The following is a 56,954-nucleotide window of genomic DNA, read 5'->3' on the forward strand; positions in this document are numbered from 1 at the left end:
ATGCTGAAACCCTGTATATGCGGATGAACGTACACAACCGTAACGAGGCCGTCTATCACGCGGTCTCCAAAGGAGCCAGGCTAGGGATGCCCAACACCCACATCGAAAAAGCCTGCTAACCGCAGGCTTTTCTATTACAGCATTCCTAGTTGCAAGCGAGCTGATTCACTCATACGTTCCCGGCTCCACGGTGGATCCCAAACCAGATCCACTACGGCCTTCTCTACGCCCTGGATAGTCTCCAGCTTGTAGCGGGCCTCATCGGCAATCATGGTGCCCATACCGCAACCCGGAGCCGTCAGCGTCATTTCCATGGTGATGGAGAACGCTTCTGGACCAGTCTGCTTCACGTGACAAGCGTACACCAAGCCCAGATTAACGATATCGACCGGAATCTCCGGATCATAAACGCTAGCCAGCACAATCCAGGCGGCGTCTTCAATGGTTTTTTCGCTCAGGGGCAGCTCGGGTACAAAAACCTCGGGCTTGTCCTGGGCCTCAAAACCCAGCGCATCGGCATCGACACCTTCAATTCGGTACAGGTTGCCCTCTACCATCACGGTATAGCTGCCACCCAGCTTCTGGGTAATCGTTGCTGTACAACCCGCCTCGATCGTAACGGGAGCACCGTAAGGGATACTGACAGCCGGACAATCCCGGCTGACCAGCACATCATGTCGTTCAAAGTAGCTCATGGCTTGTTTGCGCCTTTATTCGGTTTGCGCGGTTTCTTTGGCCTGATTGATGGCGTTATGCAGGGTATGCCAGGCCAGAGTGGCACATTTAACCCGTGCGGGGAATTCACGCACACCAGATAACACTTCCAGCTTGCCCAGATCTCGATCGGGATGGGCCTCTGTCAACATGGCGTGCATATCTTGAAATAGAGACTCAAACTCGGCCAGACTCAGGCCTTTCACGGCTTCGGTCATTAAGGATGCCGAAGCCTTGGAAATAGCGCAGCCATGCCCCACAAAGCTGACTTTCTGCACAATGCCGTCTTCAACCACGGCGTACACAGCCAGTTGATCCCCACACAGCGGATTGTGGCCATTGGCAAAATGACTGGCGTTTTCTATTACTTCAAAGTTACGCGGGCTACGGTTATGGTCAAAAATGACCTCTTGGTAGAGCTCGCGCAGCCCGTTGAAATCCTGGCTCATTTAGCCAACTCCAAATAGTTTTTGAGCTTTGCGCAGGCTGCCCAGCAAAGCATCAATATCAGCGTAATCGTTGTACAAGGCAAAGGAGGCACGAGCCGTACCGGGAATGCCAAAGCGCGTCATCAAGGGCATGGCACAGTGGTGACCGGCACGCACAGCAACGCCGTCCATGTCCAGAATCGTGCCCAGATCATGCGGGTGAATACCGTCGACCAGGAAGGACACAATGCCTGCCTTGTGTGCGGCCGTACCAATAATGCGAATGCCAGGCATGGCCAGCAAGGCTTCGGTGGCGTAGTCCAGCAACAGCGCTTCATGGTCGGCAATACGCTGCATGCCTATACCCATCAAATAATCGATAGCGGCAGCCATGGTAATGGCACCAGCGATATTGGGCGTACCTGCCTCAAAGCGCTGTGGCACAGGGGCGTAATTACTTTGCTCGAAACTGACGGTGGTGATCATGTCACCGCCGCCCATCCAGGGCGACATGCTGTCCAGAATCTCGTAGCGCACGTACAAGGCGCCCATGCCGGTAGGACCGTACAGTTTATGGGCCGAAAACGTGTAAAAATCCGCATCCAGGGCTTGTACGTCCACCACACCGTGGGGAACGGATTGGGCACCATCCACCAGCACCTTGGCGCCGACGGCATGCGCCTGACGGGTCATTTCAGCGATGGGGTTGATCGTGCCCAAGGCATTGGACACATGGCCCACAGCCAGCAGGCGGGTTCTCTCGTTGAGCAGTTGCTTGAAGGCTTCCTGATCCAGCTCACCGTTATCCAGCACAGGCACCACGCGAATAACGGCACCGGTACGCTGGGCAACCAACTGCCAAGGCACGATATTGGAGTGATGCTCCAGACCGGTCAGCAGAATCTCGTCGCCTGCTTTCAGGTTGTCCATGCCCCAGCTATAGGCCACCAGGTTGATGGATTCTGTGGTGCCACGCGTAAACACAATTTCTTCGTCGCGCGCGGCATTCAGAAATGCCCGCACTGTACTTCTGGCCTGATCGTACAGCTCAGTAGCATGCTGAGACAGCCAATGCACACCACGGTGGATGTTGGCATTGGACTGCTCATAGAATCGCGCCTCGGCTTCAATGACCGAGCGCGGCTTTTGCGTCGTCGCGCCATTGTCCAGATAGGACAGGCGTTGGCCCCGGATGGGGCGAGCCAGGATAGGAAAATCCTCGCGGTGATTCAGCAAACCAGCAGCAGTTACGGGCATAGGCGCATTCATGCAAGATCTCCAAGGGCAAGACCGCCAGGCAACAAAGCATTAATACCGACTGTGGCACGGCTACGCAGGCTCTCGGACGCAATGCGCTCCAGAGACTGAGCGGCAAATGCGTAAATCAGCATATTGCGTGCATCTTCCATGGTCATGCCACGCGAGCGCAGGTAGAACAGGCTGTCGGCATCCAGCTGACCTACAGTGGCACCGTGTGCACACTTGACGTCGTCGGCGTAGATTTCCAACTCAGGGCGGGAGTCTGCACGTGCCATCTTGGACAAGAGCAAGCTGTCCGAACGCTGTACCGAATCCGTACCATCCGCGCCCTTTCCTACCAATACGCGACCACTGAACACGCCGCGGGCGGTGTCGGCCAAAATGCCACGGTAGAACTCACGGCTTTGGCAGTTAGGCTGAGCGTGATCAATGATGGTGTTGTGGTCCACGTGACGGCGGCCGTCCACAAAATACAAACCATTGAACAAGGTTTCGCAGCGCTCGCCGTTGAAAACAGTAGCAATATCGTTACGGGCTATACGGGCACCGAAAGACAGGGAGTGCGAATTGAATACCGAACCACGACCTTGCTGCACATCGATTGCGGCCAGGTGGAAGTCTTGCAAGGCTTCTTGCTGCAGCTTCATGTGTGTCAGGTTGGCATCAGGAGCCACGTTCAGGCGAGTCACGGCGCTGCTCAAGGAAGCATCCGTTCCTTCCTGACCCACGTAGTGCTCAACCACCGTTGCACTGGCACCGGATTCCAAAGAAATCAGGTTGCGCGTGAAGCTGGCACTGCCACCTTGAGTGCGTACAAAAACCAGATGAACAGGCTGTTCCAGATGCTTGCCAGCGGCAATATGCAAGGCAGCACCATCCTGGGCCAAAGCCAGGTTCAAGGCAGCCGTCGAAGCACCCAGGGACTCATCCCCGTAAGCCTGCTGCAGCCAGTCTGCATCTTGCTCCAGACAGGTACTGAGCGAGGCCAAACGCACGCCTGCTGGCAACTCATTCAGGTGCGACAAAGCCGCATCGTAGTGACCGTCCACAAAGACCAGGAAGTACCCGTCTTCTTGCTGACGCACCGACGCCACCAGTTCTGCGGCCGAAGCCGACTTCTGAGGCGCAAAACTTTGTTGTTCCAGCAAAGCCAAAGAGGTGTGATGCCAGGCTTCAATACGCGTGGTTGGCCAGCCTTCTTGTGCGAAACGATCCAGCGCGCGCTGACGCACGGCGCTTAGCCATGGCAGGCCGGCTCCAGGTGCTTGTGCAGCCTGAGCGGCAAAGCTGTTGACCCAATCCGGCAGACTCATACCGCAGCTCCCTTGGCTTTTTGTTCGGCAGCTGCTTGTTCCAGCACCCAACCGTAGCCACGCTCTTCCAGTTCCAGAGCCAATTCACGGCCACCGGAACGAATGATCTTGCCGCCGGCCAATACGTGCACAAAGTCAGGCACGATGTAGTCCAGCAGACGTTGGTAGTGAGTAATCACCAGCAAGGAGCGCTCGGGGGAACGCAGGCGGTTCACGCCGTCTGCAACCACACGCAAAGCGTCAATATCCAGACCGGAGTCGGTTTCGTCCAGGATGGCCAGCTTGGGTTCCAGCAGGCTCATTTGCAGAACTTCGTTGCGTTTCTTTTCGCCGCCGGAAAAACCTTCGTTCACGGAGCGGTACAGAAACTCTTCGCGCATGCCAACCGTCTTCATTTCCTCTTTGACACGCTTGAGGAAGTCCATGGCGTCCAGCTCAGGCAAGCCCTGATGACGGCGCACGGCGTTCACGGAAGCGCGCAGGAAGTAGGCGTTGGACACACCGGGAATTTCGATGGGGTACTGGAAGGCCAGGAACAGACCGGAACGGGCACGGTCTTCAATCTTCATTTCCAGCAGGTCTTGACCCAGCCAATCAACCGAACCGCCTTCCACGGTGTAGTCTTCACGACCGGCCAGAACTTGGGACAAGGTGCTCTTGCCCGAGCCGTTCGGGCCCATGATGGCGTGGACTTCACCGGGCTTGATTTCCAGGTTCAGACCTTTAAGGATAGGTTTATCTTCAACCGAAGCGCGCAAATCTTTAATCGTCAGCATTTCATTATTCTCCTTAACCTACACTGCCTTCCAAGCTGACGCCGAGCAAATTCTGTGCTTCGACCGCAAACTCCATGGGCAATTCTTTAATCACTTCTTTACAAAAGCCGTTCACGATCATGGAGACGGCATCTTCGGCAGTCAGGCCGCGCTGCATGGCATAAAAGAGCTGGTCCTCGCCAATGCGCGAAGCGGTTGCTTCGTGTTCCACACTGGCGCTGGGGTTCTGCACTTCCATAGTTGGGAAGGTGTGTGCAGCGCAGCGCTTGCCGATCAGCAGCGAATCACACTGGGTGTAATTGCGGGCGTTTTCTGCCTTGGGGGTAATACGAACCAGACCGCGATAGGTATTGATACCTTGGCCAGCCGAAATCCCCTTGGAGATAATCGTGCTGCGGGTATTGCGACCCATATGAATCATTTTGGTGCCGGTATCGGCTTGCTGGCGGTGGTTGCTCAGGGCGACCGAGTAGAACTCGCCTTGGGAATCATCGCCGCGCAGCACCACGCTGGGGTATTTCCAGGTGATGGCCGAGCCAGTTTCAACCTGCGTCCAGGAGATGTGCGAACGTGCGCCACGGCATTCGCCACGCTTGGTGACGAAGTTGTAAATACCGCCTACGCCGTCTTTATCGCCGGGGTACCAGTTTTGCACGGTGGAGTACTTGATCTTGGCGTCGTCCAAGGCGACCAGTTCCACGACCGCTGCGTGCAACTGGTTTTCATCGCGCATCGGCGCCGTACAGCCTTCCAGATAGCTGACCGAAGCGCCCTCTTCCGCAATGATCAAGGTGCGCTCGAACTGACCAGTGTCGCGGGCATTGATGCGGAAGTAGGTGGACAGCTCCATCGGGCAGCGTACGCCTTTGGGGATGAACACAAAGGAGCCATCGGAGAATACGGCCGAGTTCAAGGCGGCGTAGAAGTTGTCGCTAGGAGGGACAACCGTACCCAGATACTTTTTCACCAGTTCCGGATATTCACGCACAGCCTCGGAAAAGGAACAGAAGATCACGCCCACTTCTTCCAGCTCTTTGCGGAAGGTGGTGGCCACCGAGACTGAGTCAAACACGGCGTCAACTGCCACACCGGCCAGACGCGCGCGCTCGTGCAAGGGCACACCCAGTTTTTCATAGGTGCGCAGCAATTCAGGATCCACCTCGTCCAGGCTCTTGGGGCCGTCGGCCTTGCTCTTGGGCGCGGAGTAGTAGCTGATGTCCTGGAAGTCGATAGGTGGATACTCCACAATCGACCACTTGGGATACTTCATGGTCAGCCACTGGCGGTAAGCAGCCAGGCGCCATTCCAGCATGAACTCCGGTTCGCGTTTTTTCGCGGACAGGAAACGGATGACGTCTTCGTTCAGACCTTTCGGTATGGTTTCAGACTCGATGTCGGTGACAAAGCCTGCCTCGTAATCACGATCGAGGAAGGTGTCCAGATGTTCGTTGACGGTACTCATTCGGTTAACTCCACGTTGGAGGTGTTCGCCTTGTTTCTGTTTTTCAATTCGGGACCCGGCTTGTGTGTCAGGGGAAATTCGTTAACGGGCACGCGTATCATGTCTGCAACACTGACCTCTTCCAAGGTGCGTCGGACAATATCGTTGATACGCTGCCAATTACTGCGTATATGGCAATCTGACTCCACGGAACAGGCTCCAGGAGTAGCTACACATTCAGTCAAGCCAAAGGGCTGATCTTCCAGTGCATCAATAATCTGCGCTACACTTATCTGTTTGGCGGGGCGGCCCAACACATACCCTCCGCGTGCGCCTCGGCTGCTGATGACCAGCTCGTGCTGGCCCAGCAGTTTAAGCACCTTGCTGACAGTCGGTTGGCCCAAACCCAGGATGGCGGCCAAGTCAGACGCACTGAACACACGGTCTGGATCGCCAGCCATGTGTGTCAGCACCAAAGTGCCGTAATCAATGATTTTACTGATTCGCAGCATTCCTTCTCTCTGAACAGGTCGTAGAGCCATATAGTACCGCTTTGGTACTATATGGTCAAATTATCCCTCCAGACTTTGCTGGATATTCCACATCCGGGCATAGGCGCCATCCAGGGCTAAAAGCTCGCTGTGCGTGCCCTGCTCCACGATCTGTCCGCGCTCCAGAACCAGAATCAAATCCGCGTCCGTAATCGTGGATAGACGGTGAGCAATGATCAAGGTAGTGCGGTCGCGGGCAATCTCGTTCAACTCCGCCTGAATCGCCCGTTCCGTGCGCGTGTCCAGCGCACTGGTGGCTTCGTCCAGAATCAGCACCGGTGGGTTCTTCAGCAAGGTGCGGGCAATGGCCACGCGCTGCTTTTCGCCCCCGGACAACTTCAAACCACGTTCACCCACGATGGTCTCGTAACCATCGGGCAGGCTTTCGATGAAGTCGTGGATACTGGCGGCCCGTGCTGCTGCCACGATCTGCTCTTTGCTGGCATCAGGACGGCCATACGCAATATTGTGCAAAATCGTATCGTTGAACAGGACCGTATCCTGGGGAACGATACCGATATGACGACGCAAGCTCTCTTGCGTCCATTCGCGCAACTCGCGATTGTTGAACAGGATGCGACCTTCCGTCACATCATAGAAACGAAACAAAAGACGCGACAAGGTGGATTTACCTGCGCCCGAAGAACCCACCACCGCTACCGTCTTGCCGGCGGGAATCTCGAAACTCAGGTTTTGAATGACTTTGCGACGGCTGTCATAGGCAAAGCCGACGTTCTCGAAACGCACACCCGCCTGCTCACAGGACAAGACCTGGGCATCCGGCGCATCTTTCACCTCTTGCTTGCGACGCAGCAAGGAGAACAGGCGCTCCATATCAGCCAGTGAATTCTTGATTTCGCGGTAAACAAAACCCAGAAAGTTCAAAGGCGCATAAAGCTGAGTCAGGAAGGCAGACACCAGCACAACGTCACCCACCGTCATGGTTCCGGCCAGCACACCTTGCGCCGACATGAACAGCAAGGCCGTCACCCCAACACTGATAATCGAAGCCTGACCAATATTGAGCAGGTTCAGCGATACCTGATTACGCACGGCAGCCTGGACCCACTGGCCCATATTCTGATCGTAGCGATTGATCTCGTAATCCTCGTTACCGAAGTATTTGACTGTCTCGTAATTGAGCAAGGCATCAATCGCGCGAGAGTTGGCACGACTGTCCAAGTCGTTCATGGCTCGCCGATAACGCATGCGCCGCTCAGTCACCAGCAAGGTGAACACAATATAGGCCGCAATCGTCCCCAAGGTAACCGCCGCGAAGGCCCAGTCGTATCGCCAGAGCAAGATGCCACAGACCAGAGCTATTTCCAGCAAGGTTGGCAAAATATTGAAGACCAGGAAATTCAGCAGAAAGCTAACGCCTTTGGTGCCCCGTTCAATATCCCGGCTCAAGCCACCTGTCTGGCGTTCAGTATGAAAGCGCAAGGACAGATCCAGCAGGTGCCGAAAGACGTGGTTCGCAATCAGCCGCACCGACCCTTGCGTGACTCGCGCAAACAGGGCATCCCGTATTTCACCAAAAGCGCTGGAGGCCAGACGTACGGCGCCATATCCCAACAAGGCGGCCACCGGCAGCATCAAAGCCGTAGCGGGCAGGCTCAACGCATCGATTACCTGCTTCAGGTAGATCGGCATCATCACGGTGGCGACTTTTGCCAGCAGCAAACAGGACAAAGCCAAGACCACGCGAGTCTTGAATCGCCAAACGTAAGGAAATAAGGATTTCAGGGTGCTCAGACCACCGGAGACACCATCAAGCACTTCAGGACGAGGAGGCACACGCAATAGGTCCGTGTTCAACAGCACAAAGCCGAAAAACCGCGGACAGCTTAAAAATAAGTTGCAGCACAACGCTGAAATCAAGGCAGGACAAGCAGACTACGCTTTCCACTGGCAGGCAGGCCCTGCCATGTCCTTGATGCGAATACAGAAATGAGGTTCTACGCCTGGGTAATTATCAAAACTGCCAGGTAGCACATAACGAATAAGTATAGCCTTTTGAACTGCTTATCCTTGCCAAGACCCTGCCGACGGCATGCTTGTTTGGCTGATTATTGACCTGCAAACCACAGTCACACGAATAAGGGACCTGACCAGCAAGCATCCAGTGCTGAAAATCGGGAAATTCAAGGCTTGTCACTGCAAAGAAAATGCTGGCAATCCAGCACTTTGTTACCTTCAAGCCTTCAACGAAAGGCATACAATACCTGCTTGTCTGAAACTGGCGCAGACACAGTAAAAATAGCGCCCGATACCAGACATCTGGCTCATGAATCCCTTTACCGTGCAAAATCCATCCATGCCGTCTTCTTCTTTTTCGTATTCTTCTTCCCTGGACCAGTTAGCCGCACAGGACAGCCAGGCGCTGGATGTGCTGTACGACCAGGAAGCCCCCTTGATGCTGGCTTTGGGCCAGGCCGTGTTGGGCCGCCGCATTGATGCCGAAGAGGTTCTGCGCGATAGCTTTGTTTTGTTATGGAAAAACGCTGCCGGCTATGACCCCGATTTAGGCGAAGGGCGCGCCTGGATTTACAGCATTCTGCGGTTCAGGCTACTGGCTCGCCTGCGTCAACGCGCGCAAAGCGGCGATAACAATTACGCCCTGCCTGCCATCAAGCCGCAAGCCGGACAGCGTTTCATCCCTGCCATGGGCAAGCTGGATGGCACCAGCCAACGCGCCATGATCCATGCCTATCTGCACGGCAATAGTTACGAACAGTTGGGCCCTCAGCTGAACCGCTCCCCCGCACAATTGCGTGCTGTGGTCCAGCATGGCTTGCAACAGCTCACTCCCCTGATTAATGAGGGCAACGCCAACGATCCACGCCATGCAGTGATGATTGGCGAATATACCTTGGGGCTGCTCAGCCAGCATGAATTGGCCCAAGCCCACACCCTGATGCAGCAAAATGATCAGGCAGCGCGTCTGGCATTGGCTTGGGAGCAAGCGTGGCTGGAGCTAGTGGACTGCCTGACCCCAACAGTGCCTGCCCCCACTAGTCTGGCTCACATTCACCATACCCTGGGCTTGCCTCCACCTGCCGCACGTCGTCAGGCTGGGAGCACAAGCAGTCCGGCTGCTGAAGCTCCCAAATCGGAAAGCACTGGCAACGCCAGCACAAGCGCTCCAGCTATCAAAGCAGTGCGCCAGGAACCTAGTATCAAGATCAGTATTTCGGCAGACCAAAGCACTAAAGCGGAAGCTGCCACTCGCACTGAACCTCGCTGGTCCGCCAACAGCTCGAACGACAAGGCTGACGATCACACACCGCCCTTCCCCACCTTGCTGCGTGCAGAGTCCGACCCAGCCACCAAAGCAGCTGCTGTCACAGCCGAAGCAGCGCCCACAGCACCAGCCAAGGTCGCCGACAAGAAAAAGCCCATCAAAAGCGAGCCTGAGTCAGTCACCTTAGAGAAAAAACGCAAACCCGAACCTGTTGATGGCGAACGCAAGTCCCGTGGCTTTGCCATGCCCATGCCTGTTTTGTGGGGCGGCTTGGCTGCGGTCGTGATTCTGGGCCTGGTGATTGCCCTGCTCATGAACATGAACTCGGAACCGCCTGTCAATGTTATTGAGATGAAGCCACGTCAGGCGGCTATCCTGCAGGCCCCTGGCCAATCCTCTACTCCGGCCTGGATTGCAACAGTAGACCCACAAGGCAATGTCCTGCTGGTGCCCAAGGTCAGCACTGAAGTCAAAGCAACACAGTCGGTGCAGCTATGGACACACACCCCACGCGGCACACAAATTCGTTCATTGGGTTTGATTGATCCCAATCGCCCCATCACCGTTCCTGCGGCCTTGATTGGCACCGTAGAAGATGAGCAGATTTTTGAGATGACACTGGAAACCGAAGGCGGTTCCAATAGTGGTGCACCGGAAGGCCCCGTTCTGTATATTGGCCGCATCGTAAGCTTTGGGCAGCTGGATAACCTGCCCAAGCCCAACACGGAAGCTAGCTCGTCGGCAACCCGCTCTTAAAAGCGGCATCCAGCCGTTCCAGCTCGTCGATTTCCTCGACAGTGAAGCCCGCCTCCAGGCGGGCTTCACGATTAAAGGGGCCGCGCAAACGCGGTGCGCGATAGCGCTGCGCCAACTCGCCATACGTAGCAAAATCAGGCAAGCCTTGTTCCCGGCAGACTTTGCGATACCAGTAATTTCCCAACGCTACATGCCCGACCTCATCGCGCAAAATGATGGCAATAATCGCGGCGGCTTTTTCATCGCCAGCATCCAGCAACTTCTTATGCACCAGGGGGCAGGCATCCAGCCCCCGTGCTTCCAGAGTACGCGGCACCAAAGCCATACGCGCCAGCAGATCAAAGCGTGTTCGCTCTGCCATCTCCCACAAGCCGTCATGGACAGGCAAATCCCCATAGCGGACACCCATCGTTTGAAGATGATCGCTCAGCAGCTCAAAATGCAAAGCCTCCTCCACCGCCACCTGTAACCAGCCCGCATAGAATGCGTCGGGCAAACCGGGATAACGCCACAAGACATCCAAGGCCAGATTGATGGCATTGAACTCAATATGCGCCAAGGAATGCAATAAGGCTGCTCGCCCCTGGATCGTACGCACGGACCGCTTGGGCACATGCTGAGGGCTCACAAAACGCAAACCCTCGGGCCGTCCCGGTACGCCGGGCGGCTCTTCCAAATGCTCATCTGCCCCTACGGGCAAGCCATGGGCAATTGCTCGTACTGCTGCCAGCTTGGCAGCCGGCTCTTGTACTAACAAAGCCTTTAGAGCCTGACTACGTAAGTTCACTGCTAATCCCTTCCATGAAAAAAGGCCGGCACCAAGGCCGACCTTCGTTCCTGCTTAGCAACCCCGGATTACTGAGCCGAGCCAGGATCCGTGATTGCCAAGGCTTGATCCAGCATTGCCTGGATCTGACCCAAGTTGGTGCGCAAGGCCTGCATTTCCTGACCGGTCAGACGCACAGCGGCTTCCTGGTCAAAAGGCATATCCGGACCATCGCCCAGACGATTGCGCGCACCACTGATCGTAAAGCCTTCGTCGTACAGCAAACCGCGAATCCGGCGTATCAGCAGCACCTCATGGTGCTGGTAATAACGTCGGTTACCGCGTCGCTTGACGGGCTTTAACTGCGTAAACTCCTGCTCCCAATAACGCAGGACGTGGGGCTTGACCAAGCAAAGCTCGCTGACTTCACCGATGGTGAAATACCGCTTGGCAGGGATAGGTGGCAAGGTCGCCGTCTTTTCGTTTGTGCTCATAGCCACTGATGCTCATCGACAATAGGAGTGATTTTACACGTTCAGTCAGGCAAAACTGTACGCAAACGTACCAGGCTTCAGTCCTGGTCATCCTCGGGCGCCACTGGCGCCCCTTCGACTACACTTTTGAGCTTCTGACTGGCGTGGAATGTCACCACGCGTCGCGCCGAAATCGGGATGACTTCACCCGTTTTGGGGTTGCGACCAGGACGCGGGGGTTTGTCCCGAACCTGGAAATTACCGAAACCGGACAACTTGACCTCGACACCATCGGCCAGGGAGTCGCGGATTTCGGCAAAGAAAGTATCCACAATATCTTTGGCTTCGCGTTTATTCAAGCCAACACGTTCAAACAAGAGTTCGGCCAGATCCGCCTTGGTCAGAGTACGCTCTACGTTCATTGTGTCTCCTTATGCTCGTGCCCGTGCGCCATGCGCAGACACCAGTGCCGCCAACAATGCATCCAGGCATTGCTCGACGCGTTCATCGTCCAGCGTGCTTGCGCTGTCTTGCAGCCAGAATCGAATCGCCAGACTCTTTTCCGATGCATCGTTCTTGTCGCGCCAGACGTCAAACAACTGAATATCTTTGACGATAGCCGCTTGCGGTGCCGTGCTGCGCACCTGGTTCAGTGTATCCAGCACAGCTTGATAGGATACGTCCTTATCCAGCCAAACCGCTAGATCTCGTTGCACAACGGGTTGCTTGGATACTTCCTGAGCGTGTACCACTTCGTCGTGAGAGATGGCATCAACGTCCACCTCAAAGACGACCGGCGCTTGATTCAAACCAAATTCGCTCAACCACTGAGGATGGATTTCACCGATCCAGCCTATGGTTTTACCATCCAGTTTCACACTGGCGCTACGGCCTGGGTGCAAGGCCGGGTGAGCTTCAGGCTCGAAACGGACTTGAGCAGCACGTTGACCCAGCAAAGTTTCCAGATCGCGCTTGACGTCAAAGAAGTCGACAAGACGATCGGGCTGTCCCCACTGCTCGGTCACAACAGGGCCCCAGGCTGCGGCCGCAATGCGGTTGGGCTGATGGATACCGGCCACGGTCAACGGACCATTTTCTTGAGAGGCATCGCGCATGAAGACGCGGCCAAACTCGAACACACGCACGCGCGACTGACGGCGGTTGGCGTTGCGTTCAATATTGGCCAGCAGACCAGGAATCAGGCTGGTACGCATCACCGCCAACTGGCTGGCAATGGGGTTCAACAAACGGATAGGGTCAGCCTGTCCGTTAATATCTTTTTCCCAAGACTCTTGCACAAAGGAGAAGTTGATCACTTCCTGGTAGTCCTGGGCGGCCAATATAGCGCGCAAGGCGTGCGGACCACGCAAGGACTCGACTGGCACACGCATTTGTGCAGCAGCGACCGGAGGCAGATCAGGAATATTTTCAAAACCGTAGATACGGGCAACTTCCTCGATCAGGTCTTCTTCAATCGTCAAATCGAAACGGAAGCTGGGAGGATTGACCGTAAAGACTTCGTCAGCCACCGAGAAGTCCAGGCCCAACAAGGTGAAGATGCTCTCCACCTGCTTTTGATCCAGAGGAATACCCAGAACACGGCGGCAACGCTCCAGGCGCATGGCAACGGGCTTGCGCTCGGGCAAGGCCACAACCTGGTCATCCATAGGTCCCGCTTGGCCGCCGCAGATTTCCAGGATCAGCGCTGTGGTGCGTTCCAAATGCTGGGTAATGGAGTCGAAGTCCACGCCACGCTCGAAACGGTGGCTGGCGTCGGAAGAAAACTTGTAGCGACGGGCACGGCCCATGATGGCTTCTGGCCACCAGAAAGCGCCTTCCAGATACACATCCGTCGTATCCAGTGTGACAGCGCTTTGTTCGCCGCCCATGATACCGGCCATGCTTTGCGGCACATCGTTAACCGCAATCACACCCACATCGGTATCCAGCTCGACATTCAAACCGCTCAGCAGCTCCAGCATCTCGCCTTTACGTGCCCAACGCACTTCCAGACCAGCCTGTACGTGCTGCAAATCGAACACGTGCGTAGGACGGCCCAGTTCCAGCATGACGTAATTGGAGATGTCCACCAATGCGGAGATTGAACGCTGGCCACTGCGCTCCAGACGAGTTTTCATCCAGTCCGGGGTTTTGGCACGCGCATTGACGCCACGAATCACACGCCCGGCAAAACGGCCGCACAAATCAGCGTCTTTCACGGTAACGGAAACACGATCCTCAATCGTGACAGGAACAGGAGTGAAGTCTGGCAGTGTCAGTGGCTCGCCAGTCAGGGCGGCTACTTCGCGTGCCACGCCCAGCACGGACAGGCAGTCCGCACGGTTAGGCGTCAATTTCAATTCGATAATCTGGTCGTCCAGATCCAGCAGTTCGCGCAGGCTCTGGCCCACGGGCGCGTCTGCATCCAGTACCAGCAAACCATCGTGATCTTGCGACAGACCCAGTTCGCGACCCGAGCACAACATGCCGGCGGACTCCACGCCACGCATTTTGACCGGGCCGATTTTCATGCCACCGGGCAGCTCTGCACCAACACGGGCGACCGGGATCTTGATGCCTTGAGCCGCATTGGGCGCACCGCACACAATCTGCAGCAGCTTGCCCGAGCCGTCATCAACCTGGCAAACGCGCAGGCGGTCAGCGTCGGGATGGGGGGCAATTTCAGCGATGAAGCCAACGACAACATGCTCAAAAGCAGGCGCAGCAGCTTGAATTTCTTCAACCTCCAAGCCAGCCATCGTCAGTTGATGACCCAGTTCTTCAGTTCCCAGTTTGGGATTCACAAAGCGGCGCAGCCACGATTCGGAAAATAACATGATGCAAAGATGGAGACGTAAAACGGCATATACCGGAACCGACCGGGCCTAAAAGGCCCAGCGGCGCGAAGTAGGAATCAACGATTGAACTGCTTCAGAAAGCGCAGATCGCCTTCAAAGAACTGGCGCAAATCGTTCACACCATAGCGCAACATAGTCAGGCGCTCCAGTCCGGAACCAAAGGCGAAACCGATGTAACGCTCTGGGTCCAAACCGAAATTGCGCACCACTTGCGGGTGAACCTGCCCGGAGCCGGAGATCTCCAGCCAACGGCCCTTGTTGGGGCCGGAGGAGAACATCATGTCAATCTCGGCGGATGGCTCGGTAAAGGGGAAGAAAGAAGGTCGAAAGCGCACGACCAGATCGTCGCTTTCAAAAAAGGCGCGCAGAAAGTTCGTGTAAACGCCTTTCAGATCGGCAAAGGAAATATCCTCGGCAATCCACAGCCCTTCCACCTGGTGGAACATGGGCGAGTGGGTGGCATCACTATCGACACGATAGGTGCGGCCGGGAGCAATAACCTTGATAGGAGCCTTGTTCATGCGTGCATAACGCACCTGCATGGGACTGGTGTGCGTGCGCAGCAAATAGGGCAAACCCTGCTCGTCGTTCATATCGATATAGAACGTGTCTTGCATGGAACGAGCGGGGTGATTCTCTGGATTATTCAGAGCGGTAAAATTTGTCCAGTCATTTTCGATTTCAGGGCCGTCAGCCACATCGAAACCGATAGAGCGGAAAATGGCTTCAACACGCTGCCAGGTCTGGATCACCGGGTGGATACCACCGGTGCCACGACCACGGCCGGGCAACGTCACATCAATTTGTTCTTGAGCCAGTCGCTGGTTCAATTGTTCTGCCGCCAGGGCAGCACGACGATCGTTCAGCAGATCTTCAATTTCGCGCTTGAGCACGTTGATGCTGGCACCGGCTGCTTTTTTCTGCTCCGGCTCCATCTGGGCAAGGCCTTTCATCAAGGCAGTGATGGCACCTTGTTTGCCCAAAAATCGAGCTTTAGCGTTTTCCAGCGAAGCGGCGTCCTGAGACTGCTCAAATAAGGCCCGAGCCTGGGCAATCAGATCGTCGTGGGAGGAAGTCATGGCGTGTTACTTTCCAAAAACAAACGGAGCCCCAAAGGCCCCGTTTGTGAACTATACAGTCAGATACCGCTTAAGCAGCCAGAGCGTTCTTAGCCTGTGCAACAACAGCAGCAAAACCTGCCTTGTCTTTAACAGCCAAGTCAGCCAGAACCTTACGGTCCAAAGCGATGGAGGCTTTGTTCAGGCCGGCGATAAACTGGCTGTAGCTCATATCCAGTTCGCGGCAAGCTGCGTTGATACGGGTAATCCACAGCGAGCGGAATACGCGTTTCTTGTTACGGCGGTCACGGTAGGCGTACTGACCTGCCTTCATGACAGCCTGTTTGGCTATACGGAATACATTACCGCGACGGCCGCGAAAACCTTTGGCCTGGGCAATTACTTTCTTGTGGCGTGCGCGTGCGTTAACACCGCGTTTTACTCGTGACATGTTCGATTCTCCCTAATCAAGCGAAAGGCATCATTGCTTTTACGGAAGCGACGTCGGCTTTATGAACCTCGACGGCACCGCGCAACTGACGTTTGTTCTTGGTCGTCTTCTTGGTCAGAATGTGACGCTTGAACGCTTGGCCCCGCTTGATGGAACCGCTACCACGAACCACAAAGCGCTTGGAGGCGCTTTTTTTGGTTTTCATTTTAGGCATGAAATTACTCGACTAATTTGTGTCTGCGGGTGGTCGCCTAGGAAGCTGGCTGACACTTGTATGACCCAAAACAGGCACTTATTTTTTTCTTTGTCCGCTGCCAGAACAGATCCAAACAGGGGAAAAGCTCTTGATTATAGGGTGATCCCTGAAGGATTGTCCAGATATCAAAGGGATTTTTTGTAGGAGGGCCGTTGTCGGCAGGCCATAAAGGAAAACCAGAAACAATGACCCAGCCGGATGCGCGTCAGCACACGCGATCCGCTCAATCCTTGCGGAAGACTCCACCCGCCTCTAAGCATTTCACAAGCCCTCATTACTACGGGTGATCCCAAGGCATGGATCAGCCCACGCTTTACAACACCTTGTTGTCAGTGCTTCCCCACCATCACCACCGTTCGACCTTTGATCAAACAGTCGCTGCGCAGCTGTTTATTGCATGCATCGCATGCGTGGTATCTATTTTCCAAAAATCCATTCCATACCTAAAAACGAACTTTAAATATAAATAAATAACGCACAGATCGTTAATAAAATCAAAACACAACCAAACAAAAAAATAATCGTCGATTAAATAAAAAATCAATTATCTTGAAAACCAAAGCAGCCAGCACACCATAGGCAGCCAAAGCAATTCAAGTAAGATCACATATTGCAAGCCAACTCATAACTGGTAACGCTTGCAACCTTTTCATATATTTCGGAAACGTCTTTGACAATAATTTTGCAATCGACTTAACTAATAAATAACCAAAAATAAAACCAAATTAAAAGTTAAGGTCTTTTAAAAATCGATTATCTCAAAAGGAAAATCGAAAAAGACTTTTTGATGCAGTAAAACCCCTTTTTAATTTCGGAGTATTACCATGAGCACGATTACTGACCACAAGCAGGTATTGGCATGGATTAACGCCCTGGACATTCCCGACGCCCCGGCCGGCGGCAACCGTGTAACCGCACGAGCGACCAGCAGTGCCGACGAAGATGGTGCCGTCGTTGCCAAAGCCAGCATCCCTTGCTTTGTCAGCGGACTGACCGAACAATCCCGCGCCGACGTGCAAAACAGCACCTTGTTGATGCAACTGGCCGCTGACAAGAAATACCCCAACGAAAATGATCGCGAAAAATGGTTCAAGTTTTACTCGGATGGGCTGACCAACCTGGGCTGGGGTAGCAGCAGTAGCTTCTTTGAACGCTTCCAACCCAAGAATACGGACGTCACCATGGACCAGGTCGTACTGGAGGTGATACTGACAGTGGTTAACAACGTCAATAATCCGCTATACAAAATCGCCCAGGAAACATTCGGCGCCTTGAACAAGCCTGCCAATCAAAAACCCATGAAGCTGTTTGACCACAGCAGCACCAAAGAAGACCGCGGCAAATTCCAGATTCTGCCTGCTGGCCAGGACCAGCACGGCACCGTCAGCATGGTGCTGACCGCCATCAATGCACGGACCGACATCCAATCCGGCAGCTTCCTGTTCTGGAAATGGAGCAAATCCACCGCTTGGCTCTACCGCGCAGCCAACCTGATTGTGCTCAATGAATCGGTGTACTCGAAAGTACGCCAGGCAGTCATCGACAAGCTCGGCGATAACGCCGTGAACTTTGTGCTGGATCTGGATATTTAAGCACTGAATCAAGCCCGGCCTGTAAAGCCGGGCAGTGCGCTTGCAGACACTGGATTCAACAAAGGAGAATCAAGATGGCTTTTTCTACTGAGCAAACCTATGTGGTGTCAGGCAATCTGATTTCTGCCACCACGGAAGACACCAATACGCTGAGCTATGAAGACTTTATCCATTCCAACCTTTTGGCCCAGATGGGCGCCGATAAAAAACTGGGCTCCCGCTTTGTTGACCCCGCAGGCTGGCTGAGTTTTTTCAAAAATACAGTAGGCAATCTGTTCTGGAACCTGAGCGAGCAGGGAACCAGCACGCTGAAAATCTCAGCCGGTACCGCAAGCATCACCGTGCTGCAAATACTGGAGCAGAGTTTTTTCAAACGGCTCAACCAAGCGCAAATCGATAGCGCCACGGCAAGTGTTGATCTGTTTAGTCAACTCTCTGAAGATGATCCTGCCTTCATCCTCTATAACGCGAAATCACATGCCCAGATCTCTGCGGCTACCAAGGTGATCAAACCGCCCCAAAAAGAGACTTATAGCGTCAACTTGCAAATCAGTATTGCCCATACAGGGTCGGAAATCGCACTGTGCAATATTTTCTTCCAAACCAGCCAGGCAGTCAGCGACGAATTATTCACACAGAAATTCGCAATCAAAAATCTGATTGGAAACATTAATGTGTTTTATTTAAAGGCTCTACTCTCCGAGACCAATTACGGCCACATCAGGCAACAAGTTATCGAAAAGCTGGGTGAGAACATCAACACCAATATTGTGCTGGTAGCCGATAACAGCGATAAGCCCTCCCCCCCTTCCCCCACAGAGGCGCGCAGTTTCATACGCAGCCTGAAAATTTAATCAAGCAATGCACAGGCCAACCATGGAAGTCATGGCGCCTGTCGCCCTCAGCCTACAGTCAGCCCAATCCTGCCACACCTAGCGACACCCGCCTTCTTCTTACCTCGATTCAAGGCAATTCAGGCCGGAACTGCAATGCTTCCGCGATATGAGGTCTGGCAATCTGCTTTACTCCGGCCAGGTCCGCAATTGTCCGCGCTACCCGCAAGACTCTACCCTGCACTCGCTCTGACCAATGCCAGCGCTTGCGTGCACTGGCCAGTAGCTGCAAGGCCTCCGCAGACAAGCCCCCATGCTCTTTCAAACCTGCCACTGACAGACGAGCATTTCGTACCGCCTGACGTGCCAACTGCCTCTCGATCGCCTCCTGTACCCGCAGCCTGACCTGACTGGACGCCTGTGCTGCTTGATCACGCTCCGGCTCGGACTCGCTTAAGGTCACCAAAAGATCAATCCTGTCCAGCATCGGTCCCGACAAGCGCTGCCGATACAGCTCCCGTTGAGCAGGAGAACACCGACACGCCCGATGACGGCTCGCCGCCCAGCCACAGGGACATGGGTTCATGGCAGCCACAAACTGAAACTGCGCCGGAAAAACCGCTTGCTTCTGGGCACGAGAAATATGCACGCAGCCCTGCTCCAGCGGTTCGCGCAACGCCTCCAGTGAACGCCGACTGAACTCAGGCAACTCATCCAGAAACAGTACGCCATGATGAGCCAGCGAAACCTCCCCCGGTCTTGGGCGGCTACCACCTCCAATCAAGGCAGGAGTAGACACACTATGGTGTGGGGCACGAAAAGGGGGTCGCCTGCTGAAAAAATCCTGTTCCTGCACAAAGGAATACAAAGCGGCTACTTCCAGCTGAGCGTATCGCTCCAGGTCTGGCAATAGACCCGGCAGACGTTGAGCCAGCATGGTCTTGCCCACACCCGGCGAGCCATTCAACAAAAGGCTATGGCCACCCGCAGCGGCCACTTCCAAAGCACGGCAAGCCAAAGGCTGCCCCAGCACGTCCGACAAGCAAAGTTGTTGGCCATCATTCCACTCTTCTGGCCACGGCCTGGCCAATGCGGGTTCCAGCTCCTTGTCCCCTCGCAGATACCTCGCCGCCTCTGCCAAACTGGCAACCCCGTAGACCTGCAGGTCAGGAACATGGGCCGCCATTTCTGCACTCTGCGCAGGCAAAAGCAAACAAAGCTCCGGATGCCGACGCGCCATACCCAGGGCAATCGTTAGCGCACTCTGCACAGGAACCACGGCCCCTGTCAAAGACAACTCCCCGGCCATGACATAGCGCTCCAGACCGGTGATCGCTTGCTCACGCTGCTTGTCATCCGGGCGGCTCAGCTGGCCGCTGGCCAATAAAATCGCCAAAGCCACGGGTAAATCAAAGCGCCCCGAATCCTTGGGCAAATCAGCAGGCGCCAGATTGATAGTCAGTCGGGCTGCAGGAAAGTCAAAGCCACTGGCCTGCAAGGCGGCCCGTATGCGCTCCCGGCTTTCGCGAATACCGGCATCGGGCAAACCAACAATGTGGAAGGCGGGTAATCCTGGAGCGACATGCGCCTCGACACGCACGTCAATAAAATCCAGGCCCGACAAGGCACAACTGTTCAACACGGCCAAGGACATATGCCCTTCTCCCTTTCCAAGGCAAACATTCAGTCTGCCCGTCGGGAAAAATAAGCTCCAGATGCCTGCCTTAAAACATCACTGCGTACTTGTACGGCCCCAGGGTCTTACTGAACCTGCACACCCATGGAACTGACCAGCTGGACGGCCTGCTCTACGGACAAACATGCGCCTTGGAAAGAGTTATTCAAGTCGTACAAGGTGATGCTGCCCAGTTCCACACTGCGCAGGTCTGCTCCCTTGAAGTTCACCCCTCTCAAGCTGGCGCCCCTCAAGCTGCCGCCTTCAAATACGGCATCCTGAAAATTGCAGCCGCCCAAGTCCGCATCGGAGAAATCCAGTTGCACCAGATTTTGCTTACGGAAATTAATGGCGCGCAAAGTTGCACCCACCAGCTTGCACTCGCGCAGGCTCAGGTCCAAACCACGGGTTTCGTTGAAAATAGCACCGCTTAGCTTGGAATCCTCGATCTGCAAGGAAGCGATCTGGGTGCGCACCCACTTGCTCAAGTGCAGATCACAAACCCTAAAACACGCCGAACTGAGATCAGCCAAGCTGAAATCCGCTTGACCCAGCTTGCAACGCTGCCAGACCGTGTCTTGCAAATGCGCCCGTGTAAAGCGGGCATTCAAAAAGCTGCAGCCCGAAAACTGCGCACCATCCAGCTCCAGACCCGACAGATCCTCATCATCAAAAGTGCAGTTCTCGAAACTCAAAGACTCATGGGAAACGGCCAAAAGATCAGCCAACTCATCTCTTGTGATCTGGACATTACTGACGAGCATGCTGCTTTCCCTTCCAAAAAAACTGAGCCAGCTTTATTGAGCTGGCTCTTTCATGATCTCTTTCATCTAATCCGGCGCTGATCTGAGCAAGGCCTAACGGCCATTAGGCAGACCCAAATGCGACAAGCGCCAGGCAATGATCAAACCCAATACGGCAAAACCAACCGTCGCGACCCAAGCCCATTGCCATCCACCCAAAGCATGTACAACCGACGCCACAACAGGGGGGCCCACAAACTGCCCCAGTGAAGAACATTGCTGTACCCAGCCCACCGAGGTCGAGGTGGTCTCCGGCGAAGGTGCTGCCGTGACCGACAGGAAGAACAAGGTAGCTGGAATCAAGCCGCCCACAATCGAAAACAGCAGGATGGCGACAAACTGAACCACCAAGCTTTGTGTCAGCCCGAACGCAACGATGGCACATGCGATCATACCCAAGTAGCCTGCTTGCAGCAGTCTATGAGGTGGGATACCGGCATGCAAACAGCGCCCTGCCCCCAGATTACCCACGACATTCCCAGCAGCAATCAAGGCGGTCAGTAAGCCGGCAGTGCCGACTGCTATCTGCGCCTGATTGTAAATAGTGGGCATGAAGCCCACGACTGCCGCCCATTGCGCCGCATACACACCAAAGGCCAAAGCCAGCAACCAAACCCGGCCGGAGCTTAAAGTCGTGCGCAGCAGTCTGGTCCAGCGATGAGCAGAGGTATGCTGCGCCGCACTTCTGGTTTGAGTCTGAGAATCCGGTGGCACCAGAAGGAAGGTCAAAATCATGAAGATGGCTGTCAATACACCGAGAACCACCCACAAGGTACGCCAGGAGCCAACTGCCAACCAGGCAGCGCCAGCCCACAGCATCAAGACCGCCCCCGCGGGCATGTAACAGCCCCACAAGCCCATGACTCGGCTCAACCGCGCCGCATCAGTAATACGTTTGATCAAGGCGGGAATGGGCAGTACCACCATCAGAAAGCCGCAGCCTTCTATCATCCGCCCGAACAAAACCAGAGCGCTATGTTCAAACAAGGAGCCGATTAACGAGGCCAGACTCAAAATACCCAGCCCCGTCAAAATGCAGCGACGCAGACCAATTTTCTCGGAGATCAGGCCTATGCATAGCCCCAGCAACATCCCGGCCATTTGCACGCTGGCCAGCAGAAAACCTGCCTGCACCAGATCCATGCCCAGTTCGCGCTGCATAAAAGGCAAGGCCGGGGGTACTTTCCAAACATGTTGTGCGGCGCACACCCCGGTCAAGACCAGAAAAACAGCAATAAAAAAGGGGCTGGCCGATTGTTTGCCCCCAGGCCTGGTGACTGTATTCAAATGAAGTGATCAGCCTTGGCTGCCCTCTTGAGCAGAGGTGTCACCATCTTGAGGAACAGGAGTTTGCCGCCCTTCCAAGGCTTGCAAACGTGTTTCCAGAGCCGCCACACGAGCCAGTGCGCGTTCCAGCATCAGCTTGTAGGTATCAAACTCTTCACGAGTAACCAGGTCCATACGGTTGAAGGCCTGACCCATAAAGGCTTTTACATTGCGCTCAATATCGGCAGCCGGACTTTTGGCGATCAGCTCCGAGACGTTTTTTTGCAGATCTTCCAGCCATTCGCTACGATTAATCACGGTCCCTCTCCTTAAAATATTGACACTACCAGCAGTATAGAAAAAGCGGGTGCCAAAGGCACCCGCTTTTTGCATTTGGCCAGACAATCAGCCGAATTATTCAAGCCTTAAGGTTTGGCTTGTTCCGAAGGCACGGAAGATGGCGAGGAGTCAACACCATTACCCAGCTTGTCCTGGATGGCTTTGTCAGCCTTGGCAGCGCCGTCTTTAATGGCATCGCCCGTACGGCTGGCAGCATCGGCTACTGCATCCTTGGCTTCACCAGCTTTTTCAGCGACTTTATCGCCAGCAGCCTTGGCATCTTCCTTCAAGGAGTGGGTATTTTCCTTGGCGTTCTCTTTCTGTTCCTCTGCTTCTTTTTTGACGTCGTCAGCAACTTTAGCGGCGTCCTGCTTCAGTTCTTCCGTTTTTTGCTCCAGGGACTTGTCAGCCTCTGGTGCGGGTGGAGTGGCAGGTGCTGTCGATTGTGGAGCAGCGACAGGAGCAGGTGGCGCGCTCGTAGCGGCTTTGTCGTCCTCTTTGGAACACGCAGCCAAAAGAGTCATCGAAGCAGCAGCGGCCATGACAGCAAAATGAGCACGAGTCAGTTTCATAAGATTTCCTTCCTACTATTCCAAGGTCGCTAGATAGAATGGGCCGATGCCTGGTGCGACTTCCGGCTCGGCCTTGGGTATGTTACAACTCCCCTAGAAGCCATTCTATCGGTGCTGAGCACACAGACCAATCTATTAGTGTAAATCCTGATTTCAATTATTCTGACGATATAGCTCAAGCTTCATGACAAACCCTTTAACAACAAGCATCTAGAGAGCGAACAGGTCCAGATACGTTGTTACAAATGGAATCCCTCGTAGGACTACAGCTGGGCTTTGTTACATATTTGCCAACTAAATTGGCCTGTTTTCAATTACTTAGGCGGCTAAGGTAGCCAGATCGATGCGCTCGGCACGGTTCAAGGCACTGGCCACTTTCACGCGCAAGGCATTGGAATGCGATAGGCGCACTTCTTTTTTCACATCCAGCAGTTGCTGCGGATGCATGGAAAATTCTTTCAGGCCCAGCCCCAGCAACATGCGAGTCACCGAAGCATCCCCCGCCATTTCCCCACAGACCGCCACCGGTTTGCCAGCACGATCAGCCGCATTGATCGTGTGTGCAATCAAACGCAAGACGGCGGGGTGCATGGGGTCGTACAGGCTGGCAACCTCGGCATCGCCCCGGTCTACAGCCAGAACATATTGAATCAAGTCATTGGTGCCGATGGACAGAAAATCCAGTTCCTGTACAAAGGGCTCAATGGCAATGGCTATGGCGGGCACTTCCACCATAGCCCCCAATAAATAGTTGCGTGCGAATGGGGTACCGGATTTTTCCAGTTCCCGAGCTGCCGACTCAATAGCCTGACGACTGGCATGCACCTCGTTCATGGAGGAAATCATGGGGATCAAAATACGGATTTGTCCATGCAAGCTGGCACGCAACAAGGCGCGTAGCTGGGTGGCAAACATCTCGGGCCTGTCCAGACAGTAGCGAATTGCACGCAAGCCCAAGGCCGGGTTAGTCGCTACCGTGGCATCTCCATCCAGGGTTTTATCGGCCCCAATATCCAGTGTACGGATAGTGACGACCTTGCCCTTCATGGCTTTTACTACACGGGAGTACGCTTCGTACTGTTCCTGCTCGGAAGGCAAATCCGTGCGTCCCATGAACAAAAACTCGCTGCGGAACAAGCCAATGCCATCGGCGCCCGCTTTCAAAGCCAGCTCCGCCTCCTCGGGAAGCTCGATATTGGCTTCCAGGCGGACGTTAATCCCATCCAGCGTCATCGCTGGCGCATCCAGCAACTCTTCCAGTTCAGCCCGTTCGCGACGATAAGCTTCCTGACGCTCCCGGTATTCGGCCAACACTTGCTCCGACGGATTCACAATTACCGCACCCGAGAAGCCGTCCACAATCAGAAAGTCGCCATCGCGTATCAGACTGCGAAAGCTGCCCAAACCCACTACAGCAGGAACACTCAAGCTGCGAGCTACAATCGCTGTATGCGAGGTGGGCCCACCCAAATCCGTCAGAAAACCGGCGAAATGACCACCGCGCAAGCGCAGCATATCTGCCGGGGAAATATCGCGTGCTACCACAATCAGCGGCTCTTCCTGAGCGGCTGAAAAACCAGGCAGCAAAGCAGGCTTGCCTGCCAGAACGCGCAATACGCGCTCGATAACCTGGCGCACATCAGCACCACGCTCGCGCAGGTATTCGTCTTCCATTTGGGAGAACTGCTCAACCAGCATCTGACCTTGCGAGGTCAGAGCCCATTCTGCGTTGTAGTGACGCTCGGCAATGATGGCGCAGGTTTGCTGCGTCAGCATGGGATCGTCCAGGAGCAGACTGTGCACCGTCAAGATAGGAGCTAGCTCGCGTGGTGCATCCACAGGCAGCTGGTCCACCATGGCACGAAGTTCGTCACGAGTACTGGCCATGGCGCTAAGCAGGCGCTGGCTTTCAGAATCGACGTCTTCGGCGGCAATCCGGTAATGAGGGACTTCCAGTGCTGCTGCGCTCATTACCACGGCCTTGGCAATGGCGTACCCCTTACCGACTGCTTGACCTTGAGCGGTAAACATCGCGGACAAATCAGACGCCGGGGTTCGAGCTGCAGCACTATTCATGACCAGATTTCTTCCTTATTCGTTTTCACCAAACTTGGCGTCAAACAACGCCTGAATATCATTGAGGGCCTGATCGGCATCGTCACCCTGGGCATCGACAACCACAGTGACCCCCATTCCGGCGGCCAGCATCATGACACCCATGATACTTTTTGCATTCACGCGCTGAGAGCCACGCGCGATAAAAATCTCACTGCTATAACGGCCGGCCAACTGGGTAAGCTTGGCTGCTGCCCGTGCATGAAGACCTAATTTATTACTGATCGTGATGGATACGCTAGGCATAGGGGCAACTGGAAAAATGAAAGTGAAAATTCAAATTAGCAATGGCAGTCGGCGTGAACAATGCCACGCAATGCGCCTGCCATGACATCCTGAGCGAACTGCTCGGGATTGTCACGTCGCTCGGTCAAGGCTTTCAACACCATGCACATATTGGTGCCGGTCAATAAATAAGCGCCCTGCCCTTGATCTTGCAAAGCTTGCTGGACTCGACGTGCCACGTTAAAGGGGGTGGCACCGTAAAGATCACACAGTATCAGTGTGGCGGGCGAGTCCGGCGCTTGCGTTTGCAACTGCCCCAGCAAGCGGTCCACCGCCGTATCCGTGCATTCGTCGGCCTGAATGTCAAAGACAAACAGATCTGGCTTTTCGCCCAGGACGTGCTCGGCACAGCTGGCAAACGCGCTGGCCAGGGGCTCGTGCATGATCAAGGCAAGGCGAATCACGCGCGTCCCGTCGCTTTTTCGACGGCCTCGGCAAAACGCTGTGCAACATCAAAGCCGGTCTGTTCAGTAATTTCAACGAAACAGGTTGGGCTGGTCACATTGATTTCCGTGACGTAGTCACCAATCACATCCAAACCAATCAGCAGCAAGCCACGTGCGGCCAGCACAGGGCCCAGGGTACGGGCAATGTGCCAGTCGTGTTCGGACAAGGGCTGAGCAACCCCGCGACCACCTGCGGCCAGATTGCCGCGTGTCTCGCCGGCCAGGGGAATGCGAGCCAGGGCGTAAGGTACAGGTTCGCCGTCAATGATCAGGATGCGCTTGTCACCCTTGACGATTTCAGGGATGTAGCGCTGCGCCATAATGGTTTGCGTACCATTGGCTGTCAGCGTCTCCAGAATCGCACCCAGGTTGGGTTCGGGATCTTGCAGACGGAAAATACCCATGCCGCCCATGCCATCCAGCGGCTTGACGATCACATCCTTGTATTCCTGGTGAAAGGCGCGCAAGCGGGCCATGTCACGGGTGACCAAGGTGGGTGGGGTAAATTCCGGAAATTCGGTAATAGCGAGTTTTTCAGGGTGATTGCGAATAGCCTCGCCTGAATTGAATACCTTGGCCCCCTGCTCCTGCGCAAAACTGAGCAAGTGCGTGGAATAGGAGTATTCCATATCGAAAGGCGGGTCTTTGCGCATGATGACTGCATCAAAGACATTCAATTCCTGCTCGGTGGCAGGCTCGGGATGTGTCCACCACGAAGGCGCACGCAAATCGGCATCGGCAGCAATACTGACAGCCTGACTGCGCGTACGAACCCGACTTTGGGAAATGTACAAATCAGACTGCAAGGTCACGCTGACGCGATGACCACGCGCCAGAAATGCACGCATCATGGCAACGGAGGAATCCTTGTAAGCCGACAGGCTGGGCAAGGGATCAATGATGAATAAAACGTGCATATGACACCTAGAGAAAAACGCCTTTGCAGCCGGGCTGCAAAGGCGATTGTGCCCGACCCCCTACTTGGGAGCGAGTCGAGCGACGCATAATGCTCCTGGGCGGATCCAGGCAGTATCGTGCAAGAGTATCAGGACGCTTTCTTGCGAGGCGCCAAGACCATGACCATTTGACGGCCTTCCAGCTTGGGCATGGCCTCAACCTGACAGATTTCGCTGACTTCGTCGCGAATCCGTTCCAGTACGCGCATACCCAGTTCCTGGTGAGCCATTTCACGACCACGGAAACGCAAGGTCACTTTGACCTTATCGCCATCATCAATAAAACGCTTCACATTACGCAGCTTGACCTGGTAGTCGCCTTCGTCCGTACCGGGACGGAATTTGACTTCCTTGATCTGAATGATTTTTTGCTTGGCCTTGGCTTCTTGTTGGCGTTTCTGTTCCTGATAGCGGAATTTGCCGTAATCCATCAAACGGCACACCGGTGGTACAGCCGCAGGGGCGATTTCCACCAGATCCACATCATGCTGTTCTGCCATTGCCAAGGCATCAGGCACCTTGACGATACCTAGCTGCTCACCCTCGACTCCAATGAGTCGCACCTCTGGAATACGAATTTCACCATTGATGCGATGTTTTTTCTCGGTTGCGATGTCGAAAACTCCTAAAAATGTCGATAAAAACGATAGCGTTCCTGTTTTACTGACGGCTATCGATCTCTTGCTTCAATCGTGCTGAAAAATCGGCTATTGGCATGACGCCCAAGTCCACGCCACCACGCGCACGCACGGCGACTGCGCCGTTTTCACGCTCTTTTTCACCCACGACCAGAATATAGGGCACTTTTTGCATACTGTGCTCACGGATTTTACGAGTGATTTTTTCACCACGCAAATCAGAGGAGGCACGGAATCCCATTTTCTTCAGGTTTTGCGCCACGGATTGAGCATAATCGGCTGAACTTTCGGAAATGCAGCATACCACCACATGCTCGGGAGCCAACCAGGCAGGCAAGGCACCGGCGTGGTTTTCAATCAGCATGCCGATAAAGCGCTCAAAGGAACCCAAAATAGCACGATGCAACATGACAGGCACACGGCGCTGATCCTGGGCATCCACATACTCGGCACCCAAACGGGCCGGCATGGAGAAGTCCACCTGGATGGTGCCACACTGCCAATGACGACCAATGGCGTCTTTCAGCGTGTACTCAATCTTCGGACCGTAGAAAGCACCCTCGCCTTCCGAGATCTCGAACTCGCAGCCGGTACGGCGCAAGCTTTCGATCAGGGCTTGTTCAGCCTTGTCCCAGACCGCATCGTCACCGATACGCTTTTCTGGGCGAGTAGCCACTTTGTACAGAATTTCGGTAAAGCCAAAGTCCGCGTAGACGGCTTGCAACTGAGCAGTAAAGGCAGCGCACTCGTCTTGCAGTTGGTCTTCGGTACAGAAAATATGGCCATCGTCTTGGGTAAAGCCGCGTACGCGCATCATGCCGTGCAAGGCACCCGAGGGTTCGTTACGATGGCACTGACCGAACTCGCCGTAGCGGATAGGCAGTTCACGGTAGGAATGCAGACCGGAATTGAAGATTTGCACGTGACCGGGGCAGTTCATGGGCTTCAAGCCATAAACACGATTCTCCGACTCAGTCGTGAACATGTTTTCAGCGTAGTTGTCCCAGTGGCCAGTTTTCTTCCACAACGACAAATCCAGAATTTGCGGTGCTTTCACTTCCTGGTAGCCATTGTCCTGATAGACACGGCGAATGTATTGTTCGACCTGTTGCCAGATCACCCAACCTTTGGGATGCCAGAAAATCAGACCAGGGGCCTCTTCCTGGAAGTGGAACAGATCCAGCTCACGGCCCAGTTTGCGGTGGTCGCGGCGCTCGGCCTCTTCCAGCATGGTCAGATAAGCTTGTTGATCTTCCTTGGTCGCCCAGGCAGTCCCGTAAATGCGTTGCAGCATTTCGTTATTGCTGTCGCCACGCCAGTAAGCCCCGGCTACTTTCATCAGCTTGAATACTTTCAGCTTGCCAGTAGATGGCACGTGAGGGCCACGACACAAGTCAATGAAATCGCCTTCGCGATACAGGCTGATCGGCTCGTTGGACGGAATGGAGGCAATGATCTCTGCCTTGTAGTCCTCGCCAATGCTCTTGAAGAACTCGACGGCATCGTCGCGCAACCACTCTTCGCGGGTAACCACTTCGTCTTTCTTGGCCAGTTCCGCCATTTTCTTTTCAATGGCTTCCAGATCCTCGGGCGTAAAGGCACGCTTGTAGGAAAAGTCGTAATAAAAGCCGTTGTCAATCACCGGGCCGATGGTAACTTGGGCATCCGGAAACAAGCTCTTGACCGCGTAAGCCAGCAAGTGAGCAGTGGAGTGACGAATCAAATCCAGACCGTCAGCGTCCTTGGCGGTAATGATGGCCAAATTGCTGTCCTGGTCGATCACATACGAGGTGTCCACCAGACGCGACTCGGTGCCGGGCGTGCCGACACGGCCAGCCAGGGCGGCGCGGCCCAAGCCAGTACCAATCGAGTTCGCCACTTCGCTGACGGAAACCGGGCCCTGAAACTCTCGCTGGGAGCCATCGGGCAGTGTGATTCGGACCATAACACTTCCTGAAATAAAAAACGCGGCCTTGAAAAAGCCGCGCTTTTGAATTGAACGTTCTTGGAAAGCAAACGAAACGCTACGCGGCCACGGCTAGATCTGCCGACGGGTAGTTCGCGTTGAGTTCATAAGATTCTGCTTCCCAAATAACACATTTGATTGGATAAGTTTATCACCTTCGCCCGCTATCGCGGCGTTGTATCGCCACAAAAACCACATTTGGCAAAGAATTCAGTCCATCCGGGGATACCAGCTACGGTAAAAGGCCCATTCTTCGGATTCCGAACCATCTTTCATCAAGCAGGTTCCATAGGCACCACGTCCACTTTCATGAACAATGGTTTGCCCGCCCATGCGCTGACAAAAACTGGAAGCCAGATTGGCCTGCCCGACTGGTTTGGTGGCCGTTTGGGGGGAGCTGGCGCATGCCGACAACATCAAAGAACCTGCACAGGCAGAAACTAAGCGGAAAAACATGATTTCCTTCTCCTTGACCTGATGTTTGCTGATGCCTGACAAATCATTCGAGATGAAGACTGTCCAGGCCGCGTCTGCTGTTAGCGCAGGGTTAAAACCCTCAAGCGCTGGTCGCGAAACAGATCGTGGAAGTAGCTTACTACACTTGTTTGATATGAAAAGTGTGCGAAGGCAAGCGTGCAACAAAAGCAACACGGCAGGTAAAAGAAGCTGCTGAAATCAAGCGTAAATATCGGTGCTTTATTGCAAAGCACGACAAGGCTGGGTGTAGATCAAGAGCGATGCAGCCAAAAAGACAACAAAATAAAGCCCAAAATACCGCAGCCAGCCAGCATTAATACCATAGGTACATAATCGATCAGATTCGAGGCATTAATCATGGCATACATCCCAAAGTCCCAACTAAAACAAGCTTGAGAATATGGTAGCGGGCCACCATCAAAACATGAAGTCAACGATTGTCAAGATCCGACACAGAGACAACACAAAGACTAGGATTAGACTACATAAGCTTACTTTTGCGGCAAAAATCTTCGCAAAAGCGCATAACATGCAACAAAATGCCAGGAAGAGACGTTTTGTGCCTGCCCCCTATCCATTGAGCATTGTGAAAATGGCGTAAACCACAGGGACAGCCAAGGGGGTAATCATTAATAAAGCCGTATCACGCTTCCATGTCTTGGGACGGGTATAACAGAGTGTGACTCCCAGCAGGACTGTCACCAGCAGATACAAGCCAATAATAATGATAGTGGCTGCCATATCCTCTCCCCTTTGTGATTTGTTTTGCTGTGCTTTTGGTACTTACAAAGTCAGAGCTTGCGCTGCGTCTTGTCCGAACATGGGCGGAAAGGTATTGGCCGCCCACTGCCCTAATCGTGCCGCCGCTGCCTGGCTAGCCAACTTTAGGGCTTCTGATGGCTCCAGCCCCCTTTTCCAGGCCAGGGCAAAGCTGGATAAAAAGGCGTCTCCTGCCCCCACCGTTGAGCACACCGCCACCTTGCACGCAGGTTCCACATACTGCTGACCATTAACAGCCAACACCGCCCCCTGGACACCCAAAGTGATCAGCAAGGCTTGTTGAGAATGGTGTTGCAGACGCGTAGCCAGCTCGCACGCTTCCTGAATCGATAGCTCCAGCTGAATATCGGCACCCTGAACGCCTGCCAGCATTTGGGCCTCTACTGCATTCAAGCCCAGCACATCTGCGCGTGCGTAGACCTGCTTGAATCCCTGACCTTGATGCTGCAAACACGCCACGCTGGGATTCACTACCAGGCAGGCCGAAGTATCATTTCTGTCTGCCAAGGCCTGCGCTAAACTTTCCATAGGCTGCAAGGCCAAGGGAGCCACATAAATCAGGTCCGCTTGCAGATCTTGAGCCTGAACACGCAGGCAGGCATTTGCCCCACGTCGTGCCAGCACCGAAGCACTCCCGGACGGTTCAACCAGAACGATGGCTTTACCGGTGGGCTGATCAGAACAGACCTGCATGCTGCTGACATCAATCCCCAACTGCTCGATATGTGCACGCAAACGATCACCCAGGCCGTCTCGACCCAGTGCCCCAAGCAGGCGAACCGATTCTCCTTGCTCCATGAAGCTCGCTGTCGCATTAAGCGCCCCACCACCTGGATACAAGTCGATCGAGCCCACTTCCTGTTTGTCACCACGCGCCAGCTCGGCTGGCATGCCTGAGACCACAATATCAACGGTAATACTGCCAATCGCTACAAGCTGCACCCTGAACCTCGGCCATGAAAAAAGAGAGCATGAATCTGCTTGGAGCAGTATACCCACGGGCGCAAGCCGATAGTCTATGGTGGAAAATCAGAGCTGGGCCAGTCGTGCAAAGTCGAACAAGCGCACACATCTTTTCAGCCTGTTTGGAGGCGCAGAAGAAGCCGACTAATAGTTGATGCAACAGACATCAAAAAAATCTGGCTCAAGATAAAAAGACATGCTAAATTACTGTTCATCCATACAGCAAAAAGAAGCATCATGTCCTATACCATCACTTTGCACGACGCTCCTTCCGATATCACCGAACGCGGCCGCCGCGAGGCTGAGGAGCGTTTTCGCCGCAGCTTAGAAAAAGTCATGCAAGGCCCGGAGGCCGTGGTCCAGGCCTATCGAGCGTGGCAACTGGCCGAAGAAACGGCAGAGACGGAATTGTCCGGGGAAGACATTGCCCTGGCCAAAAAATGGATTGCCGCCGCCACGCGCGCCATGAGTGATGGCTTTCGTGATCTGGGCGAGTCCGAAGCGTACTTTGAGGTCCGTATCGAACGCTAATATAAAAGCCAGCAAATAGCTGGCTTTTATGATCTGGCATCAGGACTTTGCCGAAGGGTGGTCACGGCGCATCAGCTCCCACTCCTCGATCACCGTGCCATCCGGCAAGGTGCACATGCCCACTTGCCCTGTTGGTGTGTTGACGATATCCAAACGCCCGCCCTTCTCCACGCAATAAGCCGAGGCCGGATTGGCAATTCCCACGGGTGACTGTGTCGAGGCTTGATTGGCGCAAGCAGCCAAGACGCCGACCAGTCCCAGGATTCCCCATTTATTCATCGTGTTCTCCGGATAAATTCTGTACTGCAGTGTACTGTGCACGGACTAGTTTTCAGGTTGATCTTTTGGTGCTGTCAAAGGATTGGAAATATTTTCCCAGTGCTGGCAGTGAACTGAATGGTGTTCACCGTGTGGAATGAGCTTGCAATCCATGCCGACCTTGGCTTTGCCATCCACAAAAGGAAAGGCGAAATCGTAACGGGCCGGAATCCAGATTTTCAGTGACTGGTCGTGAAAGCCCATCTTCCCCTTGGCGACGAAACGGGCCAGACCTTCTTCAAAGTAATCAGGGCCGTTGTCGTAAATAAAGGGACGCAGAACTGCTTCGCCCCTTTCATTCACATAAACCCAGCCTTGTTCATCCTGTATCAGGCTTTGCCCTTGTGCGATGGGGCTGAATACAGGTAGTAGAACCAATATAAAAGCAGATAGGGCTGAAAGAATCCGTCGTCCGGATCCAAGCCCAGCAGCTTGCAATCCTGCAATTGCGGTTGCGGTTGCGGTTGCGGTTGCGGTACCAGTATCCACGCATGAACCTATGCCATTGCTCATATCGCGTACGGTTTCCACCTTAGCCACCACACTGATACGATTACTGGCTCCAAGCCCAGTCCCAGTCTTACAACTTGCGCGCTTCAAACGAAATAATCCCGTCAGTATCCTGAGGCGTCTTGCCATACTGATACCCGCCAGAAATGACGATCTCGCCAAACCCCAACTGCTCCAGTGCCATTCTCAGTTCCTGAACGCCCCACCACCGCAGCGAGAACTGTTCCAGCTGGGTTTCCAACAAGACACCATGCTCCCACAGCTCGTAGCGATGCATTTCGCGAGTCACCTGGGCGCAGTAGTCTTTTTCCAGGGCGGTGGCATTCAGGGTAATCAGTCCATGCGGAGGAGCTGACCAGGTCCGCATACCAGACTGCACACTCACAATCGCCGCCACCGGGTCCAGATCCAGCAACAACCGCCCACCTGGTTTCAAGCTGGCGTGAAAACGGCTTAACGCAGCAATGCCCTGCTCAAACGAATCCAGAAGCTGAAAAGAGCCAGCTGGCACCACAATCGCCTCCAAAGGACGATCTGCGATGAAATCCGTAAAACCTGCCAACTGAAGCGTGGTCTTCAGGGATCTCAATTCCAGTTCACGCTGGCAATAATCCAGCATTTCCTGAGACAGGTCAAAGCCATTCACATCCAGCCCCGCCTGCAGCAAGGGAATCAGAATGCGCCCTGTACCTACTGCGGGCTCCAGAATGGGCCCACTTGTGCCCTGCAAGCGCTCCAGGTAGTACTCCACATCACCGAAAGAGCGTCCTACCGGCTTGTCCAGGTGATATACCAAAGAAGCCAGCTTGCCATAGCGATTGTTCATCATTGTTCCATACCCTACTATTTCTCTTACTCAACAGCCTGAACACGCATTTCAGCGCCTTCCACCGCCAAGACCACAACCGCAGTGCCCTGCTCCAGATTTTGGGTCGCTGTGGCACTGTAATAACTATCGTTAAGCCGAATACGCCCCCGGCCGTTCACAAAACTTTCGCTGACCTGCGCGCGAGCCCCCACATAGGCGCTCAAGCCGGTATTCAAAATATCAGGCTGATTGGCCCGGCTGCGCCGTTGCCAACGCACACCAACGACCACCCACCCCAACATGGCCACGGCCAGAATCAGCCATTGCAACCAGGAGGGAGCATCCGGCCAGGCGGCGGCAAACAAGCCCACCGTCAAAGCCCCCAAGCCCAGCCACAGCAGATAGACGCCAGAGATGACGACCTCGGCAGCGATCAGCACGACGCCAGACACCAGCCAGTACCAAAAGGAATCAAAAATGAATGACAAGATCAGCACCTCCAGCTAACCGCTTAGCCTTGTCCCAACTTGCTGCCGGTGGTCTTGAGCAGCTCGGTCACACCTGCCACCGCACCGGTAATGCCGCTGGCCTCCAAAGGCATCAGCACCAGCTTGCTATTGGGGCCCGTACCCACATCGCGCAAGGCTTCCACATACTTCAGGCCCACAAAGTATTGCAGGGCTTGTACATCACCGCTCTTGATGGCTTCGGACACTTCGCGGGTTGCACGGGCCTCGGCCTCGGCTTCACGCTCACGCGCTTCAGCACGCAAGATAGCGGATTGCTTTTCACCCTCGGCACGCAACACAGCCGCTTGCTTCTCCCCTTCGGCTTGCAGCACTTCGGCTTCTTTCTGGCCGCTGGCCTTGGTCACGGCAGCACGACGATGACGCTCAGCCGTCATCTGCAGATTCATGGCTTCCTGTAACTCGGGAGCCATATTCAAATCACGGATTTCCACGCGGGTAACTTTCACCCCCCAAGGTGTCGTCGCTGCATCCACCGCTGCCAGCAGGCGATCGTTAATCACTTCGCGATTGGACAGCATGTGATCCAGTTCCATCGAACCCAGGACCGAACGCAGGTTGGTGGTAGTCAGGTTCACAATCGCCATTTCCAGGTGATCAATTTCATAGGCAGCCTGGGCAGCATTGTCGATGCGATAAAACACGACACCGTCAGCCGTCACGGCCACGTTGTCGCGGGAAATCACATTTTGCGAGGGAACATCCAGCACGGATTCCATCATTTTGAGCTTGCGGCCCACGCGGTCCATAAAAGGCACCAGCAAGGACAAGCCGGGTGTCAGGGTGCGGGTGTAGCGACCAAAGCGCTCGACCGTCCATTGCTGGCCCTGAGGCACAACTTTGACCCCAGCCATCACCACGACCACAGCCAAGAACGCCAACATCACCACAAAAGTAAAGGAGCCACTCATGTCGTCACCATCTCCAAGAACACAACTAAAAAAGCGATTCTAGCCCAGCCTTAATGACAGATCTGCTAAAGCGGATGTTTGACCGCCCTATAGCCTATCCATGCCCCATTTGACCGGGCAGGAGCTAAAGAGAAATGCGGACAAGCTAGACGAAAGGGGCGCAGCCGGAGAAAACCGTTGCGCCTTTAAGGACAGATAGAACCCGAAAAAACGAGCGGCTGACTCAATTCAAAATATCGTACAAACGGAAAATCCACAGCCCTTTATAGACTATCGTCAGCACCACCAAGGCCGCCTGATAGCGCTTGCTGGGCACCACCATGGCGATCAGGCCCATGACAATGAACACGGCTTGCTGCAAGGGGTATTCCACACCCAGCGACAAGAAATACTCTTTTCCTTTAATGGCTGTATCGACCAGGTCCATAAGCTGAATCAGCACAAAAAAGCCGTAAAGCGAGCGCCGCCGGGTCTGGAAATAATCCTCGAAACCGCGGTATTCCTCCATATTGGACGGAAACAGCAAGGACGCCATGATGGCAAACACACAGGTATACAAAATCAGGAAAAAATACAGCTGAAAGGACCAGACCTGCACTTTCACCAGACTGAACTCATACCACCAAAAATGGATAATCGTCAGGAACAGATACAGCACCCACCCCAAGTGAATGGGATAGACACGCTTGGCTTTGGGGTGTTGGATGAATTCAGAGACGCCTACGATCAGTCTGGAAATGCTGATACCCAGCACCATGCCAATGATGATGCGTACGTGGACAAAATGCTCTGGATGGATCAACTCTGGCGGCACGCGCTGTCCTTGCAAAGTGGCTAATCCTGGCACACCTTAACAGAGTCATTGCAGGGCTCCAAGCGCGTAATTTCCCGCTAAGAGCCCTGATATTTGCGTGAATATCTTTCGTCCCTTCGTCAAAATCCGACTGCTCTTTTGCCGAAGGAAACGGTCAAGTCTTAATAACGCGGCGCAGGCGCGTATTGCCCATTGCCTTTGTCAGCAGGAAAAGGATTGGGCGACGGCACGGTAGCTTGAGTCGGAGTCACCGGGCGTACTTCGTAAAGCACCGTACCGATCACACCGATATTGCGTTTGTCACCCGCCAGAGTGTTCGCCGCGTAAGCCCGGTCCTTGCCCGAGAAACGAAAAGCGGCCACTTCGTCAGCACTTTTACGAAAGCCCTCGATACGCAAGACGGCCCCGGCCTGCAAGAGATAGCCGTTATAGCTGCGGCTGCCCGGTTTGCCCGACAAGACATCCAGACCATCTACCGTGGTGATGATTTCATAAGGCGTAGCGCTGCGATTGGTATAGACCAGGACGTAACGTTCCCCTGCTTTACCCGCCAGCTGATAGTTTTTCTGCCCGATGCTGCTGAAAATTGTCAAAGGTGCGTCGCGCCCATCATGCACAGACAATTCCACCTTGCCTTGATCCAGCAAAATGCTGCGCTGGGCATCCAGATTTTGGCCCAAAGCCTGGCGAATACTGCGTTCATCGGAATAGGCTAATTGCAGCTCATCACGCAGAGGCTCGACGCGCTGAGCCTGAACCGAATAGGCCCGTGACTCACGCCCTTCTCCCCATTGCGTACCCAAAGTCGAGGCCGTTTGTGGGGCTGCCGCTGAGACCGCCTCACGCTGTGCCGATTGTTGAGGCACACTGCTGCAAGCTGATAGCAACAAGGCAACGGCCAGCACGCCCCACCGTCCACGGTGCCGTGCGAATAATGTTGATTGAGACAGACTCATGCGCTTCCCCTTTTTGTCAGTACAAGTGCCATGACAAGCCCCTGTTGAGCGCGAGTATTCCTGATCTCTCTGCGTTTGTGACGTCAGCAAATTTCTAAATTGAAATTGCCTGTATCAGGAAGAATCAGTAAGGCAACAAACCAAGCCTCGCAAAGAGGCCTACTATAAACGTCATTCCTCCTCACGAGCCGCAAGCATGGATATTCAGAACCTACCCTTTTGCACCGTTAACTGGTCCGACATTACTCCTACAGAACACAAAGGCGAAACAGGTATGGCCCTGTGGCGCACCCAGCAATTTGGCCCCATTCGCGTACGCATAGTGGAATACAGCCCCGGCTATCTGGCCGACCACTGGTGCGTAAAGGGCCATATGTTGCTGTGTCTGGAAGGCCGGCTGGATACCGAACTGGAAGACGGCCGCCGCTTCACCCTGGAACCGGGACAGTCTTACCATGTGGCTGACAATGCCGAGCCGCACCGTTCCTCCACTCAGACGGGCGCCAAACTCTACATCGTGGATTAAAGCCTGTTACGTAAAAACACCCTTTAGATGATCGTAACTGGCTATCTAAAGGGTAAACAATCCCTCTGTGCTGACGTTCATTTTTGTCATCTCCGCCTCATAGTTTGCCCCTCCCGCTTTTTTAAACCAGCGATCGCCTCACTCCCCGCAACGGTGGCCCTCACCATGCCGCGTCCTGCCTCTGCCTCTGCCTCTGCCTCTGCCTCTGCCTCTGCCTCTGCCTCTGCCTCCAACAGGCTAGTTCAGCCTGCAGAAATAATCCTTATTTGATTTGCGCATCGACTTTTCAGCTAAGCATAAATACACTACCAAAACGTTTTGGTTTAGCATAAAATCAAAACCAAATCGTTTTACTCATAAATTTGATAAAAACTCAAAGGACTGCAGCAGGCTCGTTACCACCTGACAATGCAGCACAGGAGACACTGATGAAAGACACCCCCACTGCGCAAGTGGATGAGCTGTATTCCCCTCAGCGCATGATTGCCTTCGGGCTGCAACACGTACTGGTCATGGCCGCCTCCCCTATCGCCGCCGTGTTCTTGATGAGCAAGGCCCTGGGCTTTGATGCGGCCCTGACCACTCAGCTACTGAGCGCCACCTTTCTGGTCTGTGGCATAGGCACCTTGATCCAATCCTTCGGTCCAAGCGGTATAGGCGCCAAACTGCCTTTTGTGATGTTGCCCGGTGGCGCGCCCATTATTTTGTTCATTTTGATCGCTCAACAAACCGATCTGCCCACTGCCTCCGGTGCGGTGATTCTGTCTGCCCTGCTGTACTTTCTGATCGTCCCCATCTTCAAACGTTTTTTGCGTTACTTCCCTTCGCTGGTCATCGGCATCATGCTCTTGCTGGTTGCCATCAACCTGGCGCAGATATCCGGCAAATTGATTGCCGGCACACCCGGCTCGGCCAATTTCGGTAATACCGACAATTTGCTATTGGCCCTGATCACCATTGCATCTACGGTGCTGTTTGCCCGTTTGCTCAAGGGCATGTGCCGCCAGCTGGCTATCTTGCTAGGCTTGATTGTGGGTGCCTTGTCCGCTGCCTTGATGGGCGACATCAGCTTGAGCGGCGTGGGCAGTGGCCCACTGCTGGCCCTGCCATCGCCTTTCCCCTTTGGCCCGCCCAACTTTGATCTGATCGCCGCTTTGCCGCTGCTGCTGTTCACCTTGATTTCCATGGTGGAAGCCACTGGCCAGACCATTGCCTTGAATGAGGTCCTGGGCAAGGAAAACGAGGCCGAACAACAGGCACAAGTGCCCAATACGATCCGTGGCGACGGGCTGGCTTCTTTGCTGGGCGGTATTTTCGGGACCTCGCTGATCATTACCAGTGGTGAAAACATCGGCATCATTCGCGCGACCCAAGTGCGCTCCCGCTATGTCACGGCCGTCGGTGGACTGTTCCTGATTCTGTTTGGCGTGTTCTCGCCGCTCTCCGCGCTGATCAGCGTCATTCCTGCCTCTGTCATTGGCGCAACTGGGCTGGTGGTCTTTGCCATCGTCGGCACCATGGGCATAGACATGTTGCGCAAGGTAGACCTGCGCGGCCATGCCGCCATGTATGTGGTTGCCACGGCTCTGGCGATCGGTTTGCTGCCCATCGTCGTTCCCGGCATTTACGACCAACTTCCCTCCCAAGTGCGATTGCTCTTGTCCAACGGCGTTGCTATGGGTGCGCTGACGGCGGCTGTTTTGAACTACCTGTTCATTCACCTCGGCCAGCGCTCGCCCAAACCCGCTCCCCTTCAACATTCTTGATGAGCTGTGCCATGAATCACGCATCTTTATTTCAATCCCACGACCTGGCTCAGGCCCGCATTCTGGAACCCGAACACCTTTTGCTGCCGCAAGGACCTGTCAGCGGACACGCTGTCCTGATTGAAGAAGGTCGCTTCAGCGATATTGGCAGGGTAGAAGAGATTGCCGCCCGTCACCCTGGGCTGCCACGTCTGAGCTTGCCCGGTCATTTGTTGATGCCCGGTTTTGTGGATGCACACCATCACGTCACCCAGTCATATGGGAAGTCGCTGGTGTATGGCGAGCCCTCGGAGATTTTCCGCCGGGTCTGGGTGCCGCTGGAAAGCACCTTGAACGCTCGCCATCTGTATGCCTCCAGCAAGCTGTCGGCACTGGAAGCCTTGCGGGGCGGGTTCACGACGGTTTGCGACGCTGGCACGCGATCGTCCGAGGATCTGGACGCGATTGTGCAAGCCACCACAGACGTAGGTATACGCTGCGTTCTGGGCCTGATCTGCAACGACAAGCACGGCGCGGTACTATTGGACGCCGAGCCTATTGTGGCTCGCGCCCAGGCCCACCTTCAGCAATGGGAACACCATGTCTTGATCAGCCCTTCACTGGCTATCTCTATTCCCGAAGCCGCCAGTGATGCGATGTTGCATCGTATCTATTCCATGAGCGAAGAAGCGGGCCGTGTGTTCCAGACCCATGCCAACGAGCATTTGGTCGCGGTGGAGCGTTCCTTGAATGCCCATGGTCGTCGCCCGATCGAGCATCTTGCCCATATTGGTGCCCTAGGTTCGGCTTCCTTGCTGGCCCATGCCACCTTGGTTACCCCCAGCGAAATCCGGCTGATGGCTGATTTGAACGCTGCCGTTTCCTACAACCCGGTTGCCAGCGCCTGGAAAGGCAATGCCGTCGCTCCTGCCGAAGCCATGCGCGTTCAAGGCATACGTTTGGGCATGGGGACGGACGGCACTCGCAGCGATGCCTTTCGCATGATGGATTATGGCGAGGCGGCACAACGCTTTGCCTTCGGCATGATGGTGGGCGACTCCTCTTGCGGTGCGGGTTGGACCTGGCTGGATATGGCGACCCGAGGGGGGGCCGAAGTCATAGGCCTGGGAGCTCAAACCGGGCAGATTCGGGTGGGCGCCCAAGCCGACTTCCTCGTGGTCGATCTGCAAGTGCCCGAGATGACGCCCTCCTGGGATCTGCCTTGGGAACTGGTTCGGATTGCTGCTCGCGATCAGATTCGGGCTGTCGTTGTCCAAGGCAAGCTGCGTCTGTGGGAAGGCCAGCCTGTGGATTGGGATCCCCTGCCCTTGCTGGAAGAAGTGCGTGAGCTGGCTCGCCATGCGGTCGCGCAATCGGATATCCGCAAGCTGCATGCCCCATCCACCGAGCACCTGGCTCGTCACGCCGAGCAGGAAAAGGCCTTGGCATGACAGTGGGTTTGCTGATTGCTTTTGCCGCCGTGCTGGCGGGTGCCTTTATTCAGGGTGCCAGCGGGATGGGTTTTGCCCTGATCGTAGTCCCGGTACTGGCTTTGATTCATCCCGAGGCCATACCAGGAGCGCTCCTGTTTCTGATGCTGCCGCTGAACGCCTATGTTGCCTGGCGTGAACGTGGAGCGATCGACCGCAGCGGCGCGGGCTGGATCACCGTCGGACGTTTTGCAGGGACTTTTGCCGGTTTGGGGATTTTGCTGGTGCTGTCGACTTACTGGTTAAACCAGTTTGTCGGTATCAGTACCTTGCTGGCTGTACTGGCGTCGGTGCTGGCTCCCAGCTTCACGCCCGGCAAGAAGGCCTTTATTGCCACAGGTCTGGTCACCGGCATCACTGAAACCGCCACCGGCATTGGTGGCCCGCCTTTGGCTATGGTGTACCAGCACGCCCCTGTCGCCACCTTGCGCTCGACAGTTGCCTTGTGCTTTCTGGTGGGGGAAGTGATTTCGCTGGCCGTGCTGGGTATCTCCGGCGCGCTAAAGTGGTCCCACCTGAGCTACGCCGTGCTGTGCCTGCCCGCATTGCTGCTGGGGATGGGCTTGAGCAGCCTGGTACATCACAAGCTGGATCAACGCCGTTTGCGCATTGGAGTTCTGGTGTTTGCGACCGTCTCCGGTCTGGCCGTCATGCTGACTTAATCGTCCAGCTGTGTAGAGGCACGGGCCCGAAGTTCCGGCTTTGGGCCCAAAGCCGACAGGCGGCTCTTATCACCCGATAGATGCTCGAACAGCAGTTCTACCGCCAGGGTGGCCACTTGTTCCAGATGAAGATCCACAGCTGTCAACGCCGGTTCTGCGGTACGGGCACGCAAGCCATCGTAACGGGTGGCGATCATTACATCCTGCGGGACACGCAAACCGGCCTGCTGCACAGCCGCCAAGGCGCCCACTGCAAAGGCATCCACAGGCACACATAAGGCATCCGTATCAGGATACTGTGTTAAAAGCCGGGCGCAGGCATCAAATCCACCGGCTTCACCCAAGCTTTCCTCTACCTGCATATAGCGCACTGGCATGGCGTGCGCTGCAGCGAAATTCTCGTAGGCTTTTTTATGGCTGGCGTAGGAGTCACGTGCGGCACTGCTTTGCACCAGAGCGATACGTCGCCGTCCTTGCTCCCACAAGTGATTCAATAACAAATGCGCGGTTGCGGTCGATTGCAGATCAATAAAGGGAATGCTGTCTACGCTACCGCCTTGACGCCCAATCGACACCAAGGCCACGCCACGCTCTTGCAACAAGCGCACATTGGGATCATCCGTCATGGGCTCCAACAGAATCGCCCCATCAATATCCAGACCTTCCAGAAAGGCCTGGGCATTTTCCAAGGGCGGCACGAACACCAGAGCCAGGCCGCGCCGCATGGCCGCCTCGGCCGCAATGCCCGCCACTTCCATCATGAAGCCCAGACGCGAAACGCCACCCGACACGGCAAAAGGCATGGACGATACCAGGGCAATGCTGTTGGCCGCCCCCGAGCGCAAGCGCTGCGCTCGTACATTGGGCCTATAGCCCATATCAGCCGCGATCTGTTTGACCTTGGCACGCGTTAACGGGTCCACCACCCCTCTGTCATTCAAGGCGTGTGAAACCGTAGTCAAAGACACCCCTGCCGCCTTGGCGACATCGCGGATGGTGATACGACGAGGGGGGGTAGCAGAGGAACGTGGCAAGGCTGGATCAATCAGAAAAGGGAGAGAGAGGAAAATAGCATAGCGCTGGGAGCTTGTTTACGCAGAGCAAAACAGTGAATCAGCCAAGATCAGCCAAATTTAAAAACAAAGAATCTTAGCTAGAGTGTTTGGCCAAGCTCGTTCAGGAGCCATATTACAAGTTAATACCTACTCAAGGGGACACTAACATTTCGACGCCCCCTCCAGCAGACTGTTAATTGTCAGTGGCGTCTCGCCATAAGCACTGCCATTGCAAACGGCAGTGGCTCCTTCGGGATCGCCAGGATAAGTGACGGCGATACAGGAACAAGCAGCAGGAAGCAGGGAAAAACACAAAGCAAACAAGGCCTTGATGTCATTCATTCTTTTCCTGCTCCGTATTTTTCCAAGCCATTCCATGCATTAAAATGCAATAAAACCCAATTTAAGGTAGCCCAGTGAAACTTTCTAATCCTGAGCAATTCAGAATTTGAATCTTATCAATAAAAGGCCAGCTCAATCTCAGGACATATCGATCTAAAAACCAGAACAATAAGGCGCTAATGAAAAAGCCGCCCATAGGGCGGCCTGGCTAGTTAACGGTCTCCGTTTTTTTTGAGGTTTTATATTGAATCGTGTTTGCTCGGAAAATCACTGGGCCAGTTCATGGGCGTGTCATTCATATCCAAACCTCCTGCTGTTTATTTAATCGAGAAAGCCTAGAACGAATTTTTATCCTAACAAAAAATTTACAAACTTCAAGCACTAAATAGCATATTCAGTGTTTACCCTGTACAAATAGAAACATCAAAAAGGCTCTCGCAAGGAGAGCCTTTTATTTTCCAACTTGTGCCCCCAGATCGGGGCTTACATCAGGAGCGTCGAGCCATGGCCAGGATCACGCCAAAACCTATCATCATGCTGCCGCTAATGCGGTTCACCCAACGCAGACCACGCGCATTTTGCATCACGCCGGACAAACGAGTGCCTACATAGGCATACGCCGCAATCGCGATCACTTCCAGCAGCAGGAAAATCACACCCTGTGTCATGAAGCTAACCCAATAGTTGTTCATATCTACAAACTGCGGGAAGAAAGCGGTGAAGATCAGAATGGCTTTAGGATTGCCGATAGCCACAAAGAACTCCTGGCGCACCAAGCCCCAGATATCTTTTTTGCTCACCTCGGTTTGCTCTGCTGATGTTTTGCTACTGGCACGCAGCACCTTGATACCCAACCAGATCAGATACGCCGCTCCCGCAAGCTTGACCACGGTAAAGGCCGTCTCCGAAACCATCAACAAGGTTCCCATCCCCAAGGCCGCCACCACAATCATGATGGCAAAGGCGACCAGACGCCCCATGGCCGCTACCATGGCAGTCGACACCCCCTGCTTGGCCCCTACCGTCATGGACAGCAGATTATTAGGTCCGAAGGCCATATTCAGGGCAAAACAGGCGGGCAGAAACAGCAAAAGACTACTAGCGGTCATGATTCCGGCAGGCTCCATAGATAATGCCAGCCATTCAATTTGAAAGGCTGGCATTCGTCGATTGAAAACAGTGTGTATGAACTTTACTCCAGCCAGCTTTAAAATTCAGCTCTCTCAACCGGCCACGGCATTCAGCGCCACTTTGGGCGATGAACGCAAAGACACCATAAACATCAGGAAAGCCAGCATTGCCACGACACCCGGCACGGCAAAGGCCATGAAGTTCATCTGCAAGGGCAACTTGGCCGCCATCAGCGTGCCGCCCAGGAAAGGCCCGGCAATCGCACCGATCCGCCCCACTCCCGACGCCCAGCCCAAGCCCGAGGAGCGCATGGACAAGGGATAGAACTGCGCCGTATTGGCGTACAGCAGGATCTGCGTGCCAATGGTGGTGGCACCGGCAATCACGATCAACACATACAGCACCAGAGTCGGGCTCTTGAAACCCAGCAAGGTAATGGACACCGCCGACACCAGAAAGAACCAGGCCACCACTTTAGGCAAGCTGAAACGATCCCCCAGCCAACCACCCAGAATCGCACCAAACATGCCGCCCAGGTTCAAGGCCACCAGGAAAGACAGGCTGGAACCCAGGCTATAGCCTGCGTTGGCCATCAATTTTGGCAACCAGGAACCCAGGGCATAGACCATCAAGAGGCAGCAGAAAAACGCCACCCAGATCATCAAAGTGCCTAGCAAGCGCCCTTCCTTGACCAGATCCAGCATGGGCACTCCCGTCTTTTTCTGCTCATGCAAGGTCAAGACGGTCTCTGGTGACACACCCATTTCAGGGGCCAAGGTCTGCACAATGCGGCGTGCTTTTTCCTCTTGCCCTTGGCGCATCAAAAACGCCAGTGACTCCGGCAGCTTCCAGACAATAAACGGCAGCAGCAACAACGGAATGGCTGCACAGAAAAACATGGACTGCCAGCCAAAACGAGGCAGCATGTAGATGCCAATCGCTGCCGACAACAAGCCACCCAATGAATAGCCGCTGAACATGATGGCGACCAAGGTGCTACGCGAGCGCTTGGGCGAATACTCGTTCATCAAAGCCACAGCGTTGGGCATCAATCCGCCACAGCCCAAGCCGGCCAGAAAGCGGTAGACACCAAACTCGGTCGGTGAGCTCGCAAAGCCATTCAGGAAGGTAGCCAGGCTGAACAAGGCAAAGCAGATCATCACGCCTTTTTTACGGCCAATCTTGTCTGCCAGCGGCCCAAATACAAACGCGCCAAACATCATGCCGAACAAGGCGTAACTACCCAAGGCCCCGGCTTGCACCGGCGTCAAATTCCACTCGTCCATCAGCACCGGCAAAACCACACCGTAAATAAACAAGTCATAGCCATCGAATATCAACAACAAGGCGCACAGGCTCATCACCATCCAGTGAAAGCGCCCGAAGCGCGCCTGCTCAATCACTTCATTAACGTCTAGTGTTTTCATGATTTGTCTCCCCCAAATGGAGTTTTTTGTCTTGATGCCCTTCGCTCTACAAGCCGCCTGCATCGTTTGATCAGCCCTGGTCGCCGCCTCCTACTGGCAAGACAGTGCCGGTGATATACGAAGCCTCGTCGGAGGCCAAAAACAAAATGCTGGCGGCCTGTTCATCCAGGCTGCCGTAACGCTTCATCAAACTACTAGCCACGGTCTGATCCACAATCTGCTGATACCAGATCGCTTCCTGGGGATCTTCCTGGTTCTGGGTATTGCGAGGAATGCGCCGTGGCGGTGCCTCGGTCCCGCCGGGTGAAACAGCATTGACCCGAATGCCGCGCTGGGCATTCTCGAAAGCCAAAGAGGCGGTCAAGGCATTGACGCCGCCTTTGGCCGCGGCATAAGGCACACGATTGATGCTGCGAGTGGCAATCGAGGACACATTCACAATGGCCCCGCTGCCCTGCGCCTGCATGCTGGGCAACACGGCATGACAGGACCACAGGGTTGGAAACAGGGAGCGGCGTATCTCGGCTTCGATCTGCGTCGGCATGTAGTGCTCGTAAGGGCGCGTCCAGATCGTGCCCCCGACGTTATTGATCAAAATATCAATACGCCCCCACTTATCCAGCGCCGCCTGGGCTGCAGCCTGAGCGCCTTCAACGGTTTCCAGATCTACTTCCAGTGTCAGGACCGTATCACTGGCCAGTTCCCGCACCAGTTCAGAGCGGTCTACCGCCAACACCCAGGCCCCTTCAGCCTGCAAGCGCTCGGCAACACGACGGCCAATGCCTTGGGCCGCGCCCGTCACAATGGCCACTTTTTGATGAAAACGCACAGGCGCAGTCATGATCTTTCCTTGTAGGAGTCATCCAACACAGGGCGCCCCGCAAAGGGGCGCTGTCTGAATACATTTATTGGCTGGTGATGAATTTTTCGTAATAGAAATTCGCGGGAGCATGGGCTTGCGCATCAATGAACTGACTGACGGCATCCACCATGGGTGGCGGCCCGCACAGGTACACATCCACCTGCCCTTCATGCCAATGCGCCAGATCCAGATGCTGGGTCACGTAGCCTTTGCGCTCATGGCTGGATTGCGGGTCCACCACGCAGGTGGTGTAGCTAAAGCCGGGCAAACGCTGGGTAAAGTACTCCAACTCTGCCAGCATCACCAGATCCTGATCACGGGTGACGCCATAGACCAGATGCACAGGCTGCGTACAGCCTTGCTTGACCAGGACTTCCAGCATGGACAAGAACGGAGCCAGGCCCGTGCCGCCAGCCAGGAACAACAAGGGGCGCGTTACCTGACGCAGATAAAAACTACCCAAAGGCCCGGTCATTTCTACCTGCTGGCCTAGCGGCTGCGCCGCCAGCCAGGAACTCATCAGGCCTCCCGGCACTTGCTTGATCAGGAAACTCAAACGCGGCTCGCCCGGCGCAGAGCTGAAGGAATAGGAGCGATGCGCCTGCCCGCCAGGCACCGTGATATTCACGTACTGCCCAGGCAGGAAAGGCAAGGCTTCATCAGTCGCATCAATCTTCAGTTCGTAAGCCGCATCCTCATACTGACGGCATTCCGATACCTGCCCCCGCCACTTGGCCACGGCCGTCTTGCACACACCCGATGAAATCGGCACGGCAATCACGCAGTCCGACTTGGGAATCATCTGGCAGGTCAAAACCAAACCCTTGTCCGCCTCCTCTTGCGTCAGGGCGTCCTCGATATAATCGTCGCCCTGCTCATACTGACCACTTTCGGCCTGACATTTACAGGTGCCGCACACCCCGTCCGAGCAATCCATGGGCAGATTGATCTGATGGCGATACGCGGCATCCAGCACTTTCTCGTGTTCACCACAATCCACGAAACGGGTGACACCGTCCTCAAAATTCAGCGCAATACGATAGCTGTTCACGGCTAGCCCCCGACTTTAAATGTGATACACATCAATCACTTGACGGATGTAGTCGTTCTTGAGCACTACCTTTTTTTGCTCGATCAACCAGCCCTGCTCCTGAGGCGACAAGGTCAGGTAAATCGTGCCGAAGAACTGATCCGTCACCCGGTAGCGATGGTTAAGCGTCAAAAAGTTGTAGCGGACGTCCACCTGCCCATCGCGCTCGGCCAGAATCTCGATATTGCTGAGCATGTGAGCGGTACGTGGCTCGGGTGTGGAGGCACCGGAGCGCTCGGTCTTGATGCGGAACACCCGATCCTCCAGACCGTTACGGTTGGGATAGAAGATCAAGGAAATCTCACTATGCGGATCTTCGGTCAACTGATCATCATCATCCCAGCAAGGCATCCAGTACTGGGCGTTGGGGCTATAGCATTCCAGCCATTCATCCCACTGACGGTCATCCAGCAAGCGGGCTTCGCGATACAGGAAAGCGCAAATAGAGTGATACGTTGCGTTCATGGCTTAGGCCTCCCCGTTTTCTGCTTTTAACGCCTGGCTCATGGTCTTGGCCCAGTACTCGTGCTGGCAGACAAACAAGCCTTCATCTTCACTACGCCCGCCACTGATCAAGGGCTTCATGCCCATGGCTTTGGCATTCTCGTCCGGCCCGTGCACCCACAAAGGCGCACCTCGGCTCAAATCATTCCAGGGCGCCGCAATACCCGCATAGCCTTCCTGACAGGCGCGGAACTCCTCCAGATCGTCTGCCGTTCCCATGCCGGACACATTGAAAAAGTCTTCGTATTGACGGATACGGATGGCACGCTGCTCAGCGCTTTCCCCTTTGGGACCAAAGCAGTAGATCGTGACTTCAGTCTTGTCCACACTGATAGGACGCGTTACCCGAATCTGGGTAGAGAACTGATCCATCAGATACACATTCGGGTACAAGCACAGATTGCGGGTCTGATTCACGATGAACTCGGCACGGTCCTCGCCCAAACGCTGCTTCAGCTCCTCGCGATGCTCGTAGACCGGACGCACGCTTGGATTCATGGTTTTGGTCCACAGCAAGATATGCCCGTAATCAAAGCCATACACGCCGCCCAGGCTCTTGCTCCAGCCGTTCGCATCCACCGCTTGCGTACCGCCCTCTTTGCGGCGACCCATGGTGGCAGAGTAATTCCAGTGCACGCTGCTGACGTGGTAGCCGTCCGCCCCGTTTTCCATCTGCAGCTTCCAGTTGCCATCGTAGATATAGGAAGAATTGCCGCGCAGCACTTCCAGGCCTTCAGGGGCTTGATCCACGATCTGATCGATGATGACCTTGGTTTCACCCAGATACTCGTCCAGGGACACCACATCCGGATTCAGGCTGCCAAACAGGAAGCCGCGATAATTCTCAAAGCGCGCGACACGCTTCAAGTCGTGCGAGCCTTCGGTATTGAACTGCTCGGGATACTGGGTGTTTTTCTCGTCCTTGACCTTGAGCAACTTGCCCGCGTTATTGAAGGTCCAGCCATGGAAAGGACAGGTAAAGCTGCCCTTATTGCCATGCTTGCGGCGGCACAACATGGCGCCGCGGTGAGCACAGGCATTGATAAAGGCATTCAAGCCACCGTCTTTACCACGCGTCAAAAACACGGGTTGACGACCAATATAGGTAGTGAAGTAATCATTCACATTGGGCAGCTGGCTTTCATGCGCCAGGTAGACCCAATTACCTTCAAAAATATGCTTCATCTCCAGCTCGAACAGATCCGGATTCGTGAAGATGTCACGACGGCAGCGATACACGCCTGTTTCTTGGTTTTCTTCCAGGGCGGTATCAAGCAAGTGCCTGATATCTTTGGTTTTATCCATAAGGACTGACATAATGTGGCCTTTATGAGAGTTGCAGCCGTCCCTGCCCATGCCCATGAAGGCATAGCAAGTACGCGTGATAGAAAAGAAAAATCGCTCCGGATTGAGACCGGACTGACTCGTGGCAGCGTATTGCTGGCTTAGCCTTGAGCCTGAATCAAACCCGATAGGGACACCGTCGGGCCGATATTGCCCAGCCCACTTTCACAAGGAAATTCGGGGCTGTTCTGCATGACGTTCATTACAGTCTTTGCTCCAGCAGGCTTCCAATACAATATCGGTCCCGCTCTATAGCAAAATGCTATAGTTTGTTTTTTTCCCAATAAAATCAGTAGTTTGTAGGACATGAAAAACAAAACCTATCGTTAACCCTAGAGCTTGTCAGGTATATGCTTGAAGCTTGGATGGTCGAGATAGGTGATATATTGGTCCGGATTTTCTGGACCTGGACCACGGGCAAAGCATATGGACTTGAAACAAATCCGCTACTTTGTTGCGGTCGCCAAAGCGCGCAATTTCACTCGCGCTGCCGAGCAGTTGCACATTGCCCAACCTGCACTCAGCAGACAGATTCAGTTGCTGGAACAAGAGCTCAATGTTTTGCTGCTGTCACGGGAGAGCCGCCCCCTGCAGCTAACCGAAGCGGGCCGCATTTTTTACGAGCAATCCCTGCAATTGCTCAATCGTGTGGAGGTCATGAAAGCGGCGACCACTGAAGTCGGCCTGAACCAGCGCCCGCAATTGTCGATTGGCTTTGTAGCTTCCACCTTGTACGGCGGTCTGCCTATCCTGATTCAGAAGTTCCGCCACGCCTACCCGGATATCCGCTTTCACTTTCTGGAACTCACCAGCAGCCAGCAGATCGCCGCCTTGCGCGCCGGACGCATTGATATTGCCTTTGGACGTGTGCGTATTCATGACAGCGCGGTGTGCCGTACTGTCTTGCGTGAAGAGCGCCTGGTGCTGGCGATTCCGCCGAAAATTGATTTGGCCAAGGATCGGGGGCCGGTGTCCTTGCAGGTCATCGCCGATCACGCCTTTATTGTGTATCCCAAGTCCCCACGCCCCAGCTTTGCCGATCATGTGCTGAATATCCTGCATGACAACGCCATCTTTCCCACCGAAGTGCATGAAGTACTGGAGTTGCAGACGGCCATGGGACTGGTCGCGGGCGGCGTGGGCTTGTGCCTGATTCCTTCAGCCGCACAAATACGCAGTGATCTGGTCTACCGGCTGATTGACGACGAGAAAGTAACGTCGCCGATTATTTTCAGCCACAGGAAAAACGACAACTCCTGGTACATCGCCCAGATGCATGCCTTTATTGAGGAAATGTATGCGGAGAAACCGCCCTGGCTGATTCCGGGACACAGCGCCTTGAGTAACGGGCTGCCACCCGTCTAATACAAAAAGGCCCTGCAAAGCGTCGTTAACACTTCTTGCAAGGCCAGAAAGATGCGGCGTTCACGACCACCAGCCGCAGACCTTTTCACTGAAAAAAGGTCTGCTCGGCAGTCAGTTAAAACCGCTTAGATACGCTTGAACAGCGCTGAACGTACCTTGCCGGTTGCGCCATCCGCGGCTGTCAGGAATTGTTCCATGTGAATATCGCGCTCGAAGAGGCGGCTTTGCATCAGGGTGGAAATCGCCGCTTCAATCATGGGGGGCGGGCCACACAAGTAGGCCTTGTTACCCGAGCAACGCTGCTCAAAGAACTGCCCCACGGCTTCATGCACAAAGCCCACAAAGCCTTCCCAGGCATCATCCGGCAAAGGCGCATTCAAGGCCGGAATGTAGTGGAAATTGTCGTGCTTTTCAGCTAGTTGATAGAAATGATCCGCGTGATACAGCTCGGCTTTATTGCGCGCACCCTGGAACAGATAAATAGGACGGGTATCGCCCTCTTCCAGCAAGTCCATAATCATGGATTCGGGGCTGGACAGGCCCGAGCCACCGGCGATGAAAATGGCGCCTTGCGGGTCGGACTTGCGCACAAAGAATTGGCCGTAAGGGCCGGACACGTCCAAAGACTGCCCCACTTCCAGTTCCTCGTGTAGCCACGTCGTACCTGCGCCCCCCTCTACCTTGCGTACATGCAAATCAATAATGCCGCTCATGGACGGCGGATTCGCGATGGAAAAGGCACGGGTGCTGTCAATGGACGGCACATGAAGGTTGATGTATTGCCCGGCCTGGAACGCCATTGGGCGATCCAGTTCCAGACGGATGTGCTTGATCGTGGGCGACAAGTCTTCAATCAGGACGACCTTGCCCTGATAGTCCTCCACCGGCAGGCCCTGGAAGTCCGGGTCTACGTCGATATCGGCCTCGATGACCATATCGGATTCGGGCAGGCAACAGCAAGCCAGCAGCTTGCCTTCGTCCCGCTCCGAATCCATCAGGGCAAAGCTGGACGCATCACCTGCGTCTGCATAGCCTTCCAGCACCTGCACCTTGCAGGTGCCGCACGTGCCATGTCCACAGGCAAAAGGCAACCAAACCCCTTGTCGCAACGCAGCGTCCAACAAGGTTTGTCCATCTTCCACCTCTACCACATCACCTGTGGGTTCTACGGTTACCTGATACGTCATTGCTGCCTCCGCCTCTTATACGCCCGTACCCTTGTAGCCATTCAGGCCAGGGGTCTTGAAACGCAACAAGGATTTGTGATCGAAGCCCTTGGAACCCAAGGTGTCGTCAGGATTCAGTTCAACCGCCTCGCCGTTCAAATTCCATTGCACCTTGCTCCATTCGATCTGCTCGAAGTCAGGGTGCTGGGCAAAACCGGCAGGCAACAGTTGCTGGATCATCTGGGACACGGTCATCTCGGGCTGAACCAGAAAGGCCTTGGCCGAGCAGAACAAAAGGTGCTCGTCCCAGCCTATATACAGCAACATGCTGTCGCCATAGTGCGACTGCTGGTCGCGCGCATAGCCTTGGTAGTCCGGGGTAATTGCAGTAACTGCCATATTGATCTCCAATTTTTATAGGTAGTGGCAGTGCCCACCGAGGCACTGCCCTTTTTCTCGCGTGACTAGGCCGTCACTCCTTTCCATTCGTTCCAGCGCGCTTCGTCCACCGAACCCTTGAAGTCCATATTGTCGACACCTACGTTTAACTGGTAGTAGTCGCTCAGGATTTTCTCCAGCTCGGGACCACCGCAGCCACCTTGCAGGATCTGGTTCACTGGCAGCCAGGCCTGGATGTACTTTTCAGGCTCGTGCTCGAAAATGTCGCGGCAACCGTCCGAGCAGGTGTGATAGCGCTCGCCCTTGTACTGGCTTTGGCGGTAGGTGATTTCGTCGGGTTTTTCCATGTCGGTAAAGGTCATGGGCACCTGACATACCTGACACAGCTGCGGCAGTCCGCTGGAGTAAAAGCGCTTGCCTTCGGCTTCCATCTTCTTGGCCATTTCCCAGCGTGGGCGGTAGTACTTGTCGAAAGTATCGGGGTACTTGGCGCTCAACCAATCCAATTCCTCGTCGCTAGGGATCCAGGTGTGGAAACCGGCAGCGTGACCGAAGTTGTAGAAGATCCACCAGGCCTGGTGCGAGATGTGCTCTTTCTCTTTTTCGATCACTTCGCTGTACTTGGGCATGCGGATGCCGTAGCGGGCCAGATCCTTGAACAGTGCACCACCAGCCTGTTCGAAATAGACCTCCCAGGCTTCTTTCCAGGACATGACCTTGTTGGGCAGCATGTAGTCCATCATCATGCCGACCACGGACAGCAGGCGGGTGCCGCGCCAGAACCATTTGTCGATCCACTGCTGAACGATAGGCACGTTGTCCTCGTGCTGCTCCAGCAGGAACTTGATCACTTCCAGGCCCAGTGTCATGTGGCGTGCTTCGTCAGACTGCGAGCTGAAACCGAAAGTCACCGTGGCCATGTCGCCGTTGTAGGCTGCACCCGACATGAAGGGCACGAACAGCAGGTTGGTCAGCACGTACTCGAAGGAGAAGCTGATTGCCAGCAGGAACTCGAAGGGGCCGGCAGCGCGGGCATCTTCAAAAAAGGACTTGGGCACCGACAGGTACCAGACCCGGTCGTGCATATGGCTCCAGTCCTGGAAGCCATTGAAAAACTTGTTGTAATGGCTCATGGCGTGAACCTGCGTCTGGACGTGACGCAGCTCGTCAATCGACTGCATCTGACACGCAATACGTGCGCCGATGCCGCTGAATTGACGTCCCACATGGGAGTAGCCCTGGTAAGCCTGGTATTCCAGCGGGGTCACCGCGGTCAGAAACACCTTGATCGCGTTCAAGTAACGCGGGTCGGAAATATTCATCTGGCCATTGTTCTGCGCGAAGGCATCAAAAATGGCGTACAGCTTCTTTTCTTTTTCGGCCTGGTATTTCCAGTACGCGTCCATTGTCAGACGGAACGGATCTTCCCATTTGGACCAATCGGTAATCTTGATGCCCTCAAACTCCTCGTAGGGGAAGGCGTCCTTGCGATCCTGGTAGCTGAATTCCCAGTCCAGATCACGAGTCAGATAGCGATATTTGTCTTTGATATTTAGTTTTTTCGTGGCCATGTTGCCCCCTTTTCTGATTTAGCTGTTCCAGTGCAAAAACAAGCGGTCTTCATCTTCATCCACGTTGCCACCCAAGGTGATCAGATTCAGATGCAGCTCCTGCATGTCCCACTGCTGCCCATACTTTTCTTCCACGGTCTCGCGCTTGACGGTCAGCTGGCCCACGCACTCAATGCGAATCATGGCTGGCTGATAAATCACCGTGGCGTCCGGGTTGTCCTCTTCGATTGCCTCGACGATGTAGCGCGACATGTCGTTGTCTTGCAGACCGATATAAACCTTGGATGTCATCAGGCTTCTCCACCCAGGCTCAAGCCTGCTTTCGTGACGCGTTTGGCAATGGTTTCCTGCGCTTGCTCCCAGACCTGATCCGCCTGGTCGGCAAAGGCAGCCTGGATGTACGGCATGAAGGCGGCTTGCACTTGTGGCAGCCACTGATTCAGCCAGCTTTGCAGTTGCTGCTTGTTTTCCTCACTTTCAGCCGCCGCGATCTTGAAGACGCTATCGCTCCAGTTGGACAGGTCTTTATGGCACTCCAGCATGAACTCCAGCAGCATATCCAGATCGCGGCCGCCTTCCTTGGCCAGATCCGCGACCAGACCCTGATACACCACTTGATGCACCACGGTATTGATCAGCAAGGACTGCACCAACAGCAGTTCAAACCAATCTTTCTGGACCAGCGTTTTTTCGCACAAGGCGCGCAGACCTTGCCAGGCCGCATCCTGCATCCAGGCCTCTTTGGCTTGGCTCAGGGAATCGGCGCTATTGCCATCAATCAGCAGCCCAATACGGGAGACGTATTGCGCCATACCCAGCGAGTCCATCCCGGCATAGAGACAGGCTTGGGTAATGGTGGTGCCATACCCGTAAGCCGAGCCGGACATGAAATTCAGGTTGGCGGTTTGCTCGATGTGACGCAAAGGCAGCAGCAAGCGGGTGACCTTGGCTTTGACGTCCTCGCTCAGATACTGAGCCAGTTCCCGCTTTTCAAAAAAGCCGTAATTGGTTTCAGCCGATTCCTGCATGCGGGCACGGTTTTGCACGTAAGCACCGTAGTAGAACTGACGAGGGTCACGGAACACATACCAGTCCTTCATTTGAATGGCGGTGTGTGTGGGGTCGTTCAGGGTCTTGTCCGGCATCCACAGGGGTCGGTAATGGAAGTTGGCCGTCGCCTGGGCGTCGTATGTGGCTTCCTGGTAGCGCGTGGCCGGTTTTTCGCCAAAGCGGCGGGCCACGTTGGCAAAGGTTTGCCGCACGGGCTGCAAACTGGCCGTTTTAATTTCTAATGTCATCCTCTTGTTCTCCTGAATAAAACCTACTGGGCTTCAGCCTGACGACTGTTGCCGACCAAAGTGTCATAACCAAAACGCCATTTCTCTTCGTTCTCGTCATTGACCCGCATTTGCTCATCGCTCATGGGCTGGACATTGTTTTGCAGACAAAACTGCTCAAACGCCGCCGGGGGCATGACCAGTTCCACAAACAGGTCCGGCTGGCCGATGGCAAAATCAAATTCCACAAAACGGGCGTTGGCCGGACTGCGTACGCGTACGTACTTTGTCAAAGTGGGCAAGCTCGTGTCTGACATCTGTTCTCCTCCTGATCAAGCTGTTGCATGAGTGTCCACAGCCTGTTCATAGCAAACCGCGTGCCAACTTTAAATTTGAAGGATTTAACCCTTTAGGATTAAAGAGATAGGTGAAACCCTGCCTAGAAGGAATGCGGCCTGCGAAGGGGTGACGGCAGGAAAATTGATCATTTGATCAAATGCTTAGCGCCGTTTTCATCAAATGCTGAGTTAGGGTAAAACCTTAGAAAAATCCGTTTTATCCGTCCTCTGGACACTATTATGTTTTCCTTGAGTCACTAGAAAGACAGGCGGCATACTGGTTTTAGAACACTCAAAACCACAATAAGAAATCACAGGATGGAGACAGCCATGGGGGCTACTGAACTCACACTGCCATTAAGTCAGGACCTGATCGACGCCATTCGTTTTGATGCGCGGGAAGGCAAAATATGGTTTGGCGAGCAGCGCATGCTCTTGCTGCACGCCAGCGGTTTTGGCCAGCTACGCAAGGAACTGATTGCCTCTTTAGGCAGCGAGCGCGCCAAATACTTTCTGATGCGCTTTGGCTACCACGCGGGCATGAAAGATGCCGAGGTCTCACAAAAAGTGCGCCCGGACCTGTCACTGAAAGAGACCTTTTTGGCTGGCCCGCAAATGCACACCATCCGCGGCATGGTCAAAGTCGTCCCTACCGCCCTGACCTTTGACCGCGACGCAGGCCAGTACTACGGCGAATTTGACTGGTTTGACTCCTATGAAGTCAGCAATCACCAGAAAGAACATGGCCAGTCCAGCGAGCCGGTCTGTTGGAGCTTGCTGGGCTATGCCAGCGGCTACACCAGCTTCTATATGGGCAAGAGCATCATTTACAAAGAAACCCAATGCGGCGCCATGGGCCATAGCCACTGCAAGATCGTGGGCAAGCCAGCCGAGGAATGGGAAGATGATGACCCCGAGATTGACCGTTTCATGCTGCCCGATCCAGTCCAGGACGAACTGTTTGCCTTGCGATGTGAGCTGGTGAAGTTGCGCGAACAGGAGTTCAAGCACTCCAGCGCCAACTTCACCTTGCCCAACTCCATTGGTCAGTCCGCCGCTTACCAGGCCGCCTGTCATCTGCTGGAAAAGGCGGCGCAAAGCAAAGTCTCCGTGCTGCTGCTGGGGGAAACCGGCGTAGGGAAAGAAGCTTTCGCACGCGGCCTGCACGCCGCCAGCGACCGGGCTGATCAACCCTTTGTTGCAGTGAACTGTGCATCCATTCCCCCGGAGCTGA

62 protein-coding genes (2 of these 62 running past the window's edge) are annotated in these 56,954 nt (G+C 54.6%); 11 read left to right on the forward strand and 51 right to left on the reverse strand.

Annotated features, from left to right (window positions below; genetic code table 11):
• A protein-coding gene (locus N879_RS02900) for a response regulator transcription factor (protein ID WP_009454362.1) crosses the window boundary here: on the forward strand, positions 1-119 show its 3' end. Its footprint begins 646 nt before the window's first position; 119 of the gene's 765 nt are visible here — the last part of the coding sequence; its start codon lies off the left edge, out of view; the stop codon is at positions 117-119.
• 15 nt (positions 120-134) lie between these two features.
• Here N879_RS02900 and sufT read toward each other — a convergent pair whose 3' ends face one another.
• The 9 genes from sufT to N879_RS20290 form a co-directional block, all read right to left on the reverse strand.
• Positions 135-695: a putative Fe-S cluster assembly protein SufT gene (gene sufT, locus N879_RS02905; protein WP_009454364.1), complete on the reverse strand. Its 561-nt coding sequence runs from the start codon at positions 693-695 to the stop codon at positions 135-137.
• Between the two features lie 15 nt (positions 696-710).
• Entirely contained in the window at positions 711-1,163 is a 453-nt protein-coding gene (gene sufU / locus N879_RS02910; RefSeq protein ID WP_009454366.1) for a Fe-S cluster assembly sulfur transfer protein SufU, read from the reverse strand.
• Complete coding sequence (locus N879_RS02915; protein ID WP_009454368.1) at positions 1,164-2,411, reverse strand: cysteine desulfurase; 1,248 nt, start codon at positions 2,409-2,411, stop codon at positions 1,164-1,166.
• Complete coding sequence (gene sufD, locus N879_RS02920) at positions 2,408-3,715, reverse strand: Fe-S cluster assembly protein SufD (protein ID WP_009454370.1); 1,308 nt, start codon at positions 3,713-3,715, stop codon at positions 2,408-2,410. The genes N879_RS02915 and sufD overlap by 4 nt, the downstream gene beginning before the upstream one ends.
• Positions 3,712-4,491: a Fe-S cluster assembly ATPase SufC gene (gene sufC / locus N879_RS02925; protein ID WP_009454372.1), complete on the reverse strand. Its 780-nt coding sequence runs from the start codon at positions 4,489-4,491 to the stop codon at positions 3,712-3,714. Before sufC ends, sufD begins: the two co-directional genes overlap by 4 nt.
• A 13-nt stretch (positions 4,492-4,504) precedes the next feature.
• The gene (sufB, locus tag N879_RS02930) at positions 4,505-5,953 is read right to left on the reverse strand and encodes a Fe-S cluster assembly protein SufB (RefSeq protein ID WP_009454374.1); all 1,449 of its coding nucleotides are present in this window, start codon (positions 5,951-5,953) and stop codon (positions 4,505-4,507) included.
• Positions 5,950-6,444 (reverse strand): SUF system Fe-S cluster assembly regulator, encoded by a 495-nt coding sequence (locus N879_RS02935; RefSeq protein ID WP_003800349.1) that lies wholly within the window; start codon positions 6,442-6,444, stop codon positions 5,950-5,952. Before N879_RS02935 ends, sufB begins: the two co-directional genes overlap by 4 nt.
• A gap of 60 nt (positions 6,445-6,504) precedes the next feature.
• Positions 6,505-8,286, reverse strand: a complete 1,782-nt coding sequence (locus N879_RS02940; RefSeq protein ID WP_051359109.1) for an ABCB family ABC transporter ATP-binding protein/permease — start codon at positions 8,284-8,286, stop codon at positions 6,505-6,507.
• Positions 8,287-8,458: 172 nt separating this feature from the next.
• Positions 8,459-8,701 (reverse strand): hypothetical protein, encoded by a 243-nt coding sequence (locus N879_RS20290; RefSeq protein WP_128831580.1) that lies wholly within the window; start codon positions 8,699-8,701, stop codon positions 8,459-8,461.
• Positions 8,702-8,770: 69 nt separating this feature from the next.
• On the opposite strand from N879_RS20290, the gene N879_RS02945 reads away from it, so the two are divergent.
• The gene (locus tag N879_RS02945) at positions 8,771-10,483 is read left to right on the forward strand and encodes an anti-sigma factor domain-containing protein (protein WP_009454379.1); all 1,713 of its coding nucleotides are present in this window, start codon (positions 8,771-8,773) and stop codon (positions 10,481-10,483) included.
• Here N879_RS02945 and N879_RS02950 read toward each other — a convergent pair.
• From N879_RS02950 to rpmI, 7 genes are all read right to left on the reverse strand, one after another.
• Positions 10,458-11,270: a ferritin-like domain-containing protein gene (locus N879_RS02950; RefSeq protein WP_021446643.1), complete on the reverse strand. Its 813-nt coding sequence runs from the start codon at positions 11,268-11,270 to the stop codon at positions 10,458-10,460. The two genes, N879_RS02945 and N879_RS02950, sit on opposite strands and share 26 nt — an antisense overlap.
• A gap of 68 nt (positions 11,271-11,338) precedes the next feature.
• Complete coding sequence (locus N879_RS02955) at positions 11,339-11,743, reverse strand: MerR family transcriptional regulator (protein ID WP_021446644.1); 405 nt, start codon at positions 11,741-11,743, stop codon at positions 11,339-11,341.
• Positions 11,744-11,820: 77 nt separating this feature from the next.
• Entirely contained in the window at positions 11,821-12,144 is a 324-nt protein-coding gene (locus N879_RS02960; RefSeq protein ID WP_009454385.1) for an integration host factor subunit alpha, read from the reverse strand.
• 9 nt (positions 12,145-12,153) lie between these two features.
• Positions 12,154-14,559 carry a phenylalanine--tRNA ligase subunit beta gene (pheT, locus tag N879_RS02965; protein ID WP_009454387.1) on the reverse strand — a complete coding sequence of 802 codons (2,406 nt, stop codon included), beginning with the start codon at positions 14,557-14,559 and terminating at the stop codon, positions 12,154-12,156.
• Between the two features lie 77 nt (positions 14,560-14,636).
• Positions 14,637-15,659, reverse strand: coding sequence for a phenylalanine--tRNA ligase subunit alpha (pheS, locus tag N879_RS02970; protein WP_009454388.1), 1,023 nt, complete (start codon positions 15,657-15,659; stop codon positions 14,637-14,639).
• 70 nt (positions 15,660-15,729) lie between these two features.
• Positions 15,730-16,089, reverse strand: coding sequence for a 50S ribosomal protein L20 (gene rplT / locus N879_RS02975; protein ID WP_009454390.1), 360 nt, complete (start codon positions 16,087-16,089; stop codon positions 15,730-15,732).
• 16 nt (positions 16,090-16,105) lie between these two features.
• The gene (rpmI, locus tag N879_RS02980; RefSeq protein ID WP_003800367.1) at positions 16,106-16,303 is read right to left on the reverse strand and encodes a 50S ribosomal protein L35; all 198 of its coding nucleotides are present in this window, start codon (positions 16,301-16,303) and stop codon (positions 16,106-16,108) included.
• Positions 16,304-17,169: 866 nt separating this feature from the next.
• Between rpmI and N879_RS02985 the strand changes: the two genes are divergently transcribed.
• The gene (locus N879_RS02985; protein WP_009454393.1) at positions 17,170-17,937 is read left to right on the forward strand and encodes a hypothetical protein; all 768 of its coding nucleotides are present in this window, start codon (positions 17,170-17,172) and stop codon (positions 17,935-17,937) included.
• A 74-nt stretch (positions 17,938-18,011) separates the two neighbouring features.
• The gene (locus tag N879_RS02990; RefSeq protein ID WP_009454394.1) at positions 18,012-18,791 is read left to right on the forward strand and encodes a hypothetical protein; all 780 of its coding nucleotides are present in this window, start codon (positions 18,012-18,014) and stop codon (positions 18,789-18,791) included.
• Between the two features lie 109 nt (positions 18,792-18,900).
• On the opposite strand, the gene N879_RS02995 is transcribed toward N879_RS02990, so the two are convergent.
• The 14 genes from N879_RS02995 to N879_RS03055 all read right to left on the reverse strand — a co-directional run bounded on the left by N879_RS02995 (position 18,901) and on the right by N879_RS03055 (position 32,030).
• On the reverse strand, positions 18,901-20,424 hold the full coding sequence (locus N879_RS02995) for a YifB family Mg chelatase-like AAA ATPase (RefSeq protein WP_009454395.1): 1,524 nt from the start codon (positions 20,422-20,424) through the stop codon (positions 18,901-18,903).
• A gap of 107 nt (positions 20,425-20,531) precedes the next feature.
• A complete protein-coding gene (locus N879_RS03000; protein WP_021446645.1) occupies positions 20,532-21,209 on the reverse strand; it encodes a pentapeptide repeat-containing protein in 678 nt (225 codons plus the stop codon).
• 93 nt (positions 21,210-21,302) lie between these two features.
• Positions 21,303-22,457, reverse strand: coding sequence for an MFS transporter (locus N879_RS03005; RefSeq protein WP_268750655.1), 1,155 nt, complete (start codon positions 22,455-22,457; stop codon positions 21,303-21,305).
• An 87-nt stretch (positions 22,458-22,544) separates the two neighbouring features.
• Positions 22,545-22,832, reverse strand: coding sequence for an accessory factor UbiK family protein (locus tag N879_RS03010; protein WP_009454398.1), 288 nt, complete (start codon positions 22,830-22,832; stop codon positions 22,545-22,547).
• A 107-nt stretch (positions 22,833-22,939) separates the two neighbouring features.
• Positions 22,940-23,425: a hypothetical protein gene (locus tag N879_RS03015; protein ID WP_009454399.1), complete on the reverse strand. Its 486-nt coding sequence runs from the start codon at positions 23,423-23,425 to the stop codon at positions 22,940-22,942.
• Positions 23,426-23,743: 318 nt separating this feature from the next.
• Positions 23,744-25,456, reverse strand: coding sequence for a phosphoenolpyruvate--protein phosphotransferase (gene ptsP, locus N879_RS03020; RefSeq protein WP_021446646.1), 1,713 nt, complete (start codon positions 25,454-25,456; stop codon positions 23,744-23,746).
• 60 nt (positions 25,457-25,516) lie between these two features.
• The gene (locus N879_RS03025) at positions 25,517-25,786 is read right to left on the reverse strand and encodes an HPr family phosphocarrier protein (RefSeq protein ID WP_003800381.1); all 270 of its coding nucleotides are present in this window, start codon (positions 25,784-25,786) and stop codon (positions 25,517-25,519) included.
• Positions 25,787-25,821: 35 nt separating this feature from the next.
• Entirely contained in the window at positions 25,822-26,229 is a 408-nt protein-coding gene (locus N879_RS03030) for a PTS sugar transporter subunit IIA (RefSeq protein ID WP_009454402.1), read from the reverse strand.
• Entirely contained in the window at positions 26,226-27,188 is a 963-nt protein-coding gene (gshB, locus tag N879_RS03035) for a glutathione synthase (protein ID WP_009454403.1), read from the reverse strand. The genes N879_RS03030 and gshB overlap by 4 nt, the downstream gene beginning before the upstream one ends.
• A 128-nt stretch (positions 27,189-27,316) precedes the next feature.
• Positions 27,317-27,841, reverse strand: coding sequence for a translation initiation factor IF-3 (gene infC, locus N879_RS03040; RefSeq protein ID WP_080584954.1), 525 nt, complete (start codon positions 27,839-27,841; stop codon positions 27,317-27,319).
• A 46-nt stretch (positions 27,842-27,887) separates the two neighbouring features.
• Positions 27,888-29,810, reverse strand: a complete 1,923-nt coding sequence (gene thrS / locus N879_RS03045) for a threonine--tRNA ligase (protein ID WP_009454405.1) — start codon at positions 29,808-29,810, stop codon at positions 27,888-27,890.
• Positions 29,811-30,041: 231 nt separating this feature from the next.
• Complete coding sequence (locus N879_RS03050; protein WP_009454406.1) at positions 30,042-30,287, reverse strand: putative hemolysin; 246 nt, start codon at positions 30,285-30,287, stop codon at positions 30,042-30,044.
• A 591-nt stretch (positions 30,288-30,878) separates the two neighbouring features.
• On the reverse strand, positions 30,879-31,049 hold the full coding sequence (locus N879_RS20545; protein WP_021446650.1) for a hypothetical protein: 171 nt from the start codon (positions 31,047-31,049) through the stop codon (positions 30,879-30,881).
• Between the two features lie 42 nt (positions 31,050-31,091).
• Positions 31,092-32,030: a carbohydrate kinase family protein gene (locus tag N879_RS03055; protein ID WP_021446651.1), complete on the reverse strand. Its 939-nt coding sequence runs from the start codon at positions 32,028-32,030 to the stop codon at positions 31,092-31,094.
• Positions 32,031-32,288: 258 nt separating this feature from the next.
• Between N879_RS03055 and N879_RS03060 the strand changes: the two genes are divergently transcribed.
• Positions 32,289-32,582: a hypothetical protein gene (locus tag N879_RS03060; protein ID WP_003800394.1), complete on the forward strand. Its 294-nt coding sequence runs from the start codon at positions 32,289-32,291 to the stop codon at positions 32,580-32,582.
• A gap of 39 nt (positions 32,583-32,621) precedes the next feature.
• On the opposite strand, the gene N879_RS03065 is transcribed toward N879_RS03060, so the two are convergent.
• The 7 genes from N879_RS03065 to N879_RS03095 form a co-directional block, all read right to left on the reverse strand.
• Entirely contained in the window at positions 32,622-32,861 is a 240-nt protein-coding gene (locus tag N879_RS03065) for a putative hemolysin (protein ID WP_009454408.1), read from the reverse strand.
• A gap of 45 nt (positions 32,862-32,906) precedes the next feature.
• Complete coding sequence (locus N879_RS03070; RefSeq protein ID WP_235484229.1) at positions 32,907-33,431, reverse strand: WG repeat-containing protein; 525 nt, start codon at positions 33,429-33,431, stop codon at positions 32,907-32,909.
• Positions 33,432-33,480: 49 nt separating this feature from the next.
• Positions 33,481-34,239 (reverse strand): class I SAM-dependent methyltransferase, encoded by a 759-nt coding sequence (locus tag N879_RS03075; RefSeq protein ID WP_009454410.1) that lies wholly within the window; start codon positions 34,237-34,239, stop codon positions 33,481-33,483.
• Between the two features lie 23 nt (positions 34,240-34,262).
• The gene (locus N879_RS03080; RefSeq protein WP_009454411.1) at positions 34,263-34,715 is read right to left on the reverse strand and encodes an NfeD family protein; all 453 of its coding nucleotides are present in this window, start codon (positions 34,713-34,715) and stop codon (positions 34,263-34,265) included.
• A 14-nt stretch (positions 34,716-34,729) separates the two neighbouring features.
• Positions 34,730-35,656: an SPFH domain-containing protein gene (locus N879_RS03085; RefSeq protein ID WP_009454414.1), complete on the reverse strand. Its 927-nt coding sequence runs from the start codon at positions 35,654-35,656 to the stop codon at positions 34,730-34,732.
• A gap of 223 nt (positions 35,657-35,879) precedes the next feature.
• Positions 35,880-36,485, reverse strand: a complete 606-nt coding sequence (locus tag N879_RS03090; RefSeq protein ID WP_021446654.1) for a hypothetical protein — start codon at positions 36,483-36,485, stop codon at positions 35,880-35,882.
• Between the two features lie 146 nt (positions 36,486-36,631).
• A complete protein-coding gene (locus N879_RS03095; RefSeq protein WP_051359098.1) occupies positions 36,632-37,426 on the reverse strand; it encodes a hypothetical protein in 795 nt (264 codons plus the stop codon).
• Positions 37,427-37,622: 196 nt separating this feature from the next.
• Between N879_RS03095 and N879_RS03100 the strand changes: the two genes are divergently transcribed.
• From N879_RS03100 to N879_RS03115, 4 genes are all read left to right on the forward strand, one after another.
• A complete protein-coding gene (locus N879_RS03100; protein WP_031232110.1) occupies positions 37,623-37,952 on the forward strand; it encodes a DHCW motif cupin fold protein in 330 nt (109 codons plus the stop codon).
• Positions 37,953-38,380: 428 nt separating this feature from the next.
• Positions 38,381-39,718 carry a uracil-xanthine permease family protein gene (locus N879_RS03105; RefSeq protein WP_009454427.1) on the forward strand — a complete coding sequence of 446 codons (1,338 nt, stop codon included), beginning with the start codon at positions 38,381-38,383 and terminating at the stop codon, positions 39,716-39,718.
• Positions 39,719-39,729: 11 nt separating this feature from the next.
• Positions 39,730-41,148: an amidohydrolase family protein gene (locus N879_RS03110; RefSeq protein WP_009454433.1), complete on the forward strand. Its 1,419-nt coding sequence runs from the start codon at positions 39,730-39,732 to the stop codon at positions 41,146-41,148.
• The gene (locus N879_RS03115; RefSeq protein ID WP_021446657.1) at positions 41,145-41,849 is read left to right on the forward strand and encodes a sulfite exporter TauE/SafE family protein; all 705 of its coding nucleotides are present in this window, start codon (positions 41,145-41,147) and stop codon (positions 41,847-41,849) included. Before N879_RS03110 ends, N879_RS03115 begins: the two co-directional genes overlap by 4 nt.
• Here N879_RS03115 and N879_RS03120 read toward each other — a convergent pair.
• The 8 genes from N879_RS03120 to N879_RS03155 all read right to left on the reverse strand — a co-directional run bounded on the left by N879_RS03120 (position 41,846) and on the right by N879_RS03155 (position 49,577).
• Entirely contained in the window at positions 41,846-42,883 is a 1,038-nt protein-coding gene (locus N879_RS03120; protein ID WP_031232111.1) for a LacI family DNA-binding transcriptional regulator, read from the reverse strand. The genes N879_RS03115 and N879_RS03120 overlap by 4 nt on opposite strands.
• Before the next feature lie 183 nt (positions 42,884-43,066).
• A complete protein-coding gene (locus N879_RS03125) occupies positions 43,067-43,246 on the reverse strand; it encodes a PEGA domain-containing protein (RefSeq protein WP_009454439.1) in 180 nt (59 codons plus the stop codon).
• A 488-nt stretch (positions 43,247-43,734) separates the two neighbouring features.
• Positions 43,735-44,355: a LysE family translocator gene (locus N879_RS03130; protein ID WP_031232112.1), complete on the reverse strand. Its 621-nt coding sequence runs from the start codon at positions 44,353-44,355 to the stop codon at positions 43,735-43,737.
• Between the two features lie 114 nt (positions 44,356-44,469).
• Positions 44,470-45,804, reverse strand: a complete 1,335-nt coding sequence (locus N879_RS03135) for an MFS transporter (protein ID WP_009454442.1) — start codon at positions 45,802-45,804, stop codon at positions 44,470-44,472.
• 70 nt (positions 45,805-45,874) lie between these two features.
• Entirely contained in the window at positions 45,875-46,645 is a 771-nt protein-coding gene (locus N879_RS03140; protein WP_009454443.1) for a 1,6-dihydroxycyclohexa-2,4-diene-1-carboxylate dehydrogenase, read from the reverse strand.
• Positions 46,646-46,709: 64 nt separating this feature from the next.
• Complete coding sequence (gene benC, locus N879_RS03145; RefSeq protein WP_021446660.1) at positions 46,710-47,717, reverse strand: benzoate 1,2-dioxygenase electron transfer component BenC; 1,008 nt, start codon at positions 47,715-47,717, stop codon at positions 46,710-46,712.
• A 15-nt stretch (positions 47,718-47,732) separates the two neighbouring features.
• Complete coding sequence (gene benB, locus N879_RS03150; protein WP_009454444.1) at positions 47,733-48,221, reverse strand: benzoate 1,2-dioxygenase small subunit; 489 nt, start codon at positions 48,219-48,221, stop codon at positions 47,733-47,735.
• Between the two features lie 3 nt (positions 48,222-48,224).
• Entirely contained in the window at positions 48,225-49,577 is a 1,353-nt protein-coding gene (locus tag N879_RS03155; RefSeq protein WP_009454445.1) for a Rieske 2Fe-2S domain-containing protein, read from the reverse strand.
• A 453-nt stretch (positions 49,578-50,030) separates the two neighbouring features.
• Between N879_RS03155 and N879_RS03160 the strand changes: the two genes are divergently transcribed.
• Positions 50,031-50,969, forward strand: a complete 939-nt coding sequence (locus tag N879_RS03160; protein ID WP_009454446.1) for a LysR family transcriptional regulator — start codon at positions 50,031-50,033, stop codon at positions 50,967-50,969.
• Positions 50,970-51,094: 125 nt separating this feature from the next.
• Here N879_RS03160 and N879_RS03165 read toward each other — a convergent pair whose 3' ends face one another.
• The 6 genes from N879_RS03165 to N879_RS03190 all read right to left on the reverse strand — a co-directional run bounded on the left by N879_RS03165 (position 51,095) and on the right by N879_RS03190 (position 55,699).
• Positions 51,095-52,156: an NADH:ubiquinone reductase (Na(+)-transporting) subunit F gene (locus N879_RS03165; protein WP_009454447.1), complete on the reverse strand. Its 1,062-nt coding sequence runs from the start codon at positions 52,154-52,156 to the stop codon at positions 51,095-51,097.
• A gap of 15 nt (positions 52,157-52,171) precedes the next feature.
• The gene (locus N879_RS03170; RefSeq protein ID WP_009454448.1) at positions 52,172-52,534 is read right to left on the reverse strand and encodes a phenol hydroxylase subunit P4; all 363 of its coding nucleotides are present in this window, start codon (positions 52,532-52,534) and stop codon (positions 52,172-52,174) included.
• Between the two features lie 65 nt (positions 52,535-52,599).
• Positions 52,600-54,105 carry an aromatic/alkene/methane monooxygenase hydroxylase/oxygenase subunit alpha gene (locus N879_RS03175; RefSeq protein ID WP_021446663.1) on the reverse strand — a complete coding sequence of 502 codons (1,506 nt, stop codon included), beginning with the start codon at positions 54,103-54,105 and terminating at the stop codon, positions 52,600-52,602.
• An 18-nt stretch (positions 54,106-54,123) separates the two neighbouring features.
• Positions 54,124-54,396 (reverse strand): MmoB/DmpM family protein, encoded by a 273-nt coding sequence (locus N879_RS03180; protein WP_003800437.1) that lies wholly within the window; start codon positions 54,394-54,396, stop codon positions 54,124-54,126.
• Positions 54,396-55,403: an aromatic/alkene monooxygenase hydroxylase subunit beta gene (locus N879_RS03185; protein ID WP_009454450.1), complete on the reverse strand. Its 1,008-nt coding sequence runs from the start codon at positions 55,401-55,403 to the stop codon at positions 54,396-54,398. The genes N879_RS03180 and N879_RS03185 overlap by 1 nt, the downstream gene beginning before the upstream one ends.
• Positions 55,404-55,426: 23 nt before the next feature.
• Entirely contained in the window at positions 55,427-55,699 is a 273-nt protein-coding gene (locus tag N879_RS03190; protein WP_009454452.1) for a phenol hydroxylase subunit, read from the reverse strand.
• A gap of 351 nt (positions 55,700-56,050) precedes the next feature.
• On the opposite strand from N879_RS03190, the gene N879_RS03195 reads away from it, so the two are divergent.
• Positions 56,051-56,954: the 5' portion of a sigma-54-dependent Fis family transcriptional regulator gene (locus N879_RS03195; protein WP_009454454.1), read on the forward strand. It continues 800 nt past the right edge of the window; only the first 904 of its 1,704 coding nucleotides appear in the window; it begins with the start codon at positions 56,051-56,053; the stop codon falls past the right edge of the window.

This window comes from Alcaligenes sp. EGD-AK7 (assembly GCF_000465875.3).
Classification (GTDB): domain Bacteria; phylum Pseudomonadota; class Gammaproteobacteria; order Burkholderiales; family Burkholderiaceae_B; genus Alcaligenes; species Alcaligenes phenolicus.

What these genes read in the sequence shown, in the direction of transcription:
- sufT (WP_009454364.1), bottom strand. Translation starts at nt 695, where the DNA reads ATGAGCTACTTTGAACGACATGATGTGCTGGTCAGCCGGGATTGTCCG.
- sufU (WP_009454366.1), bottom strand. Translation starts at nt 1,163, where the DNA reads ATGAGCCAGGATTTCAACGGGCTGCGCGAGCTCTACCAAGAGGTCATT.
- N879_RS02915 (WP_009454368.1), bottom strand. Translation starts at nt 2,411, where the DNA reads ATGAATGCGCCTATGCCCGTAACTGCTGCTGGTTTGCTGAATCACCGC.
- sufD (WP_009454370.1), bottom strand. Translation starts at nt 3,715, where the DNA reads ATGAGTCTGCCGGATTGGGTCAACAGCTTTGCCGCTCAGGCTGCACAA.
- sufC (WP_009454372.1), bottom strand. Translation starts at nt 4,491, where the DNA reads ATGCTGACGATTAAAGATTTGCGCGCTTCGGTTGAAGATAAACCTATC.
- sufB (WP_009454374.1), bottom strand. Translation starts at nt 5,953, where the DNA reads ATGAGTACCGTCAACGAACATCTGGACACCTTCCTCGATCGTGATTAC.
- N879_RS02935 (WP_003800349.1), bottom strand. Translation starts at nt 6,444, where the DNA reads ATGCTGCGAATCAGTAAAATCATTGATTACGGCACTTTGGTGCTGACA.
- N879_RS20290 (WP_128831580.1), bottom strand. Translation starts at nt 8,701, where the DNA reads ATGCCTTTCGTTGAAGGCTTGAAGGTAACAAAGTGCTGGATTGCCAGC.
- N879_RS02945 (WP_009454379.1), top strand. Translation starts at nt 8,771, where the DNA reads ATGAATCCCTTTACCGTGCAAAATCCATCCATGCCGTCTTCTTCTTTT.
- N879_RS02955 (WP_021446644.1), bottom strand. Translation starts at nt 11,743, where the DNA reads ATGAGCACAAACGAAAAGACGGCGACCTTGCCACCTATCCCTGCCAAG.
- N879_RS02960 (WP_009454385.1), bottom strand. Translation starts at nt 12,144, where the DNA reads ATGAACGTAGAGCGTACTCTGACCAAGGCGGATCTGGCCGAACTCTTG.
- pheT (WP_009454387.1), bottom strand. Translation starts at nt 14,559, where the DNA reads ATGTTATTTTCCGAATCGTGGCTGCGCCGCTTTGTGAATCCCAAACTG.
- pheS (WP_009454388.1), bottom strand. Translation starts at nt 15,659, where the DNA reads ATGACTTCCTCCCACGACGATCTGATTGCCCAGGCTCGGGCCTTATTT.
- rplT (WP_009454390.1), bottom strand. Translation starts at nt 16,089, where the DNA reads ATGTCACGAGTAAAACGCGGTGTTAACGCACGCGCACGCCACAAGAAA.
- rpmI (WP_003800367.1), bottom strand. Translation starts at nt 16,303, where the DNA reads ATGCCTAAAATGAAAACCAAAAAAAGCGCCTCCAAGCGCTTTGTGGTT.
- N879_RS02985 (WP_009454393.1), top strand. Translation starts at nt 17,170, where the DNA reads ATGAGCACGATTACTGACCACAAGCAGGTATTGGCATGGATTAACGCC.
- N879_RS02990 (WP_009454394.1), top strand. Translation starts at nt 18,012, where the DNA reads ATGGCTTTTTCTACTGAGCAAACCTATGTGGTGTCAGGCAATCTGATT.
- N879_RS02995 (WP_009454395.1), bottom strand. Translation starts at nt 20,424, where the DNA reads ATGTCCTTGGCCGTGTTGAACAGTTGTGCCTTGTCGGGCCTGGATTTT.
- N879_RS03000 (WP_021446645.1), bottom strand. Translation starts at nt 21,209, where the DNA reads ATGCTCGTCAGTAATGTCCAGATCACAAGAGATGAGTTGGCTGATCTT.
- N879_RS03015 (WP_009454399.1), bottom strand. Translation starts at nt 23,425, where the DNA reads ATGAAACTGACTCGTGCTCATTTTGCTGTCATGGCCGCTGCTGCTTCG.
- ptsP (WP_021446646.1), bottom strand. Translation starts at nt 25,456, where the DNA reads ATGTTTACCGCTCAAGGTCAAGCAGTCGGTAAGGGGTACGCCATTGCC.
- N879_RS03025 (WP_003800381.1), bottom strand. Translation starts at nt 25,786, where the DNA reads ATGCCTAGCGTATCCATCACGATCAGTAATAAATTAGGTCTTCATGCA.
- gshB (WP_009454403.1), bottom strand. Translation starts at nt 27,188, where the DNA reads ATGCACGTTTTATTCATCATTGATCCCTTGCCCAGCCTGTCGGCTTAC.
- thrS (WP_009454405.1), bottom strand. Translation starts at nt 29,810, where the DNA reads ATGGTCCGAATCACACTGCCCGATGGCTCCCAGCGAGAGTTTCAGGGC.
- N879_RS03050 (WP_009454406.1), bottom strand. Translation starts at nt 30,287, where the DNA reads ATGTTTTTCCGCTTAGTTTCTGCCTGTGCAGGTTCTTTGATGTTGTCG.
- N879_RS20545 (WP_021446650.1), bottom strand. Translation starts at nt 31,049, where the DNA reads ATGGCAGCCACTATCATTATTATTGGCTTGTATCTGCTGGTGACAGTC.
- N879_RS03060 (WP_003800394.1), top strand. Translation starts at nt 32,289, where the DNA reads ATGTCCTATACCATCACTTTGCACGACGCTCCTTCCGATATCACCGAA.
- N879_RS03065 (WP_009454408.1), bottom strand. Translation starts at nt 32,861, where the DNA reads ATGAATAAATGGGGAATCCTGGGACTGGTCGGCGTCTTGGCTGCTTGC.
- N879_RS03075 (WP_009454410.1), bottom strand. Translation starts at nt 34,239, where the DNA reads ATGATGAACAATCGCTATGGCAAGCTGGCTTCTTTGGTATATCACCTG.
- N879_RS03085 (WP_009454414.1), bottom strand. Translation starts at nt 35,656, where the DNA reads ATGAGTGGCTCCTTTACTTTTGTGGTGATGTTGGCGTTCTTGGCTGTG.
- N879_RS03095 (WP_051359098.1), bottom strand. Translation starts at nt 37,426, where the DNA reads ATGAGTCTGTCTCAATCAACATTATTCGCACGGCACCGTGGACGGTGG.
- N879_RS03100 (WP_031232110.1), top strand. Translation starts at nt 37,623, where the DNA reads ATGGATATTCAGAACCTACCCTTTTGCACCGTTAACTGGTCCGACATT.
- N879_RS03105 (WP_009454427.1), top strand. Translation starts at nt 38,381, where the DNA reads ATGAAAGACACCCCCACTGCGCAAGTGGATGAGCTGTATTCCCCTCAG.
- N879_RS03110 (WP_009454433.1), top strand. Translation starts at nt 39,730, where the DNA reads ATGAATCACGCATCTTTATTTCAATCCCACGACCTGGCTCAGGCCCGC.
- N879_RS03115 (WP_021446657.1), top strand. Translation starts at nt 41,145, where the DNA reads ATGACAGTGGGTTTGCTGATTGCTTTTGCCGCCGTGCTGGCGGGTGCC.
- N879_RS03125 (WP_009454439.1), bottom strand. Translation starts at nt 43,246, where the DNA reads ATGAATGACATCAAGGCCTTGTTTGCTTTGTGTTTTTCCCTGCTTCCT.
- N879_RS03130 (WP_031232112.1), bottom strand. Translation starts at nt 44,355, where the DNA reads ATGACCGCTAGTAGTCTTTTGCTGTTTCTGCCCGCCTGTTTTGCCCTG.
- N879_RS03135 (WP_009454442.1), bottom strand. Translation starts at nt 45,804, where the DNA reads ATGAAAACACTAGACGTTAATGAAGTGATTGAGCAGGCGCGCTTCGGG.
- N879_RS03140 (WP_009454443.1), bottom strand. Translation starts at nt 46,645, where the DNA reads ATGACTGCGCCTGTGCGTTTTCATCAAAAAGTGGCCATTGTGACGGGC.
- benB (WP_009454444.1), bottom strand. Translation starts at nt 48,221, where the DNA reads ATGAACGCAACGTATCACTCTATTTGCGCTTTCCTGTATCGCGAAGCC.
- N879_RS03155 (WP_009454445.1), bottom strand. Translation starts at nt 49,577, where the DNA reads ATGTCAGTCCTTATGGATAAAACCAAAGATATCAGGCACTTGCTTGAT.
- N879_RS03160 (WP_009454446.1), top strand. Translation starts at nt 50,031, where the DNA reads ATGGACTTGAAACAAATCCGCTACTTTGTTGCGGTCGCCAAAGCGCGC.
- N879_RS03165 (WP_009454447.1), bottom strand. Translation starts at nt 52,156, where the DNA reads ATGACGTATCAGGTAACCGTAGAACCCACAGGTGATGTGGTAGAGGTG.
- N879_RS03170 (WP_009454448.1), bottom strand. Translation starts at nt 52,534, where the DNA reads ATGGCAGTTACTGCAATTACCCCGGACTACCAAGGCTATGCGCGCGAC.
- N879_RS03175 (WP_021446663.1), bottom strand. Translation starts at nt 54,105, where the DNA reads ATGGCCACGAAAAAACTAAATATCAAAGACAAATATCGCTATCTGACT.
- N879_RS03180 (WP_003800437.1), bottom strand. Translation starts at nt 54,396, where the DNA reads ATGACATCCAAGGTTTATATCGGTCTGCAAGACAACGACATGTCGCGC.
- N879_RS03185 (WP_009454450.1), bottom strand. Translation starts at nt 55,403, where the DNA reads ATGACATTAGAAATTAAAACGGCCAGTTTGCAGCCCGTGCGGCAAACC.
- N879_RS03190 (WP_009454452.1), bottom strand. Translation starts at nt 55,699, where the DNA reads ATGTCAGACACGAGCTTGCCCACTTTGACAAAGTACGTACGCGTACGC.